Origin of the sequence: Desulfovibrio sp. JC022 (assembly GCF_010470665.1) — a bacterium.
Classification (GTDB): Bacteria; Desulfobacterota; Desulfovibrionia; order Desulfovibrionales; family Desulfovibrionaceae; genus Maridesulfovibrio.
In genome coordinates, this window is record NZ_VOPZ01000005.1 from 173015 (window position 1) to 230685 (window position 57671).

General features: G+C 49.2%; 54 protein-coding genes (2 of these 54 running past the window's edge). 26 read left to right on the forward strand and 28 right to left on the reverse strand.

Annotated elements, in window-relative coordinates:
• The 5 genes from FMS18_RS09635 to FMS18_RS09655 all read left to right on the forward strand — a co-directional run.
• A protein-coding gene (locus FMS18_RS09635) for an ABC transporter substrate-binding protein (protein WP_163293882.1) crosses the window boundary here: on the forward strand, positions 1–1377 show its 3' portion. Its footprint begins 195 nt before the window's first position; the window shows 1377 of its 1572 coding nt (coding positions 196–1572); its start codon lies off the left edge, out of view; the stop codon is at positions 1375–1377.
• Between the two features lie 215 nt (positions 1378–1592).
• Positions 1593–2567, forward strand: a complete 975-nt coding sequence (locus FMS18_RS09640; RefSeq protein WP_163293884.1) for an ABC transporter permease — start codon at positions 1593–1595, stop codon at positions 2565–2567.
• 11 nt (positions 2568–2578) lie between these two features.
• The gene (locus FMS18_RS09645; protein WP_163293886.1) at positions 2579–3517 is read left to right on the forward strand and encodes an ABC transporter permease; all 939 of its coding nucleotides are present in this window, start codon (positions 2579–2581) and stop codon (positions 3515–3517) included.
• Positions 3514–4476, forward strand: coding sequence for an ABC transporter ATP-binding protein (locus FMS18_RS09650; RefSeq protein ID WP_163293888.1), 963 nt, complete (start codon positions 3514–3516; stop codon positions 4474–4476). Before FMS18_RS09645 ends, FMS18_RS09650 begins: the two co-directional genes overlap by 4 nt.
• A 253-nt stretch (positions 4477–4729) precedes the next feature.
• Positions 4730–5755, forward strand: a complete 1026-nt coding sequence (locus tag FMS18_RS09655; RefSeq protein WP_163293890.1) for an ABC transporter ATP-binding protein — start codon at positions 4730–4732, stop codon at positions 5753–5755.
• A 77-nt stretch (positions 5756–5832) separates the two neighbouring features.
• Here the strand turns inward: FMS18_RS09655 and FMS18_RS09660 are convergent, their stop codons facing one another.
• The 3 genes from FMS18_RS09660 to FMS18_RS09670 all read right to left on the reverse strand — a co-directional run bounded on the left by FMS18_RS09660 (position 5833) and on the right by FMS18_RS09670 (position 7840).
• A complete protein-coding gene (locus FMS18_RS09660; protein ID WP_163293905.1) occupies positions 5833–6468 on the reverse strand; it encodes a hypothetical protein in 636 nt (211 codons plus the stop codon).
• Positions 6469–6482: 14 nt separating this feature from the next.
• A complete protein-coding gene (locus FMS18_RS09665; protein ID WP_163293907.1) occupies positions 6483–6878 on the reverse strand; it encodes a DUF3574 domain-containing protein in 396 nt (131 codons plus the stop codon).
• A gap of 173 nt (positions 6879–7051) precedes the next feature.
• Entirely contained in the window at positions 7052–7840 is a 789-nt protein-coding gene (locus tag FMS18_RS09670) for a 4Fe-4S binding protein (RefSeq protein ID WP_163293909.1), read from the reverse strand.
• 187 nt (positions 7841–8027) lie between these two features.
• On the opposite strand from FMS18_RS09670, the gene FMS18_RS09675 reads away from it, so the two are divergent.
• The 3 genes from FMS18_RS09675 (at position 8028) to FMS18_RS09685 (ending at position 11962) form a co-directional block, all read left to right on the forward strand.
• Positions 8028–9884 (forward strand): NTP transferase domain-containing protein, encoded by a 1857-nt coding sequence (locus FMS18_RS09675; RefSeq protein WP_163293911.1) that lies wholly within the window; start codon positions 8028–8030, stop codon positions 9882–9884.
• A gap of 74 nt (positions 9885–9958) precedes the next feature.
• On the forward strand, positions 9959–10546 hold the full coding sequence (locus FMS18_RS09680) for a hypothetical protein (protein ID WP_163293913.1): 588 nt from the start codon (positions 9959–9961) through the stop codon (positions 10544–10546).
• Positions 10547–10771: 225 nt separating this feature from the next.
• The gene (locus FMS18_RS09685) at positions 10772–11962 is read left to right on the forward strand and encodes a PhoH family protein (protein ID WP_163293915.1); all 1191 of its coding nucleotides are present in this window, start codon (positions 10772–10774) and stop codon (positions 11960–11962) included.
• Between the two features lie 142 nt (positions 11963–12104).
• On the opposite strand, the gene FMS18_RS09690 is transcribed toward FMS18_RS09685, so the two are convergent.
• The 4 genes from FMS18_RS09690 to thyX all read right to left on the reverse strand — a co-directional run bounded on the left by FMS18_RS09690 (position 12105) and on the right by thyX (position 16172).
• Entirely contained in the window at positions 12105–12797 is a 693-nt protein-coding gene (locus FMS18_RS09690; RefSeq protein WP_163293917.1) for a DnaA N-terminal domain-containing protein, read from the reverse strand.
• A gap of 292 nt (positions 12798–13089) precedes the next feature.
• Complete coding sequence (locus FMS18_RS09695) at positions 13090–14448, reverse strand: chromosomal replication initiator protein DnaA (RefSeq protein ID WP_163293919.1); 1359 nt, start codon at positions 14446–14448, stop codon at positions 13090–13092.
• Positions 14449–15164: 716 nt separating this feature from the next.
• Positions 15165–15290 carry a hypothetical protein gene (locus FMS18_RS20880; RefSeq protein WP_275405820.1) on the reverse strand — a complete coding sequence of 42 codons (126 nt, stop codon included), beginning with the start codon at positions 15288–15290 and terminating at the stop codon, positions 15165–15167.
• Positions 15291–15428: 138 nt separating this feature from the next.
• Complete coding sequence (gene thyX, locus FMS18_RS09700; protein ID WP_163293921.1) at positions 15429–16172, reverse strand: FAD-dependent thymidylate synthase; 744 nt, start codon at positions 16170–16172, stop codon at positions 15429–15431.
• 281 nt (positions 16173–16453) lie between these two features.
• On the opposite strand from thyX, the gene typA reads away from it, so the two are divergent.
• Positions 16454–18301 (forward strand): translational GTPase TypA, encoded by a 1848-nt coding sequence (gene typA, locus FMS18_RS09705; RefSeq protein WP_163293923.1) that lies wholly within the window; start codon positions 16454–16456, stop codon positions 18299–18301.
• 105 nt (positions 18302–18406) lie between these two features.
• Here the strand turns inward: typA and FMS18_RS09710 are convergent, their stop codons facing one another.
• Positions 18407–20374 carry a PAS domain-containing protein gene (locus tag FMS18_RS09710; RefSeq protein WP_368854158.1) on the reverse strand — a complete coding sequence of 656 codons (1968 nt, stop codon included), beginning with the start codon at positions 20372–20374 and terminating at the stop codon, positions 18407–18409.
• 181 nt (positions 20375–20555) lie between these two features.
• Between FMS18_RS09710 and FMS18_RS09715 the strand changes: the two genes are divergently transcribed.
• A complete protein-coding gene (locus FMS18_RS09715) occupies positions 20556–21566 on the forward strand; it encodes an asparaginase (RefSeq protein ID WP_163293925.1) in 1011 nt (336 codons plus the stop codon).
• A 128-nt stretch (positions 21567–21694) separates the two neighbouring features.
• On the opposite strand, the gene FMS18_RS09720 is transcribed toward FMS18_RS09715, so the two are convergent.
• The 4 genes from FMS18_RS09720 to FMS18_RS09735 all read right to left on the reverse strand — a co-directional run bounded on the left by FMS18_RS09720 (position 21695) and on the right by FMS18_RS09735 (position 26386).
• Positions 21695–21976 carry a peptidylprolyl isomerase gene (locus tag FMS18_RS09720; RefSeq protein ID WP_163293927.1) on the reverse strand — a complete coding sequence of 94 codons (282 nt, stop codon included), beginning with the start codon at positions 21974–21976 and terminating at the stop codon, positions 21695–21697.
• Between the two features lie 125 nt (positions 21977–22101).
• Positions 22102–23607: a leucyl aminopeptidase gene (locus tag FMS18_RS09725; protein WP_163293930.1), complete on the reverse strand. Its 1506-nt coding sequence runs from the start codon at positions 23605–23607 to the stop codon at positions 22102–22104.
• A gap of 35 nt (positions 23608–23642) precedes the next feature.
• Positions 23643–24773, reverse strand: a complete 1131-nt coding sequence (locus FMS18_RS09730) for an ABC transporter substrate-binding protein (RefSeq protein WP_163293932.1) — start codon at positions 24771–24773, stop codon at positions 23643–23645.
• A 137-nt stretch (positions 24774–24910) separates the two neighbouring features.
• Positions 24911–26386, reverse strand: coding sequence for an STAS domain-containing protein (locus FMS18_RS09735; protein ID WP_163293934.1), 1476 nt, complete (start codon positions 26384–26386; stop codon positions 24911–24913).
• Between the two features lie 146 nt (positions 26387–26532).
• On the opposite strand from FMS18_RS09735, the gene FMS18_RS09740 reads away from it, so the two are divergent.
• Positions 26533–27456 (forward strand): 4Fe-4S binding protein, encoded by a 924-nt coding sequence (locus FMS18_RS09740; RefSeq protein WP_163293936.1) that lies wholly within the window; start codon positions 26533–26535, stop codon positions 27454–27456.
• A gap of 11 nt (positions 27457–27467) precedes the next feature.
• Here the strand turns inward: FMS18_RS09740 and FMS18_RS09745 are convergent, their stop codons facing one another.
• The 5 genes from FMS18_RS09745 to FMS18_RS09765 form a co-directional block, all read right to left on the reverse strand.
• Positions 27468–28574, reverse strand: a complete 1107-nt coding sequence (locus FMS18_RS09745) for an HD domain-containing phosphohydrolase (RefSeq protein WP_163293938.1) — start codon at positions 28572–28574, stop codon at positions 27468–27470.
• Positions 28575–28761: 187 nt separating this feature from the next.
• Complete coding sequence (locus tag FMS18_RS09750; RefSeq protein ID WP_163293940.1) at positions 28762–29271, reverse strand: peptidylprolyl isomerase; 510 nt, start codon at positions 29269–29271, stop codon at positions 28762–28764.
• A 49-nt stretch (positions 29272–29320) separates the two neighbouring features.
• Positions 29321–30607 (reverse strand): DUF401 family protein, encoded by a 1287-nt coding sequence (locus FMS18_RS09755; RefSeq protein ID WP_163293942.1) that lies wholly within the window; start codon positions 30605–30607, stop codon positions 29321–29323.
• 127 nt (positions 30608–30734) lie between these two features.
• Positions 30735–32450 (reverse strand): tetratricopeptide repeat protein, encoded by a 1716-nt coding sequence (locus FMS18_RS09760; protein WP_163293945.1) that lies wholly within the window; start codon positions 32448–32450, stop codon positions 30735–30737.
• A gap of 2 nt (positions 32451–32452) precedes the next feature.
• On the reverse strand, positions 32453–33226 hold the full coding sequence (locus FMS18_RS09765) for a glycosyltransferase family 2 protein (protein WP_163293947.1): 774 nt from the start codon (positions 33224–33226) through the stop codon (positions 32453–32455).
• 199 nt (positions 33227–33425) lie between these two features.
• Between FMS18_RS09765 and FMS18_RS09770 the strand changes: the two genes are divergently transcribed.
• The gene (locus tag FMS18_RS09770; protein WP_163293949.1) at positions 33426–33884 is read left to right on the forward strand and encodes a hypothetical protein; all 459 of its coding nucleotides are present in this window, start codon (positions 33426–33428) and stop codon (positions 33882–33884) included.
• A 12-nt stretch (positions 33885–33896) separates the two neighbouring features.
• Complete coding sequence (locus FMS18_RS09775; RefSeq protein WP_163293951.1) at positions 33897–34673, forward strand: dimethylarginine dimethylaminohydrolase family protein; 777 nt, start codon at positions 33897–33899, stop codon at positions 34671–34673.
• A gap of 48 nt (positions 34674–34721) precedes the next feature.
• On the opposite strand, the gene FMS18_RS09780 is transcribed toward FMS18_RS09775, so the two are convergent.
• Both FMS18_RS09780 and FMS18_RS09785 read right to left on the reverse strand, forming a co-directional pair.
• Complete coding sequence (locus FMS18_RS09780; RefSeq protein ID WP_163293953.1) at positions 34722–35246, reverse strand: shikimate kinase; 525 nt, start codon at positions 35244–35246, stop codon at positions 34722–34724.
• A 73-nt stretch (positions 35247–35319) separates the two neighbouring features.
• Entirely contained in the window at positions 35320–36000 is a 681-nt protein-coding gene (locus tag FMS18_RS09785) for a methyltransferase domain-containing protein (protein WP_163293955.1), read from the reverse strand.
• 137 nt (positions 36001–36137) lie between these two features.
• Here FMS18_RS09785 and cbiQ point away from each other — a divergent pair, with 137 nt between their 5' ends.
• From cbiQ to FMS18_RS09805, 4 genes are read left to right on the forward strand one after another with little or no spacing between them, the layout of a single operon-like run.
• Positions 36138–36911 (forward strand): cobalt ECF transporter T component CbiQ, encoded by a 774-nt coding sequence (gene cbiQ / locus FMS18_RS09790; protein ID WP_163293958.1) that lies wholly within the window; start codon positions 36138–36140, stop codon positions 36909–36911.
• Positions 36908–37606, forward strand: coding sequence for an ABC transporter ATP-binding protein (locus FMS18_RS09795; RefSeq protein ID WP_163293960.1), 699 nt, complete (start codon positions 36908–36910; stop codon positions 37604–37606). Before cbiQ ends, FMS18_RS09795 begins: the two co-directional genes overlap by 4 nt.
• A 24-nt stretch (positions 37607–37630) precedes the next feature.
• Positions 37631–38029, forward strand: coding sequence for a 3D domain-containing protein (locus FMS18_RS09800; RefSeq protein WP_203544588.1), 399 nt, complete (start codon positions 37631–37633; stop codon positions 38027–38029).
• A gap of 13 nt (positions 38030–38042) precedes the next feature.
• Complete coding sequence (locus FMS18_RS09805; protein ID WP_163293962.1) at positions 38043–38378, forward strand: restriction endonuclease; 336 nt, start codon at positions 38043–38045, stop codon at positions 38376–38378.
• 59 nt (positions 38379–38437) lie between these two features.
• On the opposite strand, the gene FMS18_RS09810 is transcribed toward FMS18_RS09805, so the two are convergent.
• Positions 38438–39370 (reverse strand): AraC family transcriptional regulator, encoded by a 933-nt coding sequence (locus FMS18_RS09810; protein ID WP_163293964.1) that lies wholly within the window; start codon positions 39368–39370, stop codon positions 38438–38440.
• 194 nt (positions 39371–39564) lie between these two features.
• Here FMS18_RS09810 and FMS18_RS09815 point away from each other — a divergent pair, with 194 nt between their 5' ends.
• Entirely contained in the window at positions 39565–40365 is an 801-nt protein-coding gene (locus FMS18_RS09815) for an EFR1 family ferrodoxin (RefSeq protein WP_163293966.1), read from the forward strand.
• Between the two features lie 43 nt (positions 40366–40408).
• Positions 40409–41056 carry a fibrobacter succinogenes major paralogous domain-containing protein gene (locus FMS18_RS09820; RefSeq protein WP_203544589.1) on the forward strand — a complete coding sequence of 216 codons (648 nt, stop codon included), beginning with the start codon at positions 40409–40411 and terminating at the stop codon, positions 41054–41056.
• 67 nt (positions 41057–41123) lie between these two features.
• Here the strand turns inward: FMS18_RS09820 and FMS18_RS09825 are convergent, their stop codons facing one another.
• From FMS18_RS09825 to FMS18_RS09835, 3 genes are all read right to left on the reverse strand, one after another.
• The gene (locus tag FMS18_RS09825; protein WP_163293970.1) at positions 41124–43274 is read right to left on the reverse strand and encodes a Tex family protein; all 2151 of its coding nucleotides are present in this window, start codon (positions 43272–43274) and stop codon (positions 41124–41126) included.
• A gap of 120 nt (positions 43275–43394) precedes the next feature.
• A complete protein-coding gene (locus FMS18_RS09830) occupies positions 43395–43880 on the reverse strand; it encodes a hypothetical protein (protein ID WP_163293972.1) in 486 nt (161 codons plus the stop codon).
• 28 nt (positions 43881–43908) lie between these two features.
• The gene (locus FMS18_RS09835) at positions 43909–44487 is read right to left on the reverse strand and encodes a hypothetical protein (protein ID WP_163293974.1); all 579 of its coding nucleotides are present in this window, start codon (positions 44485–44487) and stop codon (positions 43909–43911) included.
• 133 nt (positions 44488–44620) lie between these two features.
• On the opposite strand from FMS18_RS09835, the gene FMS18_RS09840 reads away from it, so the two are divergent.
• Positions 44621–45166, forward strand: coding sequence for a tetratricopeptide repeat protein (locus FMS18_RS09840; RefSeq protein WP_163293976.1), 546 nt, complete (start codon positions 44621–44623; stop codon positions 45164–45166).
• Positions 45167–45317: 151 nt separating this feature from the next.
• Here FMS18_RS09840 and FMS18_RS09845 read toward each other — a convergent pair whose 3' ends face one another.
• Positions 45318–46748, reverse strand: coding sequence for a PLP-dependent aminotransferase family protein (locus tag FMS18_RS09845; protein ID WP_163293978.1), 1431 nt, complete (start codon positions 46746–46748; stop codon positions 45318–45320).
• 136 nt (positions 46749–46884) lie between these two features.
• Here FMS18_RS09845 and FMS18_RS09850 point away from each other — a divergent pair, with 136 nt between their 5' ends.
• The 3 genes from FMS18_RS09850 to FMS18_RS09860 are packed head-to-tail and all read left to right on the forward strand — an operon-like array spanning position 46885 to position 48496.
• Positions 46885–47595: an AzlC family ABC transporter permease gene (locus FMS18_RS09850; RefSeq protein ID WP_163293980.1), complete on the forward strand. Its 711-nt coding sequence runs from the start codon at positions 46885–46887 to the stop codon at positions 47593–47595.
• Complete coding sequence (locus FMS18_RS09855) at positions 47595–47918, forward strand: AzlD domain-containing protein (protein WP_163293982.1); 324 nt, start codon at positions 47595–47597, stop codon at positions 47916–47918. Before FMS18_RS09850 ends, FMS18_RS09855 begins: the two co-directional genes overlap by 1 nt.
• A gap of 23 nt (positions 47919–47941) precedes the next feature.
• Complete coding sequence (locus tag FMS18_RS09860) at positions 47942–48496, forward strand: HDIG domain-containing metalloprotein (RefSeq protein ID WP_163293984.1); 555 nt, start codon at positions 47942–47944, stop codon at positions 48494–48496.
• A 317-nt stretch (positions 48497–48813) separates the two neighbouring features.
• Here the strand turns inward: FMS18_RS09860 and FMS18_RS09865 are convergent, their stop codons facing one another.
• Together FMS18_RS09865 and FMS18_RS09870 are read right to left on the reverse strand one after the other, a co-directional pair.
• Positions 48814–50376 carry a hydantoinase B/oxoprolinase family protein gene (locus tag FMS18_RS09865; RefSeq protein ID WP_163293986.1) on the reverse strand — a complete coding sequence of 521 codons (1563 nt, stop codon included), beginning with the start codon at positions 50374–50376 and terminating at the stop codon, positions 48814–48816.
• Between the two features lie 18 nt (positions 50377–50394).
• Complete coding sequence (locus tag FMS18_RS09870; protein WP_163293988.1) at positions 50395–52365, reverse strand: hydantoinase/oxoprolinase family protein; 1971 nt, start codon at positions 52363–52365, stop codon at positions 50395–50397.
• 332 nt (positions 52366–52697) lie between these two features.
• Here FMS18_RS09870 and FMS18_RS09875 point away from each other — a divergent pair, with 332 nt between their 5' ends.
• The 3 genes from FMS18_RS09875 to FMS18_RS09885 are packed head-to-tail and all read left to right on the forward strand — an operon-like array spanning position 52698 to position 55492.
• Positions 52698–53672 carry a TRAP transporter substrate-binding protein gene (locus tag FMS18_RS09875; protein WP_163293990.1) on the forward strand — a complete coding sequence of 325 codons (975 nt, stop codon included), beginning with the start codon at positions 52698–52700 and terminating at the stop codon, positions 53670–53672.
• A gap of 7 nt (positions 53673–53679) precedes the next feature.
• Positions 53680–54165, forward strand: coding sequence for a TRAP transporter small permease subunit (locus tag FMS18_RS09880; RefSeq protein ID WP_163293992.1), 486 nt, complete (start codon positions 53680–53682; stop codon positions 54163–54165).
• Complete coding sequence (locus FMS18_RS09885; protein ID WP_163293994.1) at positions 54155–55492, forward strand: TRAP transporter large permease; 1338 nt, start codon at positions 54155–54157, stop codon at positions 55490–55492. The genes FMS18_RS09880 and FMS18_RS09885 overlap by 11 nt, the downstream gene beginning before the upstream one ends.
• Before the next feature lie 69 nt (positions 55493–55561).
• Here the strand turns inward: FMS18_RS09885 and FMS18_RS09890 are convergent, their stop codons facing one another.
• Entirely contained in the window at positions 55562–56371 is an 810-nt protein-coding gene (locus FMS18_RS09890) for a sugar phosphate isomerase/epimerase (RefSeq protein ID WP_163293996.1), read from the reverse strand.
• Between the two features lie 27 nt (positions 56372–56398).
• A protein-coding gene (locus FMS18_RS09895) for a M99 family carboxypeptidase catalytic domain-containing protein (protein ID WP_368854159.1) crosses the window boundary here: on the reverse strand, positions 56399–57671 show its 3' portion. 386 nt of this gene lie beyond the right edge of the window; 1273 of the gene's 1659 nt are visible here — the last part of the coding sequence; its start codon lies beyond the right edge, outside the window — the gene reads right to left on this strand; it ends in the stop codon at positions 56399–56401.

Genomic DNA, 57671 nt, shown 5'->3' on the forward strand with positions numbered 1-57671 from the left:
CAGAAACTCGAGCCCGGCCTGGCTCTTTCCTGGAAGCCTGTTTCCGACAAAGTATGGGAATTCAAACTCCGTGAAGGCGTAAAATTTCACGATGGTTCCCCGTTCACTGCTGAAGACGTAAAATTCACCATTGAACGCATCCCCAATGTACCCAACAGTCCTTCTTCTTTCACCGGATTTGTTTCCAACATTCAGAAGATCGACATTGTTGACCCCACTACCATCCGCTTCACCACTGAAGCACCTGCTCCGCTTCTTCCCCGTCAGATGGCGGCTTTCCCCATCATCTCCAAGAAGAACGCAGAAGGTGCCGCAACTGAAGATTTCAACTCCGGCAAAGCCTGTATCGGTACCGGCCCCTACATGCTCGTCAAGTGGGACCGTGGTGACAAAATCACCTACAAGCGCAACGATAACTACTGGGGCGAAAAAATGCCTTGGGAAAAAATCATCGTTCGCCCCATCACCAACGACGGTACCCGTGTTGCTGCACTTAAATCCGGCGATGTGGACATGATCAACTTCGTGCCCCCGGCAGATGTTGACGGTCTGGCTGATAACAAAAAGCTGACCCTTTCCGAATCTCCCTCCACCCGTCTGATCTACCTGCACCTTGATACCGACCGTGATGATTCTCCCACTGTTTCCGGTAACAACGGCGAAAAAATAAAGAACCCCCTGAAAGACTTCCGTGTGCGTAAAGCCATCTCCAAAGCTATCAATCGCCGCGCCATCGCCGGCCGCATCATGGACGGCCTTGCAGTACCCGCAAGCCAGATGGTTCCCGACGGATACGAAGGCACCAGCACCCGCCTCAAGCCTGAAGCGTATGATCCCAAAGGAGCTAAAGCTCTGCTTGCTGCCGCCGGATACCCCGAAGGTTTCAAACTGGTCATCCACGGCCCCAACGACCGTTACGTGAACGATGCAGACATCGCTCAGGCCATCGCCCAGATGCTGACCAAGATCGGTATCAAAACTGAAGTTAACACCATGCCTAAGAGTGTATACTTCGGTCGCGCTTCCAAACTTGAGTTCAGCTTCATGCTCGTAGGCTGGGCAACTGACACCGGTGAACAGTCCAACTGCATCGGCGCGCTGCTGCATACCTATGATAAAGAAAAGGGCTTCGGTTCTTCCAACCGTGGTCGCTACTCCAACCCCGATCTTGACGCTACCCTTGAAAAGGCTCTGGTCACCGTTGATCCTGCAAAGCACAACGAGCTGATCATCAAGGCCACTGAAATGGGTATCGGCGATCTCGGCATCGTTCCCATCCACTATCAGGTGAACGTATGGGGTTCCAAGAAGGGTCTTGCGTACAACGGCCGCACCGACGGTTACACTCTGCCCAGAGATATCAAAGTCACTAAATAAGACGCTCACACAATTAGATTAATCAAAAGGGGCGTACTTTGTACGCCCCTTTCAGACTGTCGATAAAGCGCCATCTGCGGCGTTGCTGCAAAAAACACTGAAACTCACGTATGTTTGATACGCTTCGTTCCAGTGTTTTTCTTGCGCCTTACATCTGACACTTTCTCGAAAGTCTGCCATCATGTTTTTTTTAATCTTTCACTGGAGCAAAATTTATGCTCGCATTTTTGATAAGAAGAATTTCACAATCCATCGTCGTTCTGCTGGTCATGTCCGTACTGGTTTTCGGCGGTGTATTCTGTATCGGGAACCCGGTGGATATCCTCATCGCTCCCGACGCCACCCCGGCGGAAAGGGACCGCGCCATCAAAGAACTTGGTCTGGACAAGCCCCTGCCTGAACAATACATGCGCTTCCTCAAAGACGCCGTGCAGGGTGATCTGGGTAACTCCTTTGTATACAACGAGCCAGCCCTCAAACTGATCATGCAGCGCATGCCCGCAACCATGGAACTGGCTGTAACCGCCATGCTCATGGCCGTATTTTTCGGAATCCCGCTAGGGATGATCGCCGGGATAAAATCCGACACCCTGCTCGGGCGAAGTATCATGCGTTTCTCCATACTGGGCTTCAGTCTACCTACATTCTGGGTCGGGCTGATGTTCATCATCATTTTCTCGGTTTATCTGGGCTGGCTGCCCTCGGGAGGACGTGGGGAAACAGTGGAGCTGCTGGGAGTTCCGGTAAGTTTCCTTTCATGGGACGGAATACGCCATCTGATTCTCCCGGCCATGAACCTCGCCCTGTTCAAGACCTCGCTGGCCATCCGGCTCAGCCGGGCCGGGGTGCAGGAAAACATCCAGATGGATTACGTTAAGTTCGCCCGCGCCAAGGGACTGACCAATACCCGCATTATCGGGTTGCATGTCATGAAGAACATCATGATCCCGGTCGTAACCGTTCTCGGTATGGAATTCGGCGGACTGATCGCTTTTGCGGTTGTCACCGAGACTATTTTCTCATGGCCCGGCATGGGTAAGCTGGTCATCGACTCCATCGGAGTTCTAGACCGTCCGGTTATCGTGGCTTACCTGCTCATTACCGTGACCATGTTTATCATCATCAACCTCATCGTTGATATCATCTACTCCATTCTGGACCCCCGAGTCCGCTTGGGCGACCAGAATTAGGAGATATTACTATGGCAGAAACAAAACAGATGCATGAGCCGGAAGTCTCCGCAGCCGAGAATATCCCGGAAAAGGACGAATCCCTGCTCCTGCAATCGCTGAAAGAATATTTTGAAAGCAAGACCGCGACCATCGGGCTGATAATTTTCAGCATCATGATCATCGTCGCTCTGGCTTCCCCGTACATCTCACCGCAGAACCCGTACGATCTGATGACCATCGATATCATGGACTCCAAGCTGGAACCCGGCGAGAAATCCATGGATGAATCCATCACCTACTGGCTGGGAACAGACAGTCAGGGACGCGATATGCTCAGTGCCATCCTTTACGGACTGCGCATCAGTCTCGGCGTAGGTGTGGTCAGTACCGTAATCGCGCTGGTCATCGGCTCCATCATCGGTCTCTGGGCCTCGTTCATCGGAGGACGCACGGACTCGTTCATCATGCGAGTGGTGGATTTACAGCTGAGTTTTCCGGCAATCCTAGTCGCCCTGATACTACTGGCAATACTAGGAAAAGGGGTTGATAAGATCATCCTCTCACTGGTCATTGTGCAGTGGGCCTACTACGCCCGCGCCATCCGCAGTAACGTGCTGGTGGAACGCCGCAAGGAATACGTGGAAGCGGCAAAATGCCTCGCCCTGCCCCAGAACAGAATCATGTTCGGGCACGTGCTGCCTAACTGTACACCGGAGCTAATCGTTATCTCCACCGTTAAAGTAGCAGGGGCCATCGCCCTTGAGGCCACCCTTTCCTTCCTCGGACTGGGTATGCCCATCACCCAGCCCTCGCTGGGCCTGCTCATTGCCAACGGTTTCAAGTACCTGCAATCCGGTTACTACTGGATCAGCTTCTATCCCGGTGTGGCCCTGCTCATCCTCATCGTATCCATCAACCTTGTTGGTGACCGCTTGCGTGACGTTCTGAACCCGAGGTTGAAAAAATGAGTGAAAGCATTCTCAGCATACAAAATCTTAAGACCTACTTTTACACCCGTGCCGGGATCGCCAAGGCCGTTGATGACATCAGTCTCGACATCGGCAAAGGCGAGATCGTCGGTATTGTGGGTGAATCCGGTTCCGGTAAGTCCGTAACAGGTTTCTCAATCATGGGTCTTGTGGACCCTCCGGGCGAAATCGCAGGCGGTTCCATCAAATACAAGGGACAGGAAATCATCGGCCAGTCCGAAGAGGAATGGCGTAAGTTCAGGGGCGCAAAGGTCTCCATGATCTTTCAGGACCCCATGATGACCCTAAACCCGGTCCTACGCATCGACACCCAGATGATGGAAGCCATCACCGCCCATGAAAAAGTCTCCAAGGATGAGGCCCTGCGCCGCTCCATCGAGGCCCTTGCCATGGTCGGTATTCCCTCTCCCGAGGAGCGCATCAAGGCTTACCCGCACCAGTTTTCCGGCGGTATGCGCCAGCGCGTTGCCATTGCCATCGGGCTGCTCAACAAGCCGGACCTGATCATTGCCGACGAACCGACCACCGCGCTGGACGTGACCATTCAGAGTCAGATCCTTTCCGAAATGCAGGCCCTCTGCCGCAAGACCGGAATGGCCCTGATCTGGATCACCCACGACCTCACCGTAGTAGCTGGTCTGGCTCACAAGGTTGCGGTAATGTACGCCGGACGTGTAATTGAGCAGGGCAATGTCGAAGAAATCCTCGATCATCCCATGCATCCGTACACCCACGGCTTGATCGGATCAGTACCCAGCCGCAACAAGCGCGGCGAACCGCTGTTCCAGATTCCGGGCATGACCCCGTCGCTGGTCAACATCCCCGAAGGCTGTTCCTTCAGGATGCGCTGCCCCTACGCTGACGATCAGTGCATGGTCGCGCCGGAGCGGGCTGACATGGGGAATGGAAGAATCGTACGCTGCCATCATCCTTTATAGGGGATGCGCTATCGCGCTTTTGATGAAATGATTTCGCCTCCGGAGTACAAAGGGCCCGCGGCCCTCTGCACTCCCAAGTAGGGCTATGCCGCCGGGGACGAAATATTAAATAGATTTAAATAACGTTTTTCCCACGCAGGGGTGTGCGAACGCAAGTTGTAACAAACAAAACGGCGAAGCCCCGATAAAAGTTTTTGGGATTCTTAAACCCTTTTTTCAAAAAGGGTTTAAGCCCCCGGAGGGAATCAAATATATGAGTGATAAAAATACATCATTTTTGAGCTGTAGAGACCTGAGCCGGGTCTTCGTAAAGAAACTCGACTTCGCGGGTAAAATTGCCCAGAAGCTGGGTTCCAAAATGCGCGAAGAAAGGGTTCAGGCTGTGGACGGCGTCAACCTCGACATCATGCCCGGCGAAGTGCTGGGACTGGTGGGTGAATCCGGTTGCGGTAAATCCACACTGGGCCGCATGCTCTGCGAAATCCTGAACCAATCAGGCGGAGATATTTTCTACAAGGGCCGGAACGTCAAAGACATGAGTTCCAAGGAACACATGGACTACGCGCGTAACGTGCAGATGATCTTTCAGGACCCCTTTGCCTCGCTGAACCCGCGTAAAAGGGTCAAACAGATCATCGGCGAAGCACCGCTCTACCACGGACTGACCGACAAGGCCGGATTCGATCAATACCTTGCCGATGTAATGCTCCGCTGCGGGCTGGACCCCAGCTACAAAGACCGTTACCCGCATCAGTTCTCCGGCGGTCAGCGTCAGAGAATCGGGATTGCAAGAGCCATGGCTATGCAGCCGGAATGTCTGATCTGTGACGAATCCGTAGCCGCACTGGACGTATCCATTCAGGCCCAGATTCTGAACCTGTTCATGAAGCTGCGCAAAGAACTGAACCTGACCTGTTTGTTCATCAGCCATGATTTAGGCGTGGTCGAACACATCTCGGACCGTATCGCGGTTATGTATCTTGGCCGGGTAGTTGAAGTCGGAACAGTGGAACAACTTTTCAGCAAGCCGTTCCACCCCTACACACAGGCCCTGCTGAATGAGGTCCCCAGACTGGAAAAAAGAGACGTGGAATTTGCCCCGCTCAAAGGCGAAATCCCCTCTCCCCTCGATCCGCCAAAAGGCTGCCACTTCCACCCCCGCTGCGCCCATGCCATGGATATCTGCCGTGAAAAGGCCCCGCAGGATAAGGATATCGGCGAAAACCACCGCACCTGCTGCCATCTGGCAGATAAGAGGGATGAGTGGATTAGTTTGTAGGGATTGATTTGATAGGTATGAAATGAAAGACCTCCCCCGTAATCTTAGATTGCGGGGGAGGTCATTTATTAAATAATTCATTTTATAAAAGCAAAAAAATGCCCCCAAAAAATACTATCAAAAAACAACAAACATCTAATGAAGATATAAGCAGAAAAAACAGAAGACAAAACGAGAAATAGTTCTTTCGCTGACACAAAAAACAAACTACTTGAATTATCTATGCTGGTTCTATCATACTTCCTTTCCTTTGAAAAAAAAGTGCGAATCCATTTCGACATCTTCCATATCGATTTTTGAGAATTTTCTTCTTTTACTCTTTCCCAATCATGTTTCAATAATTGCGACAAATTTAATATAATGCCGTCATGAACATCAATTGCATCTTCATATTCAGAAGATTTAAGATGTTCGATCAAATTCGACACAGAGGTTAGAATTTCACGATCAATTCTATCAGATGGATTCAGTCTAACTCTTAGCTCAGTATGAATTAATCTCAACCTAGAGACAGACTCCTTTCTAGCCTCATCAGTCCTCACAATATAAGTAAACTTTGTTATCTCAGCAGCGTAACCACGCATCTCGTTACGCCACACTTTACGCTCACCAGTCACGTTTCTTGACTGATCCTTCTGCCTTTGAGTAACTGACGCTCCCAAATAACCAACAGCAACAGATAAAGCGACTGCTAAAAAAGTTCCATCATCCATAACACCAAATCCCCCTAATTAAACTCAACCTCAACCGGGCTGACAACCTTCAGCACCGATTCCTGTTTGAATTCTTTCTTGTAAGCCTTGGCGATCTCGTCCACGCGCTGATCTGCGTCTTTGTCCGGGGAAACTATCATGAGCACTTTGCTTCTTTCGGAATAGGTGAAGCCGCTTTTACCGCCCCAGAAGCCTTGGGCATCGTAGATGGTGTAGCCGTCGCTGAATTTGGGAGTGACCTGCTTGCTTAGGAAATCCTGAAAACGCTTTGAACTGACTTGCTTTTCGCCATCCTGATAGGTCTGCCCCATATAAAGCTCGTAGCGATTCCATTTACCTGTTGCACAGCCGGACAAACCTAAAGCCATCAACAGGACCACAACAGCCAAAACCCTCACTGAATTACGCATAAGAAATAACTCCTCCAATTCTACGACAATACTTCAACGCGAAACTCCAAAACTATCCAAGCAAGCGGCGAAGCCATATTAAAAAGTTTAGGAGAGTCCAGAGAACCCTTTCCAAAGGGTTCTTTGGCCGCCGGAGGCGAAATCAAATCATCCAAAAGCGCGCAGCGCATCACCTAAATAAATATCTCAGGCTCACGGCGCGCGCTGAAATTATCAGCCAGCCACTGGGACACTTCCAAAAGCTTGGGCACTTCCAGCTTGCGGGCCTCGAAAGCACAGACCTTCACGCAGGCACAGCAGAAAATACACTTGTCGGGGTCGGTTTCAACCAGTGAACCGACAGAGATTGCCGCTGTGGGACATACTCTTTCACAGGAACCGCAAAGCTGACAGCCATCATTTGATATTGGCGAAGCAGAAGCCTTGGGCGAACGGTCTTTGTACGGGCGGTTACCGGGAACTTCTACGCTTGCAGCAGCAAGAGTCCCATCAGCAAGCTTTGCTGCTAAGGACTTACCGAACTCACGGGCCTTGCCCAGATCATCTTCATCAGGACGGCTGACCGCAATGGGGGTCTTCTCGGTGGAAAAAGAATGCTCACCAATGAACGCAGCACCTGCAACGGTCTTAAAGCCGGCTTCTGTGACAATATCACTGAGTTCAACAAGGGCATCTTCGTAAGCGCGGTTACCGTAAACAACCACGGGAACCACAGGACTGCCACAGGACTTCAAAACCTTGAAACGTTCCACGGCAGTGAGCGGAATACGCCCGCTGTAGACCGGCCCGCCGATTATCACCAGATCATCAGCACAGTCGCAGGACTCAGGCACGTTGTCAGTGCGGGTCATATCAAGCACTTCCAACTGCTGCGCGCCGACGCCTTCGGCAATGGCATCCAGAATACGGTGGGTGGTCCGGGTGGGGGAAAAACAAATCATCTTTAATTTCTTACAGGACATAAAAACTCCATTTCAAATTACTTAAGTGAAGACATCCGCCAAGTGACTTTACTTTCTGACCGCTTAAGTACAGGGGCAATGTAAATGTGTAAATAGTTTTGATATTGCGAGCATCATTCCATCAGGCTTTTTTCAGCATAATAAAAAGGTTATGGAACTGAAGAATCTTTTGTGCGATATAAAAGCCATGAGCGGAAATAAGGACATATCGAATATCAGCGCAGCCATCCTGGCAGGTGGCGAAGGACGCCGCATGGGCAGAAAAGACAAATCCTGCCTTGAAATTTCCGGCGAAAAACTGGTCAGCAGAATAATCCGCTCCATTGAGGGTCTTTTTGCGGAAACCTTTGTCATCACCCGCAGCCCGGAAAACCACCCGGACCTTGATGTGCGGCTGGTGGGCGACCTTTTTGAATCGCGCAGTTCTTTGACCGGAATCCACTCCGCCCTCTACCATGCCCTCACCGATCACGTGTTCATCAGTGCCTGCGATTCCCCGTTCCTGAACCGCGAACTTATCCACGAACTTATCAGCCGGGTCGAACCGGAAGACGATGTGGTAATCCCCATGCACCCGGACGGATTTTACGAACCGCTCTGCGCTGTTTATTCCAAACGCTGCCTGCCCTTTATTGAAGAGAACCTGAAAAAGAACATCTTCCAGATCATCCGCTTTTTCCCGCAGGTAAGGGTAAAAACCGTGGACACGGACCAGCTGGCGAAAAAGGATCAGGGCCTGACGACTTTTATCAATATTAATACGCCTGATGAACTTAGCAGGATATGTAAAGATTTGAACGATCATGATAACGGCGAAAGCTCCGCAGAGGCCTCTTTTCCCAGTTCCATACCACGCAGTGCAGCACTGAAACTCATCCGCAAAACCCTTCCTCTACCGAAAAGTACACATATTGCGGTAACGGACTGCTCCGGTTTGATTGCAGCACAGACTATTGATTCGGGCATATCCCTACCCGAACACGACCGCTCAGCCATGGACGGATTTGCCGTGCCCAGTGCAGGAACAAAGGCTGCCAGCCCTGAGAATCCGGTTATGATGCATTTTTCCGGGGAAGTACGCCCTTCCTGTCCGGCACCAAAAGAAAACAGCTCCGGGCAGTCTGTGCGCGTGCTCACCGGAGGCATTGTCCCTGAAGGCACTAACGCGGTCATTCCCTTTGAAAACGTTCAGGTGGGTGAATGCTCCATCAGCATCAGCTCCCCGGTCAGTAAGGGAGATTTTGTCCGCCGGACCGGTTCAGATATTTTAAAAGGCGAGACCATCGTCAAGTCAGGCAGTGTTATTTCGCCCTGCGGTGCCGCCCTGCTTGCGTATGCAGGTATCCGTTCCATTCCTGTCTACCAGCTGCCTAAAGTGGCAGTACTGGCCGTTGGCAATGAATTGTGCGACCCGGCGCAAAAGACAGAATGCGGTTTGATCCCGGCGGACAACCTTATTCTCATGAAATCCCTGTGCAGCCGTTACGGAATCCGAGACATCCACATTGCCCCCTGCGCCAATTTACCGGAATCTATTTCTGAAGCAGTGCAGGCCAATAGTGATTGCGGGCTGATTGTTACCACCGGGGGTACGGGGCCCGGCAACCGCGACTTTGTTTTCAATTCCATCCGGCAAGCCGGAGGAAGGCCTATTTTCAAAGGTCTGGCCATGCATCCCGCAAAATCCGTTTTTGCTTTTATCATGGGCAGTTCCATAGTCATCGGACTCCCCGGACCGCCCAATGCAGTTAATCTGGCCTTCCACACCATCATCAATCCGATTCTATCCATGCTTCAAGGCAAGTCGGAAATTTCCACCACCATCCCGGCAATTCTTACCGAAAAGCTGAAAGGCGGGCGGGACCGGGAAAAACTGCGCCCCTGCCGTATTTCTGAAGATGATGGAAAAATATTTGCCGACCCGCTGCTGGAGAAATCCCTTTCGCCACGCAAAGTTATGAGCTTAAGTAACGGCATCATCATCCTTCCTGCGGACTGCGGAGAACTAGCCCCGCAAAGCATTGTTCAGCTTATCCGATTCTAGATTATTATTTCAGGCATAATTGATGCATAAATTCGGCTCAGGAAAAACTTTCCTAAAAAATTATGGAGCCGACCATGATCAATTCCGTTCAATCAGCTTACGCTACCCAATCAGTTAACGAAATTCAGCAATCCCGCGCCGGGGTTCAGCCCGCCCAGCAGGAACAGCAATGCAGGGACAAAATCACAATCTCTGATTCCGCCAAAAAGCTTGCTTCCATAGGCAGCTTTTTCTCCGATATGAATATTCCATACACACCGGGCCAATCCATCTCCCTTGATGATCTAAAAACAGGTCTGGAAACCAGCACTAAAAAATTTCAGGACAAAGTAGACATTCTATTTCTGGAAAACAACATCAGCACTGATCCTCCGGTAGAACTGACTACTGACAGTTCCGGCAATGTACGGGTACAAGGCGACCATCCGCAAAAAGAAAAGATAGAACAGTTATTTCAGGACACCCCGGACCTTGCCAACGACTTTCGTGGGATAAGCAGCCTGAACAGCCTTGTTGAAGCCGGGGAGGAATACCTCGAATTCGCCAAGGCATACGAAAAGAACCCATACGAGGCCGTAGCTAAATACGGTCACATCTTCAGCGGTATGGATGTAGAAGAATTCAGTATGATCATCGGCGGGGATAAAACAGAACAGGCTTAGAACGAATTCTCACGGCCAATAAATAGTTTTGCAAAACCGTAACTCAACCGGAACAGATTTAGCTTCCCCAAACAGCTCATGATGTTGTACGCTGAAATCATGAGAAAAAATCAAACAGGGCAACCCTGCATACACCAGCACATCGAGAATTTGTTTTCATAGCCAAGGCGACCTGAATGCGGGTCGCCTTTTCTCTTTTGTTCAACCGCAAGAAGAGGAGGTTTTATGGGACAGAAGAACTTCGTTTTGGACACCAACGTTCTCATTGAAAATCCCAAATGTATCACCGTCCTGCGTAACGGAGTGGAAAACCAAGTCCACCTTCCCTACACTGTCATTACCGAACTGGACAAGCTCAAGCGAGACCCGCGCATCGGGCATATTGTCTCTCAGGCAGTACGTACGATCCTCGGGGATGACAAAATCAGCATCCTTTCCCCAGAATTTGCGGAAAACCTTGGCGATCTCAGCCCGGATGACCGCATCCTCAAGGAAACCCTTAACGCCGCCATTGAGTCACCAATTCTGGTCACCAATGACCGCATCCTGCAAATCAAAGCCGGGATCTATAATCTGACTTGCGAAGAGTACAAAGATTCCGATCCGTTCCGGTCCGACTCTCAAATGTACACCGGATTTGTGGACGAAGGGCAAACTCCCTACGTGAACAGCTTCCGCTGGGAAAACGGCAGTCCGGTTTTCTACGGCAACAAGGAAAACAAGACCATTTCCTACACCCACGAAGTCTGGGGCGTGAAGCCGCGTAACATCTACCAGAACCTCGCCCTTGAGCTTATGCTTAATAACGAGATCAATCTTGTCTCTGTCCAGTCCGAAGCCGGATACGGGAAAACCTTTCTGGCTCTGGCCTCCGCCCTCTATCTGGCACTGGAAAAAAAAGATAATCCATTTGAGAAGGTCTATCTGGTCAAGCCAATCTGGGAGATTGGTGCCAAAATGGGCTTCCTGCCCGGATCAGTAGAGGAAAAAATGCAGCCTTATGTACGCTATGTACGCGACCTGACCGTGAAGCTGCACGAACAGCGTCCTGCCAACCGTATTTTCATGGACACTGATTCCGAAAAGTTCCGCTTCAACCAGAAGAAATTCGAGATCCTGCCCATCGCCTATATTCGTGGGATGAACCTTGAAAACTGTGTGGTCATCATCGATGAGATGCAGAACATGGCCCGCTCCGAGGTGCGCTCACTTTTGACCCGCATGGGCGAAGGAGTGAAATGCATCTGCATCGGCGATACCCGGCAGGTGGATAATCCTTATCTCAACGAAAGCAACAACGGCCTCAACTGGGTGGTCAAGAAGCTGCGCAACAACAAGGAATACGCGCATATGGTTCTTAAAGGGGAACGCTCGCGCGGTCCTATTACTGATATGGTATTGAAGACAGGATTGTGATGCCTCCGGCGGCCCTGCCGGGAGCCTTAAACCCTTTTGCAAAAGGGTTTAAGAATCCCAAAACCTTTTAATAAGCTTTGCATAAAAAAACGGCAGTCCTTGCGGGCTGCCGTTTTGATTATTCACTTATAAAAAAAATTTGCTATTTCTGGAAGATCCTCAGGAGGAGTTCGTCGAGGTCTTCGCCGTTGTCAATTGCATCGGAAATTTCGCCTTCCAGAACCTGCGCACCTTGGCGCACTTCGGAAACCGTGCAGTCCATGTTCAGGGCCACTTCATCAGCGGGGATGCCGTAACGGAAACAGAGATAGTAAAGTGCCCGGCGGGCCAATACTGCATGCTCGTTTTCCTGCATCATCAGTTCACGAAAGGATACCGCAAAAGCTTCCAGTACAGCATCAAGAATGGAATCAAATGTCTGCACTTCCAGCTCCGTGACAACCTCAGTGGCTTCGGCTTCAAGATCAGCCTCACTGAAATCAACCGGACGGGAACTTCGAACAATTCCGGTCAGCCTGTTGATGCTGGCCAGAATTTCATCAGCGGCGTAATAGGCAGTCACATCGGAAATAAACTCCCGTGGCCTGTCAGCCCTGCCGCTTTCCAAATCAATGGTTACCCCGACCTCGGTCGCAAGCACTTCCTGAGCAGCATCCTGAATACGATCAAGCAAATGTTCCTGCACCCAGTTCATGACGAACTCGTTAGGTGCGGTTAACTGGACAACGCCGTCGGCATAACGTGCGGAAAGCGGCTCCACCCAGACCCTGACCAGCACAGGATTAATGCGCACAAGAAGCTTCTTTTTTATGGAGCTCCATACATTGGAATTCATTTCCTACCTCTGCAATTTAGGCCCATAAAAATAGGGCCGTCCAAAGACATTTACAAACCGGTTGCAATGAATATCCTCAAACCCGAAAAAGAGCAAACAGCTTCAAGCTGTCACTCTTTTCCGGAAATTTAAAACGCTAAACAACCAAAACAACACTGCTCCCACCTGTCAGGTGGTCTAGAAAGAGCCAGATGCGCGGAGCAAAAAAAGGCAGGAACGAAGCGTATATCAATACGTGAGTTTCTGACTTTTTTGCAGCGACAAAGCAGATGGTGCTTTATAGGCCGCCTGACTAAGGAGTGAGGCGATCTATGGTATCCTGCAACTGCCTTCCAAGAGGGGTTTGCAGGGAAATTTCACGTTCTATATTGGTAATACCTTTGATTACGGTAGAATGTCTGCGGCCCAGTCTGGTTCCGATATCCTTAAGGGAAAGTTCGGTATGTTTGCGGGCGAGGAAGAAAGCGGTGTTTCTGGCCAGTACAATCTGGCGTTTGCGGCTTTTCGAACGCAACTGATCAGGTGAAAGTTCATAGGAACGACAGATATGATCCACAATGGAATCATAACTGGGCGCGGCCTTGGCAATGGAATAATTTTCCAATACCTGCCAGGCCAGTTCCTGCGAAACATCACGGTTGAGCAGTCTTGCCTTAAGCACAAGGTTTTGCAAGCAGCTTTCCAGCTGTCTTACATCAGTGGTAATACGGTCCGCAAGGAGTTCAGAAATTGAATCCGGAACCTGTGTTCCCAGTCGTATGGCCTTGCTTTCAACGATTCTCTTTCTGGTCTCGAAATCAGGAGTGGAAATAAGTGCCAGCAGTCCGGAACTGAAACGGGAAACCAGCTGCTGGTCGACCTTTTCCAGTTCACGGGGCAGGAAAGAACTGGTCATAACCACTTTGGAACCACGCAATTGCAGGCTCTTCAGGGTTTCCAGAATTTCATCCTGCATTTTCTGCTTGCCCTGAAAGAAATGAATATCTTCCAGAAGCAGGCAATCCACATTGTCCCTGAATTCGGATTTGAAACGGGAAATTTCACCGGCTTTAAGAGCCAGAACCATTCTGTTTGCGAACTCTTCCGCTGTAAGGCAGGCAATGGAAATGTGCTTCTTATTACTGGAAGCGCAAAGATTCTTGCCTATTGAATGCAGCAGATGTGTCTTTCCAAGACCGGGAGCGGAGCTCATGAAGAGCTGATCACCGGGCAGGGAGTTATCACAGAGACTTCTGGACGCGGCGCAGGCAAGTCTGTTGGACTCGCCGATTACGAAATCGTCAAAGGAAAAACGCCAACGGGGAACACGAGTATTGACCACCGCGGAAGACATCATGGGTAGTCCCATGCTTGTCTGTACCGGACGAGCTGCCGCAGGTCTTGGCTTAGCCTTGACCGCGGGCTTCTCTACGGACTTCCTAACCCCAATCTCCACCTTGGGGCTGGTGCCGAGAACCTGCTCGCCAGCTTCTTTGATGTTGTCCATGAGACGGTCCCTTACCCAGGCTGCCACAAAGTCATTAGGAGCATACAATTTAATAGTATTGCTGCTTACCTCGGCTTTGAGGGGCTTGATCCATACTTTGTACAGACCCGGGTTGAGTCCCTTCTCAAGAAATTTTAAAATTTTATTCCAGCTGTCTCTCATCATGTGGGGTTAACTAAGTCAATTAGAGTGTTGCCATCAACTCTTGATAAGGCGGTACACATCCAATGACCACTCGATTGTTATCTACAACTTAAACTCCTGATTTTAAAGTCTTTTCTCTTAAGCCTAGCAATTTGGTGCCGAGGGCCGAAATCCTGCTAAAGGGCGTAACCACAAGCATGAACACCATCAGCGATTCTTTTTTTCCACAGCTGTGGAAAACTTTTTCCACAGGTTTTTCTTAAAAAAACTCGATATTACGCATAATTTCGTCTTTTCCCTCATTGTTACATTTCTTCTTACTCATTATTTTTAATATGAACTTTCACGACTATTTATTAAAATTCAGACATAAGCATCTGTTTTTACAGTACTTTAAAAAAATAACAAAAAAAACATCCAGTGTTTATAAATATTACTCATAATACTATGCCTTGCTTAACCCAGTAAACTAAAGGGTTCAACGGCACTTCACTTTAGAACAAAACCTAACACACTAAAATATTGGCATTTATTACAACTTGACACGACTCAACCCCCATGAACAAAGGATTTCCACATTCAACAGTTACTGACAGGGGAACCTAAAAAAATGCAATGGTTGATCAAATAATCAATCTGAGAAACCCCGCCCCGCCGCTGCAACAAAGTTACTGGGAATATAAGCATATAGGCGGCACAAACACACGCATGTCGTGAAAAAAAGAACTTTCATTTTTCTAGGCAACTGTTCCCGGCAGGGTTATTCTCAGGGCATAAAATACTACCTGCAACGATGTAAGCATAGCGGAAACACCGTCTTCAGCTGAATTCTGTGCGGATTCCCCGATTTTGGCCAATTTCACCCGATTTCAGACGAATTCAGGATAAAAAAAAGCCCGTCTCAAAATTTTAGACGGGCTTAAAGCAAAAACTGCTAAATATAAATTTAGGTAAACTCTCGAGCAAAGGCTCTGTGCGGACATATTATATAATGTAGCGGATCACTCGCTTTCGGTCAGTTGTTTAAGAGTCGGATAACGCCCGCATGCAAACCTGTCGGCTTCCGGACAATAGCCGAGCTGTTCGCAACTTGCTCCGCCGTGCCTGAAAATAGCCGGAAATTCATCCTTGCAGATCTTGAGCATCCTATCCGCCATCTTGCGCACTTCCCACTGGGCACGCTGGCAACAGCGCAAATTAAAGAAATGCATCAGGGAACGACAATTCATGGTGATCACAACCTTGGTTTCCGCTGCCTGCGGCAAGACAAAGCGCGCATCTTCGTTAGCCTTGGCTTCACGTCCGGCATCAACAAGTATTTCCCGCAAATCTCTGTAAGCACTGCCCACGTCTTCCATAAATTTTTCAAAACGCTCCCGCGCTTCAGGAATTTTGGCGATTGCCGGAGGGATGATGTAATCCATATCATTTTCAGTTACATACCGCTGGCTTTGCTGGGAATAGGATGCAATGCGGTGACGCACTATCTGATGGGAACAGGCCCGTGAAATACCTTCCACTGCAAAAGTAAAGCTGACATGCTCAATGGGGCTGTCATGGCCGGATTCAAGGATCTTGGATACAAACTGAGCCTGTTTTTCCTTTTCAATTTCACCATTCAGGAGCCGGGGCCACATGTCGGCCACAAATCCGGCGTGATAACACTGGCGAAAAGCAGCATAAAGCAGCTCCAATCCGTTGGGAGTCATGGACAACAGTTCCACTCGTAAATCTTTCTCAGGCATATGCGCTCCTTCAATTTATGCACACTACATAAAGTAATTCATATCGGGCTGCAACTGATACAGGGACCGCCGTGGAAAAACAAGCCCCGACGCAAAACAAAGAAAATTCGCCTGAATGTCACTTAAAAGCCCATTTTTTCTCTTGCCAGCCGTTCTAATATACCCTAACTAACGTCTCCTTATCTCTACTTTAACCAGCCGTTGAGAATTTTGCCTCTTTTTTTACTGCATCCCCCATGCAGGGGATTATTTTTGGCAAATATCCGGCGCCGGAGGAATCCGTGACTAATCTTATCCAAAACGAAAAAATTAGAAATATAGCTATCATAGCACACGTTGACCATGGTAAAACCACTTTGGTTGACGGCATGTTCAAACAAAGCGGCCTGTTCCGTGAAGGTCAGGAAGTTGATGACCGGCTCATGGACAGCATGGACCTTGAGCGCGAACGCGGCATCACCATTGCTGCAAAAAACTGCGCCGTGGACTGGAAAGGCGTCAAAATTAATATTATTGACACCCCCGGTCACGCCGACTTCGGTGGCGAAGTTGAACGTTCCCTGTCCATGGCAGATGGCGCCATCCTGCTGGTCGACGCATCTGAAGGCCCTCTGCCCCAGACCCGCTTCGTACTCAAGAAAGCCCTTGAAGCCGGCCTTAAAATTATCGTTGTAGTCAACAAAATCGACCGTGCAGATGCCCGCCCGGACGAAGTCCTTGACGAAGTCTACGACCTCTTCATCGATCTTGATGCCAATGAAGAACAGCTCGAATTCCCCCTGCTCTACGCTATCGGACGTGACGGTATTGCTCAGGAAACCCTTGAAGAAAAAGGCGAAAACCTGCACCCGCTCATGGACTTGGTTGTAACTCAAGTCCCCGGTCCTTCCTATTGCGAAACAGAACCTTTTCAGATGCTGGTTTCCGATCTCGGCTACTCCGACTACCTCGGACGTCTGGCTATCGGTAAAGTCATCCACGGCAGTGCCAAGCAGAACGAACCCCTGACCTGCATCAATGAGCAAGGTGAGAACGTATCCCTGCGCCTGACCAAAATTCAGACCTATGACGGACTTTCCTTTGTAGAAACCGATATCGCCAACCCCGGCGACATTGTTGTTGTTTCCGGCATCGAAGAAATCACCATCGGTGACACCATCTGCACCAAGGAAGCACCGAAAGCCCTTCCCCGCATCACAGTTGATGAACCAACTGTTTCCATGCGCTTCACCATCAATACCTCGCCCATGGCAGGCCTTGAAGGCAAACTGGTCCAGTCTTCCAGAATCCGCGAAAGACTGCACAAGGAAACCCTTCTTAACGTCGCTGTAAAAATTGAGGAAAGTGAAGAAAAGGACAGTTTCATCGTCAAAGGACGCGGCGAATTCCAGCTTGCTATCCTTATTGAAACCATGCGCCGCGAAGGATTCGAACTTTCTGTAGGCCGTCCTGAAGTTATCTTCAAAAAAGAAGACGGACAGAAACTTGAGCCTATGGAACAGGTCTTCATTGATTGTGAAGAAGCTTTCCTCGGTGTAGTCACTGAAAAACTTTCCACCCGTAAGGGTAAAATGACCAACCTGGTCAATAACGGAAAAGGCCGTGTACGCATGGAATTTTCCGCTCCCTCCCGCGCACTCATCGGTTATCGCGATGAATTCCTGACCGACACCAAGGGTACCGGGATCATGAACTCCCTTTTCGCAGGTTACGAGCCGTACCGTGGAGATTTCCCCTCCCGCTACACCGGCTCTCTTGTTGCTGACCGCGCAGGTAAAGGCGTAGCTTACGCCATCTTCAACCTTGAACCGCGCGGCGAACTTTTCATTGAGCCCGGCGATCCAATCTACGAAGGTATGATTGTAGGTGAGCACAACAGGGATAATGACATTAACATTAACCCTTCCAAAGAGAAAAAGCTCAGCAACATGCGTGCTTCCGGTAAGGATGAAGCTGTTATTCTGACTCCCATCCGTCCCATGACCCTTGAACGTGCAATGCACTTCATCAGGGATGATGAGCTGATTGAGGTTACTCCCGAATCAATCCGCCTGCGCAAGATGGAACTTTCCGCTTCCAAACGCCACATGTCCCGCGGTAAGCAGCTCAAGGCCAAAGGCCAGAAGTAAGCTGAATTACCACATTAAAAATATTAGCCGGGGTAGTCTTTCAAAGACTACCCCGGCTTTCCCTTTTCTGCCAAACTTCCCTTTGGCGTCATCTTTCCCGGCCTGCTAAACAAGTCCCTGAGAAAATATATCCGATACCGGCCCGCGCGGCAGCTGGAGGGTAAATTTAGTGCCCTTGTCCGGCTCGGAATCAATCCTGATGGTTCCGCCATGATTGCGGGTAATAATGAAATAAGCCACGGACAATCCCAGCCCGCTGCCCCCTTCCGCGCGGGTACTGAAAAAAGGTTCGAAAGCCTTCTTACGGGTGAACCTGTCCATGCCCGGCCCATTATCCTCCACTTCAATAGTCAGATAGGCATTATTGCAATATCCCCGAATCACGATTTCAGCCTTGCTGTCCGCACGACCGCTGCCGATGATGGACTGCGCAGAATTACGCATCAGGTTAAGCAGCACCTGCTCCAGTTCACCTGCGTAACAAAGTACATGAGGCAACCCTTCCTGAAATTCCTTCACAAAATTTATCTTACGGAAATCGCAACCTTCTTCGGTGCACAGCTTCGCATCAGCAGTGTCTATGGCCCGCTCAACAATTTCGGGAATAGAGCAAAAATCTTTTTCATCTCCTGACTTGCGGCTGAAATTGAGCATATTTACAATAACCTTGGCAGCACGGGACCCAGCTTCCTTTATTTCTTCAACCATGGTCAATATTTTGCGTTCTTCAAGGTAATTGCGAATTGATTCCAAAGAAATGCCAAGTTTTTTCGCGGTTTCAATATTTCCGGGCAGCTCCGGCGACAACCTGCGTTCTATATTCTGGGCTGACTGAGTCACGATACCCAACGGATTATTAATCTCGTGGGCCATGCCTGCGGAAAGGCTGGCTACGGTGGTCATTTTTTCAGTCTGGATCATCAATTCCTGAACCTTCATCTTGTGGGAATAATCGCGCAGCACACCGACCATCCGCACCGGAATACCGTTACCATCCATCAAAAAACTGCCTTCATCTTCAACGTAAAGATAACTACCGTTTTTACGCCTGAATCTGTAAACCGAAACAAAAGGAGCTCCTTCGCGAATACAGTTTTCAAGTTCTTCGATAACCTCTTTACGATCATCAGGATGGATTTTATCTTCCCAGCCAACGAGATCAACAGATTGGAATTCATGTTCCTGAAGCCCGGTAATTTCCAACACCGCACCGGACCAAATTATTTTTCCGGTTTCGAGGTTCAGATCATAAACCATCTGTCCGGTCTTTTCAGCCATAAGCCTGTAACGTTCTTCACTCTGATGCAAAGCCTGTTCGGCCTCCATGAGCGGGGTGACATCAGTAATAAAACCTTCAAGAGTCCCCCTCCCTTCTTCATCCCTGGAGTCCACTCCCTTTTCCCAGACCCATTTTTCCTCACCTGAAGCAATCCTGATCTTATAGATTATTTCAAACGGCTCCCGGTCTTGAACGGCCTCCTGTACACATTCCCAGACATGGGCCTGATATTGCGGGAGAATAAGATCAGAATAGGAAATATCACGGTTTGCCAGTAGGGACTCAGGCTTATATCCGGTCAGTTCAAAACACCCTTCACTGACAAAATCCATGGTCCATTCAACATCATTTTTGCAACGATAAGCCATTCCCGGAAGGTTGCTCAAAAGAGTTTCAAGAATTTTTTCCTTATCCTGAGGCCCCGCGCCCCCGGCCCCATCATAATCATTGCTCCGGGAACGAACCCGCCCTTTTAGAACAATATTGCCTGAATCATCATGAAACAGGCCTTTCCAAATAATCAACCCCGCGTCTGTAGCCGATTCAAAACTTCCGGCAGATTCAGATTCGTCCGCCACGATTCTATCGACAAATCTCCCTAACTCCTCCATCAAGGGCGCAGGATTGTAAGGGTCAAGATATTCTCCGGCAGTCAACTGCCCGGAAACAACCGACGCTTCCTTGCCACCGATAAATACGATGCGTTTATTCTCATCAAGTCCGACCACTACCCCGGGATAATCCTGAGCCAGAAACTCGATACCCTGCATGATATATCCTTCTAAAACCACCACGCTTAAAGTACCCTCCAAAGCAACAAATCCAGAAACATGGTTTTCACCATACCACACCCGGCATATAAAAACACACAAATTTTATTGACTCTGTTGTTGCACCATTAACCGGATTTGTTGCTATTCAAGGCTTCCTGCGGTACCAGATTTTCTCTAGACCATATTTTTCACGGAGAGCAAGATGGGTTCAAAAAATATTTCAGGTGAGGTCGTCCTTATTTTCACCGGAGGCACCATCGGCATGAGCGAAAAGCCCGATGCCGGGGGAGTTGTACCGGACGATAATTTCACCAAGCTTCTTAACGAGGTCACTCCGGACGGGCATGATATCAAAATCCGTCCCGTACTCTGGTCGGATATTCCCAGCCCGCACATGTGCCCGGATAAGATGCTCAAACTGGCCCATGATGTTGAAGCCTTCCTTACCGAAGAGCAGGTTCTGGGTGCGGTCATCCTGCACGGCACCGACCTTATGGCTGAAACAGCCTACGTACTGGACCTGACCGTACGTTCCCCCAAGCCGGTCATCCTTACCGGAGCCATGCGCTATTTCAATGAATCAGGCTACGACGGCATCCGCAACCTTGTGGACGCAGTAAGGACGTGTCTGCTGCCTCCGCCGGAAGGAACAGATGTCATCATCCAGATGGCAGACAAACTCTTTGCTGCCAAGAATGCCATCAAGTCCAGTTCCCTTAATGTTGACCCCTTTATCGGCCAGAATACCGGGAGAATAGGTTTTATTGCCGGGGAATCAGTGATCCTTACCCGCGCCAAGCCGGGCCGCAGACCGCGACTGCCCTTCCAGGTAAGCGCAATGGCCGACAAGGTTCATCTGGTGGGTTGCCATCCGGGCATGGACTCAATAGTTCTGGAAAAGCTCATAGAAAGCGGAGCAAAAGGAATAGTACTCGAAGGTTTCGGAGCAGGAAACGCCCCTCCCGGAGCAGTTCCCGGAGTGGAAAAATGCATCGCTGCCGGAATCCCGGTGGTGCTCTGCACCCGCTGCGTGGAAGGCGGGGTCTGGCCCATATACGCCTATCCCGGCGGGGCCGCAGACCTCAAACAAAAAGGGGTAATCATCGCCGGGGGACTCTCCGCCCTAAAAGCAACCCTGCTCCTGCAACTGCTGCTTGGGTCTGGATGTCCGTGTAATAAAATTGAAGAGATATTTGCTGAAGAGAGCGTGTAGCTAACAAAAACCAAAAGCATACATAAAAAGCTTTTGATGATTAACATGCTAATTCTACAACTAACTCCTATAATAAAGAAAGCCCCGACCAAAATCGGGGCTTTATAATTTCAACGGAAAAAAGTTGTTTAGTCTTCTCGGCTATCGATGATCAGCAGGTGGTAACCGAACTGTGTTTTTACCGGACCGTGAACTTCGCCAACTGCCTCATTGAAGACAACGGTGTCAAATTCCGGGACCATCTGGCCGGGGCTGAACTGACCCAGCTCGCCGCCGCGCTGTCCGGAAGGGCAGCTGGAATGCTGTTTTGCCAGTTCACCAAAATCTGCGCCGTCCTGAATTTGTTTTTTCAGATCCAGACAGGTTTCTTCATCACTAACCAAAAGATGACGGGCTGTTGCTCTTGCCATGTGCTTGCTCCTGTAAGTTTGAATATAAGAATTTTAATAAACAATGTAATCTTGCCGTTGCGATTGTGCGTCGCAAAAAAGTGAAATTTGCATGGATACGCTTGGACTGCAAGATGAAATACAGCCTACATATCTTCCAAATCGATCCGCTCAGCAAGCTCAACCAGCGTGCGTACACCGAATCCGGTTCCCCCGGCTGATCCGGCAGGTGACTTTTTCTTGCGCCATGCGGGCCCGGCAATATCCAGATGGGCCCACGGGGTGTCTTCAGGTACGAATTCCTTAAGGAACATCCCGGCATGAATGGTCATACCCTCGCGGGAACCGACATTCTTGAAATCGGCAACCTCGCTTTTAAGTTCCTCTTTATAAATATCCCAGAGCGGCATGGGCCAAAATCTTTCACCCACGCTTTTACCGGATTCAATAACCAGCTCCTGCATCAACGGTGAATTATCCATTACCGCAGCCACGCTCCAGCCGAAAGCCACAATACAGCCCCCGGTAAGAGTGGCGAGATCGATAATAGCCGCAGGCTCATACTGGGCGGAATAAGCAAGGGCATCGCAGAGCAGCAGACGCCCTTCAGCATCGGTATTTAAAATTTCAATGGTCTTGCCGGAAAATGAAGTTACAACCTCTCCCGGACGGGTGGCATTTGCATCGGGCATATTATCAGCGCAGGGCAGAATACCCACAACAGGCAGGTCCGGCTTGATTTCACCGATAGCCTGAAAAAAACCGAAAACCGCCGCAGCTCCGCCCATGTCGCATTTCATGTCTTCGATAAATCCAGTGGGTTTAAGGGAAATTCCCCCGGTATCAAAGGTTACGCCTTTACCCACCAGCACCAGCGGCTTCTGCCCTTCACGGTCCTTGGGGCAATATTCAAGGGTGATCATGCGGGGTTCATCGTTGGAACCTTTAAACACGGAAGCATACGCGCCCATGCCCTTATCAATTATCTCTTTGCGTTTCATGGCCTTGAACTTGAAACCATACTTCTTGGCCATTTTCTTAGCCTCATCAGCAAGGTAGACCGGGGTGGCAACGTTGGGGGGAAGGTTGACCAGATCACGGGCATAACCCATGCCCAGCCCAACAGCCTGTCCCTTAGCGAGCATTTCCGCCAGATGGGCCGGAGGCTCTTCTTCAGTCAGAAAACGCACTGTTTCCGGAAATTTCTGCTCATCATCCTTCTTTGATTTAAATTCATCAAAGGAATACAGCCCCTCTATGGCGGCAACCACAAAATGAACCAGCTTGTCCTCAAGTACAATTCCTTCAAAGGCCGGAAGCGGAACACCCACAGTGCGGAATTTCAATTCCCGGCACTTTTGAAAAGCGGAACTGACTGCTTGCAGAAACTTATCCACCCCGAACTTATCTTCCTCGCCCAGCCCCACCAGCAGCACCCGCTGCACAGATGAACCGGAACCGTAGATAACTGCGGAACTCCCCAGTTCCCCTGAGAAATCACCCAAAGCGGGCGATCCGGCAACCCAATCGGCATCGGAAGCCATCCATGAAGAAAATCCGGGAAGATATTCATCAGAATCCTTAAATGCGAAAAAGATAACCGCGTCCGCAGACCATGCGGATGTCTGTTCGGTGACAATATTGAATTCCATAAACTGCTCCATATTGCTGTTCTGAAAGTAGGGCGTTAATTAGGGGAAACCTGCTCCACAAAGGAAAATGTACCGTTTTGGTATTTCACTATATCCACACTTTTCATGGGAACCCTTATTCCTTCAGGGTAGTAAAATTTCCCGGTAACTCCCTTGAAATCGGAAGTTTTGGAAAGAGCTTCGCGTACGGCTTCCGATTTAACAACCCCGGCCTTTTCAATAGCCTGAGCCAGCAGCATGACTGTGTCATAGCCGAGGGCGGCAAAGCCTGATTCCGGACGGACACCGAACATGCGCTCATAGCTGTCCACAAATTCCTGAACCTGCGGGTCCGGATTATCAAGGGCCACATGAGTGGCGAAATAGATGTCATGGGCAAATTCCGCCGGGATATCGCGCAGCCCCGGAGTATCGAACCCGTCACCTGAAACAATGGGCTGATTGAATCCAGCCTTACGGGCCGCAGTAACATAGTTAGCCGCATCCGGCGGAATGGAGGACATGAAAATCAGATCCGGGTTCTTTTCATCACCCTTGGGCAAAGGATATTTGCCATCACCGGAACTGTACCAGATCTCATCCACAACAGTTCCGCCGTACTTACGGTAACGACGCTTGAAATACTTGGAAAGAGTCTTGGTAAATTCATTGGAAATATCAGTCCCCACAAAACAGCGGGAAGTATCCAGCCTGCGTTTGGCAAATTTAGCCACAGCACGGGCCTGCATATTGTCCCCGAAAGCAGCCATAAAAAAATTCTTGCCGTACATGTAAGGCAGGTTCTGCATGGTCGCCCCGGAAGTGATGAAAATAATATTCTTTGCGGTGATTGCAGGGGCCGCAGCCATAACATAATCAGTATCGTTCAAGCCGATAACCGCCACCATTTCATCCTGTCCGGCCAGAGCTTCAGAAGCCATTGCCGCAGAATCAAGATCGGAACGGCAATCGGAAACCACAAGACTCAGCTTGCGGCCCATAATTCCGCCCCCGGAATTAATAATCTCTTTGGCCAGCTCCATGCCGTGCAGTCCGGGACGGTCAATAGCGGCCATTCCCCCTGTGAGATTATAAAGCACCCCGACCTTGATAACTTTCTCCCCGGCAAAAGCCGGTACGGACAAAATCAGCATGGCAAACAGGCTGCCCATCAAACGAAAAAACATATATCCTCCTTGAAATTCATCCCAATATTAACATTTAATCTTTTCTATTATTTACCCGCAACAGGAAGGCACAGGCAACCAGTATTTTCAGCAGAACACCACAGATGTAAGAAATTAAAAAAAAGGAGGGCCTTCCATCAATCCTGATCGCCCAGTTTGGCCTGCTGAGCTTCCAGAAAACGCTGAAATTTATTGAGTTCAGCCTCACGTTTCTGCGAGACAAGAGGAAATTCAGACTCCTCCCGGTAACGCTTCTCTGCAACGGTCCTATTGACGGGAACTTCTGTTGTCCCCTGCCATCCGGCATTGTCCCGGACCAGCCTGTTAATATAGCTGACTCCCAGAAAAGCACGGGTTACGCGGCTGTTATCGCGCAGTTTGCGCATATCCTTGAATTCGGCTTTAGCGGAAACATCGCGGACCATTTTATCAAGACAGACCATCCTCTCGGGCATATGAACCTGCTCGAAAACCGCACCGTGATTGTTGAGGATGTGCCCTCGGTCCCCGGCAGTGGCCGGATCAATATAAAAAGCGGCATAAAGCCCGGACTGGTCGTAAACAGAAAGGTCACAGGAAAGATCCACCCCCACTCCGCAGGTCAAACAGGTCACATCCCGGTGGCGGGGCAGCACGTCACGTTTGAACCACTCGTCACTATTGGAAGGATCAGTAATGGCCTTCTTGTTTTCAGGGGCGAATTCACGCACCGGAGAACGCATCATTGTTCCGGCCATAAGCTCACTGGCCTGCATCCATGCAGCAACTCCGAGTACTCCTTTGAAATCCCTGCGCCTTCTCCGGGAAAGCAGAAAAAGACCGCGATAAAGCCTGTCCAGCGTGGTTCCGCCCTCTTCAGTGGATTCGAACATGATATATTCATTGAATCCCCCTGCAAGGGTCAGATTGAAAGGAGTACGGATCATCACCGATCCGGTATCGTTGCGGGGAACTAAAAAATCCGCAAGATCATGCCCGTCGGTAGGCAGCCAGGCCATAGTTCCGCCGATGGTGATCATGGAGCCCAGCACCTTCATATAATCATCCGGGACTTCCCCCAACCCGCCCACACCGATAGAGTATTCAGTCTGGGAAAAACCACGGGAAAAAATATGCCCTCTATCCACCCGTGAATGGAAAATATCTGCAATAGAGCCGATAACCTTTAGATCTGCCGGAGAATTTTCACCGGGCACGAACCTGAATTTGCCGATGGGTGAATCCGCTGTTTCCAAACTTTCCCAATTATCAAGGGCCTGCCGTTCCCACTGCACGGATTGCAGAAAGGTCATGGCCTCGCTGCGAGTAGAAAAAATATTTAGGGAATTGGTCATCCCGGCGGTATCAAGCACGTTGCGGCAGTACGAACAGATCGCGCACAAAGCCAGCGCACCGTTACGACGATGCAATATTTTCATGGTTCGCACAATGGAACGAATTCCGGCACTGCTCAAGTAACGCACATCGGCCATATCAAAAGCCACACAGGCAAGATTTTCATCAGCAAGGATATTTTTAAGGGTCCGATCCAGTTCCCCGGCCCCGAAAGCGTCTATTCTTCCGCTCATGCCGACGACAACTGTATCCCCGTGTCTTTGTACTGTAATTTCCATTCACAACTCCTGTTCAACTTCATCAGGAATATGTTATCACTCTCAAAATAAGCATAGGCATAAGCATAGTAGATTGTGAAGTTGCTTCTGGAAAAACTGTACTATTTTTTCGGGCTCTGATAATTATGTCTATAAGAGGGAGAACCATGAAACGAATCCTGAACAAGTTCCTACCTGACACTGAAACCGGTGAGTTCCTGAAGCAGGCACTTGAAGACCGGAACCTGACCATGAAGGATGTTCTTCACGGATATATGTATATTCGCTGGCCCAAAGCCTATATCGGGGCAGCTCTGGGCGAGAACAATCTGGCCCCCATTGCGGAATTCTTTACCAGTCTGGTTGCTTCTCCCAAAGATAAAGAAAAACGCCAGCAGCTCAAAAACGAATTTGCCCAGAATTATCACGGCAAGGTCATTCCCACGGAAGAAGCCGTAAAACTAGTTAAGATTAAAAAGGAAGTGCGTACAACTTTGCCTGAACGGGTTCTTCCCTATGAAAAGGCCCGCGACATTGTATTGCAGAATCCTGATCATATCGTGCTCTTTGAATGCCCCTGCCGGGCATCAAGGGAAAAGCCCTGCTATCCTCTTGATGTATGCATGATCGTTGGTGAGCCCTTTGCCTCTTTTGTTGCCAAAAACCACCCGGAAAAGGCCCGGCGCATAACCGAGGACGAAGCTGTACGTATTCTGGAAGCTGAAAATGCAAGGGGACACGTGCACCACGTTTTTTTCAAGGATGTAATGCTGGGTAGGTTTTACGCTATCTGCAACTGCTGCACCTGCTGCTGCGGAGCAATGGAAGCCATGCGTAATGGAATTCCCATGCTTGCCCCCTCCGGCTACATTGCTGTGGTAGACCCGCACAAATGCATCGGCTGCGGACAGTGCATGGAATACTGCCCCTTCGGAGCCATGAATCTGCGTGACAAGCGCATGCGCATTGATCCCAAAAAATGCATGGGTTGCGGGGTATGCACCAACAAATGCCGCAAAGATGCCCTGCGCCTTGCGCGCAACAAGAAACACCCCGAACCATTGCTGGTGGAGAAATTGCTGGAAGGATAGGTTCGACAGGACTAACCGTCGGGAAAAGAACGTCTCAGCTCGAGAATTTCATCCAGATTCTCGAACAACAAATCAGTCAGGTGCGGGTCGAATTGCTTGCCCTTACCTTCTTCAAAATAATCCCTGATCTTCTCAATGGGCCAGGCCTTCTTGTAAACCCGCTCACTGCCCAGAGCATCAAAGACATCAACAATACCTGTTATCCGTCCGTAAATATGGATATCATCCCCGGAAAGCTTGCGGGGATACCCTTCACCGTTCCACCATTCATGATGCTCAAAAGCCACTATTGCAGCAGCCTTGATAATGGGGCGTTCGGAATGTTTTAAAATTTCGTGTCCGATGGTGGTATGGGTCTTGATCAGATCAAATTCTTCGGGAGTAAGCCGTCCGGGCTTGTTGAGTACTGTGTCGGGAATTCCGATCTTACCCACATCATGCATGGGTGATGCAAGACGCAATAGATCCGACTCTTCCTTGCTCAAACCGTAGCGGCGGGCAAGAATATATGAAAGCTCGGCTACCCTGCGTACGTGGTTGGCGGTCTCATTGGAGCGGGTCTCCACAACTTCGCCGAGAGTGAGGATAACTTCTTTCTGAGTCTCAATGACTTCATCCTGAATAGCCATCAGGGCATCCTGAGCCTCGCGCCGGACTTTTATCTCACTGCGCAGATCCTCGGTCCTCTTCTCAACCTCGGCCTCGAGATGTTCTTTGTAGCGGCGGTTCTCTTTGATCAGAGAGGCCCGTTCAAGCCCCTGTCCGAGGGCATGTTCCAGAATATTCAGGTCAACGATGGGCTTGGTTACGAAATCCCACGCCCCCAGCCGCACGGCCTTGATGGCGTCCTGAATCAATCCGGCACCGGAAACAACTATAATAGGTGTATCGGGGCTTTCAGCAGTAACGTTTTCCAATACCCCGAAACCGTCCACCTTAGGCATATTCAGGTCAACCAGCACAGCATCAGGCTTTTCCTTCCTGAAAACTTCAAGACCCTCTTCACCGTCTCCGGCATCAATAATATTAAAACCGGAGTCACTGAGATAGTCGCTGATTGTTTCCCTTACAAAGTCTTCATCATCAATGACGAGAATGGTTAATTCTGAATTATCCAACACTTACCCCTGATCATTTATTGCTCTGGAATTGTACTTTCCGCCAGTTACATACAGACATAGCAAAAAAAATATATATATAAAACTGTTATTCCAAAAGTATAACAAGTTGAACCAGAATAAAAAAAGGCACCGGGAAGCAATTGCTTTCCGGTGCCTTACTAACACTCATGTACGTTTTGGGCAATTAGCCGTCAAAACGCTTCATGGAAATGATGCTGATGGGATCAACCGGAACATCATCCATGGGACCGTAGGAACCGGTCTTTACTTTTTTGATCTTCTCAACAGCTTCCATGCCGTCTATAACCTTACCGAATACGCAGTAGCCCCAGCCCTGGGGGTTCTTGCCGGAATGGTTAAGGAAAGCGTTGTCCTTCACGTTAATGAAAAACTGTGAAGTTGCGGAATGGGGGTCCATGGTACGGGCCATGGCGAGGGTGCCGAGTTCGTTCTTGAGGCCGTTGTCAGCTTCATTCTCAACAGGAGCATTGTTAGCTTTCTCGTTCATGGAAAAATCGTAACCGCCACCCTGAATCATGAAGTTATTGATAACTCTGTGAAAAAGGGTTCCCTCATAAAAGCCATCATCTACGTAGCTCAAAAAGTTTGCTACGGTTTTGGGGGCTTCTTTCTCGAAAAGTTCAATTAGAACTTCACCTTCAGGTGTTTCCATCAGTACCATGGGATTGGACATATTAAATTCCTCCGATTTTTTTATCTTACCCGCTAGGGGGATTTTTCATCTACAATAAAACAAAAAAGTACGCCACTCCGAGCAACATAAGCACCAAACTGGGAATGACAACCTTTTTCCATGCAGCAACCATATCAACCTTAAAATATTCGCAGGTCAGCAGAAAGCAGATATGCAACGGAGAAGCCATAATCCCGGCAAACCCGGAAAACATGCACAGCACCGCCCAGGCCGGAAGTTGATCATGTAAGCCGGAAGCCTGCACCAGCCCGACAACCAGAGGCATGGCTGCGCCAACAAAAGCAAGTGTAATCCCGGCAATAAAGCCGACCAGAAAAGGAACAAATACCGCAGCAGCGATGAGTGCGGCCTCCCCGCCTGCCAAGCGGGCCAGTTCATCAACAACACCGCAGGCTCCTAGAATATCCTTGAACACGAACACGCAGACAATCATGAAGATCATGTTCAGGAACCGCTTTTCAACCAGCAGTCCCCGGATAATTGCCAGTGAACCGAAGTTAGCCGATACGCAGCAGAAAACCGCTGCCAGCAGAGCCAGAATTATCCCGATCTCAAAAGGGATTTCGGGGAAAACCATGCTCAGCAGTGTTTCAAAAATAAAAGCCCCGCCAATGGCGACAATAAGCGGCAAACCTTCCTTGAGCACTTTTTTGATATCCCGCCCGTTAGCGGAAACATCAGCAGCCTTGCCGTTATTTTCCATGGGCAGTACTGAAGGCCGTAAATAAAAAAAGCAGCCCAGAGCGATACAGGCGATTGCTCCCGGAAAAGTATAGCCGATGTATTCAAAGATGCTCATTCCGCACAAAGAAGCAGCCAGAATCATACCCGGATAAAGAGGCCATGCCAGCTCCCAGACATGACGGAACCAGTAGTTAATGACCACCTTGTCCCGCCCGGAAACATCCAGACCGTTAGCTGCTTCCTGAATCATAGGCGCGGAAAAGATAGCCCCGCCGGGCATGGGCAGCAGACCGATAAGTGCCGGGAAAAAGACCAGCCGTAGGCGCGGGCTTTTCAGGTACCCGGTCAGGGAATTCATTATCCTGCCAGCCTGCCCGGTTTTCTCCAGCAGGCCGGACAGCATCATAATCAGAGCCACGATGAGAGCCAAAAAAATTGTCTTATCATCACGCAATGCTTCAGCACTGACCTTGAATACAGCCCCCATTTTCATGGAAGTGAGCAGGGCCAGCACTCCGCCCCCGGCCAGAATTGACGGCCCGACGCCAAGCCTGAGCCTGATCCCGGCCAGCATACAAATAAAAACAAATAGAATTTTAATTAAAGGCAGGAGGTTTAGAAAAAAATCCATACATCACCCCGAACGCAAAAGAGGGTTAACGGCCCGCAACGCACAAGAAAAGCCATCAGCACAGGACACAGAAGGAAGACTGTTATTCTCCCTAAAAATGGATACTTCAAAAATCTTGATTACTCAATCAGGGAATCAAAACCAGATTCTTGCGTGCTATTTTATTGTCCGGGTCAATCTGCAAAGCCCTACGCAACCATTCTTTGGCCGAGGAATTATCACCGCACATATAGTAGAGAAGCCCCATATTTATCATGTGGTTGGGCTGCTGAGGCTCAAACTTCTGAGCTTTGCGCAGATCAGCCAATGCAGCCTCAAACTTACCCTGCTGCATAAAGACTATACCCCGGTTGCCGAGGGCTGTTGCGTAATCCGGATTGATCTGCAAAGCACGCTGATAAAGATCAAGAGCGGTGTATGGATCACCCTTGCGGCTCATAATTGAAGCAAAACTGGTCATGGCCTTGTAGTGAGAAGGATCAGCCTTAAAAGCAGCCTTGAAATGTTCAGCCGCCTCAGTGAGATTTTTCTCCCGTTCCAGCAGGTTGCCGTAGTTGTAATGCATATGATGGTTGTTCTCGGTCACTGCCAGGGCACGGGTATACAGGGCCTTGCTGTCCTTCCAGTGACCGGCCTGAGTGTAGGCCCCGGCCAGCAGTACCGCAACCGCAACCGAACCAAGCACGACCGCCGCTTTTCCGGGCAGACGTCCTTCACGGACCAGCCATGCTGCACCGAAAGCAATGATCATATAAATTCCCATGAAAGGGATATAGGCGTAACGGTCAGCCATGGACTGGTCGCCAACCTGCACCAGCCCGATCACCGGAACAAGGGTTCCCAGATACCAGAACCAGCCCACTGCACCGAGAGGAAATTTCTTTATAAAACGGACCGCAACCGCTGACACTCCAACCAAAATCAAGGCCGCCAGAACAGGCTTCCAAAGAGGAATCTCATGCGGATAAGGATAAAAAACCGCTAAATTAACCGGGGCCAGCAACTCCCCAAGATAGGCCACATACGAAACAAGTGCATTGGAAAGACGCAAACTCAAGGGAAAAGATTCCACGCTCTGCATGGCTCCGCCGCCCTGCTGGGCCATTACGGTCAGCGCGGAAGAAAGAATGGAAAGCCCGAACAGGGGCAGCTTTTCAACAATCAACTTGCCAATCTGCCCCACGGGATTCTTGGAAAAATCAACCCGGTTAAGAGGCCAGATATCCAGCAACACCAATGCCGCAGGCAGGGTGACCACCATAGGTTTGGCCAAAATACCCAGCCCGGTGAAGAAAAAAGTAAGCCCGTAAGATGCCATGTTCCTGTCTTTTGCCCAGCCAAGCCAGCTGTGCATGGCACTAAGCCAGAAAAATGTGGAAAGCACATCCTTGCGCTCGGCAACCCAGGCCACAGACTCAACATGCACCGGATGTACGGCAAAAAGGGCCGCAACAAAAAATGAAGAGATCAGCGCATCCTTTTCAAATCCTCTTGTAGCCTTGAGCAGGAAAAAGAAGAGCAGCAGCACATTGCAGAGGTGGAAAAAGACATTGACCAGATGACGCGCCCCGTCAGAATTCCCGAACAGGGAAGTGTCGAGCATATGCGAAACCACGGTCAGCGGATGATAGTTGGAAAGCTGGAAAGTGCTGAAAGCCCAGCCGATATTCTCGGCGGACACACCCTGCATAACCCGCTGGTTATTGGTCACGTAACTGGTATCATCATAAGTAACCAGCTCAAAACCGCCACACTGCCCGTAGACAATGAGCACCAGCGCGGAGAGGATTGCCGCTCCGATCAACGCTTTCTTTATTTCATTTCCAGCCTTCGCAATACCCATGATTAATCTGCCTGTCCCGTCTGTCTTTTTTCAGGAACGTCTTTCAAAAATTCACTTTTCAGCCAACCCAGCCTGTGTCCCAATGTTTCGCAGGAGCAACGCAGCACACCCATTCCATATTTTACTGAACGGGCAAAACTGATGGACGAGGAATCATCCATGTAGCGGGTCGGACAGGTCACTTCCCCGATATCGTATCCGGAATAGATAATCTGGCAGAGCATCTGATTATCAAAAATAAAATCATCGCTGTTGTTTTCAAGGGGAAGATTTTCCAGCAAATCGCGGGAAAAAGCCCGGTATCCGGTGTGGTATTCGGAAAGATGGTAGCCCACCAGCAAATTCTGAAACCAGGTCAACGCCCGGTTGGCAATATATTTATAAAGCGGCATGCCGCCTTTGCGCGCTCCGGTACCCAAAATTCTTGAACCGAGCATACAATCGAAAACCCCGTTGGCAATAGGTGAAACCATGGCTGAAATGATCAGAGGGGTGTACTGGTAATCCGGGTGAACCATAACCACCACGTCAGCTCCCATTTCAAGGGCGGTGCGGTAACAGGTTTTCTGATTGCCTCCGTACCCCATATTGCAGGTATGAACCACAGTCTTGATGCCCAGTTTCTCAGCCTGAGAGACAGTATCGTCGCGGCTGCAATCATCAACCAGCAGAATTTCGTCCACCACATCCGCAGGCAGTTCATCCAGAGTCTTTTTTAAAGTGGACGCCGCATTATAAGCTGGCATAACCATTACAACTTTTTTATTATTAACCATTTTTAGGTTCTCTCCTGAGATTAACTGCCATAAATATTTTCATATTCCACGAAAGAAATTTGTTTACAAAGTCCCCTGACTATCACCAAAGGCTGAACCTAATCAAGTTAAGGAAACTTGCCCTGTTGCCTGCCGCCCCTCTTTTTAGTAATCAATCAGCAACTTTTCAAAAGAATTTATCAGCACAGGGGATTTAAGAATGCAGGAAGCGGAAATCAAAAAATATATTTACAAGATCATCATGGACAAATGTACAGCCAATGAAGAAGCCCGTCAGGACGCGTTGGGTGAATTCATTGCCATGACCATGCCCAACATCGACGAAGGCGCGGTGCGCAATATCAAATCCATGATCCCGCCCATTAATGATCTTTACGACAAATGGGCCAATATGTTTGTCGAACGTCTGCTGGAAACCGTTCCCCGTAACCAGATTGAAGAACTTTGCAGCGGCACAACGGATAATGATTCCACGCTGGTGCTGGTCTACATCATGTTCATGGAATCAGAGCGCATGGAAAAACAGGTGGCTGATGATATCGCAGCTTTCGGTCCCGAACAGGATGACGAAGCCGGAAACATCGCCAGTGCCTACATCCGCTCCAAGCTGACCATTCTCGCCGAAGAGCAGAAAAAGAAAGACGCGACAATCCAGTAAAGGAGGCTGAAAATGTTCAGCAAAGCAATTGTCAGAACCCCGGCAAAAAGCCTCGGGCAAGGTTTGACTGAAGCGGGCCTCGGCTGCCCGGACATGGAACTGACCCTTACCCAGCACAAGGGCTACATTGAATATTTCAAACAGGCCGGGATCAACGTAACCGTCCTGCCTGCGGTGGAAGAATTCCCGGATTCCGTATTTGTGGAAGACACTGCGGTCATGATACCGCACGGCAATGATACAGCCGCTTTCCTGACCTGTCCCGGTGCTGAGTCAAGACGTGGCGAGGTGGATGAAATCGAAGCCGCCATTGCAAATCAGACTGACGCAATCATCCGCATGGAAGGAAACGGGCTAATGGAAGGCGGAGATGTATTGCTCATGGGCAAAACATTTTACGTGGGCATAGACAGCCGAACCAATGCGCAAGGTTGCGAACAATTCGCCAAGGCCGCTGCAAAATTCGGATACAAAACCGTTCCCGTGCCCTTTGATAACGGCATGCCTCATCTAAAGACAGAGCTTTCCGCCCTTGATGAGGAAACCCTGATCATGAGTGCTCGCTTTGCCCAGCGCGAGGAATTCGCCGGGTTTAAAAAAATCGTCGTTCCCCAGGGAGAAGAGTACTGCTCCAACTGCCTTCATTTGGGTAAAAAACTGCTCGTCCCGCAAGGATTTCCCCAAACAGCTGAGCTGCTCGACAAAAACGGATTCAAAGCCGATTTCATCGATATGTCAGAGTTCCGCAAAATGGACGGCGGCCTGACCTGTTTATCTTTACGCTGGTAGCAAATAAAAAGGGGTGGTGATCACAATCACCACCCCTTTTTATTTGGATTAAATAGCTATTTTCTCTAAAACATCCTGCAACATTTCTTCTTCACTCTGATCAGAGCGCACGATGTGATGCGCGGCTTCCATGAAACTTGGCTCAAAACGGTTGAGCATAAGTGAAATTTGTTCACGTGCATCTTCAGAGCCATCGGAAGCATTCAACATGGTCATAAAATCGCACATGACAAAGATAACCTTGCCGTTATTCTTAAGCATCTCGCGGACCTTCTCGGATTTGGCAGCCCCGCGGGGAAGGCTTACAACCTGATTATCAGCCCCTACAAGTTTCTCCAGCACCGGATTGCCGTCACTGCGGCTGACTACCACAAATTCCCGGTCCAGCTTTTCAGCCACCTTGGCAGCAATAGATTTACGCAATTCGTCGTTCAGGCAAAAAATAAAAACATTACCGGAATCACGACCACCGATAATCATATCCTTAGCCATGCCCGGCACATAAACACTTTTCTTGTCCTTTTCCTCAACAACAAATTCGACATCTATCATTTCAATATTTTCTTTCGCCATTTCAATCCCTTATATTTATACAACTAAATCTGAACAGAAAGATAAAGTAATCACTTCAGCATGAGGGGCAAGCTTACTTACGCTGAAAATAGACAGTGTTTTTATATTTTTCTTTTTCGGGATGATCTTTGGAGAGATAAGACATCTCCCAATTTTCTGAATAGAACTCAGTCACATAACTCAAGAGATCAAAAACGCCATCTTCAATTTTTGCTTTAGGATATATTTCCATAAAATCTTCAAGACTCAGGCTCAAATGCTTGACCACCAAATAAACCGGCCGGAATGTGAGCAGCATTTCAGACTCTGATCTTCTTTCAAGGCCTTGCAGCATACCATCAAGATATCCTTTCCTGATGCCGACTTTGCCGATAATATCTATGAGCATACCCATATCGAATGTCCGGTCCGGTTCACTTTGCGCAAAATTACAGACGCAGAAATCAACATTCTCTACAGAGTAAAGTTCGGCAAGCTTCTTTGCACCGGCGATCACTTTGGGTTCAAGATCATAACCGACAACTTCCTTTGCTCCACGCTTACGCGCGTAAAAAGAAAAATGTCCCAAGTTACAACCAAGATCACAGACACTTTTACCCGTAAAATCAAGTTCTTTGAATTCGGGATCTATGCCGTCTATCTCGTATCCGACGCCATCAGCCAAGGGTTTATTTTCAAAGTCGTAAAGCGGGCGCCAGATCAGGTCTTCTCCTACCTCAGCAACAATCTTTTTCAATTCAGCGTTTCTGCTCATGCGGACCTTCCGGGGATGTTGATATTCAAAATATAGGATTGGATATAGCCCCATTACGTCCTCAGCTCAAGATTTGTTTCAGATTGCATGGATTGTTGATGCGTGCTACTTCCATAGGCCGAAATCAGGAGAGTAATTTGCAGCAGTTAACGGAACCATTTGCCTACGGAAACTCGACCATCCATTCCATGAATCCCGGATTCAGACTGGCCTGCGCTTTCATCTTTTCCCTTGCCGGAGCATTGGTTACGAATCTTGCGGCAGCAAGCAGTGTTCTTGCTGCGGGAATTCTGTTTGCCTGCGTCGCAAAACTGAAATTAAAAACCCTGCTCAAACGTTTGCTCATAGTAAACTTCTTTATTCTCTTCCTCTGGGTATTCCTGCCCTTTTCCCGCCCCGGAGTGCCCCTCTTCAATATCGGTCCCTTTACTGCCACGCTCGACGGAATCATCTACACTGCAATCATCACCCTGAAATCAAACGGGGTTATCCTTGCTATGACCGCGCTCATCTCCACCATGCAAGTGCAAACTCTCGGCGCAGGTATGCAATCCCTGAAACTGCCGGATAAACTCTGCCGTTTACTGCTCTTCAGCTGGCGATATGTGCATGTCATGAGTACGGAATACAGCCGCATGCGCAGGGCCGCCACCATGCGCGCATTTACCCCCGGCTCAAATCTACGGACTTACCGCACCTATGCATGGCTTATGGGAATGCTGCTGGTGCGCAGTCTGGACCGGGCACAGCGGGTCTGGCAGGCCATGCTCTGCCGGGGATTCGCAGGAACATTCCACACCCTGACTACCTACCGCACAGGCATAAGAGACTGGACCCTGCTGCTCGCCACTATGGCCTGCATCGCACTTTTTATTTTTCTTGAGTTCAATAAAATTGAGGTTCTGCTGTGAGTTCACCTATATTTTCCCTGCATGATATAAACTTTTCCTATCCCGGAAACGATGTATTCAAAGACACCGATTTCGCACTGAATCAAGGTCAGAAAATAGGACTGACCGGACACAACGGCTCAGGCAAGACCACCCTGCTGCACATCATTATGGGGCTGCTCAAACCCCATTCAGGCGAAGTCTGTTACATGGGCCGGAAAATGAAATCCGAAAAGGATTTCCGGGAACTGCGCCAAGGCGTGGGGCTGCTTTTTCAGCAGGCCGACGATCAGCTCTTCTGTCCCACGGTACTGGAAGATGTCGCCTTCGGTCCGCTCAATCTGGGTAAATCCCCGGAGGAGGCGCGCAAAATAGCCGAGTACACCCTCTGCACGCTTGGATTAGCTGGATACGAAGACCGGGTTTCCTACCGCCTCTCCGGTGGTGAAAAAAAGCTGGTTTCTCTTGCCACAGTGCTAGCCATGGAACCGCAAGCACTGGTGCTGGATGAACCCACCAACGACCTCGACCCGGCCATGCGCGAAAGGCTTATCGACATACTGAATTCACTGGATATCGCCATGCTGGTGGTTTCCCACGATCTTGATTTTCTGGTACAGGTCACAGATATGGAATACTCTTGCAGCAAAGGAAAAATTCTGCGCGGAGCCTCAAATTTCAAAGATAATCACGACTACGGACAGTGTGAACTTTAACTACAAAACATATCAGGAATCGACATGATCAAATTCAGAACCCTTTTATTGATTGCAACCGCTCTCTTCATCGTTTCAGGATGCATTGGTGATGAAAAAACAATAACCATGAAAGTTGCCTCCACCGCCTACACTTCACACGTAGCACAGACCTCAAAACACCCTTTTCTCGGCGCATGGGGAGATGACCTCAAACCGGGCATGAAATGCATCGCTGTATCACGTGATTTGATCCCCAAGGGACTGGGACACAACGCAAAAGTAAAAATCGAAGGACTCCCCGGAGAGTATCTGGTCAAAGACAAAATGAATAAACGCTGGACAAATAAGATTGACATCTACATGGGTCTAGATACAAAAGCAGCAAAAGAATGGGGCAAACGCGAAGTGACCATTACTTTTGAGAAGAAAGAGAAGAAATAAAACGGAGAACCAATTGAGCGAACGGAAAAGAAATCCTCATCAGTCCATACGGGCCTACTGCCTGTGGTGCATGGGCGGCAGCCCGCAGCTTGTCAGGGAATGTGAGGACAGCGACTGCTCTCTTTATGAATTGCGCGGACCCAAGACCGAGGAATCCCAGCGCACCTGCATCCGGGCCATCCGTCGGCACTGCCTTGCCTGTACTGTAGGCGATCGCCAAGCTATCCGCGACTGCAAAGAGAAAGAATGCGTCATCCGCCGTTTCCGCTTCGGAGTTCATCCCAAAACCATGCAGAAACGCAGAAAACGGCAGCAGGCGAAAAGTTATCTCACCCTTCCGGGTTTATAAAAATTTGATGCCTCCGGCGGCTCTGCCGAGGTCTTTATCACTAGCAAAAAGCTCGACAATCATTTGATGTCGAGCTTCTTTTTTATCTTTTTTTGATCAGCTATCAGCTCCGCGGGTAATTGCTTGGACCGGCTCCACTGCTTGGGAGACTGACCGAACATGCGTTTGAACTCCCGGCTGAATTGCGAAGAACTCGCATAGCCCACATCCAAGGCCGCTTCGCTCACATTCATTCCCCCGGCAATATTCATGGCTGCGTTGTTCAGCCGCATGGACTTCACAAACTGAATGGGCGACATGTTGGTGGCCTGCTTGAATTTGCGGTGAAACACGGCCCGGCTCATTCCCACCTGTGAGGCCAAATCTTCAATGGTGACCGCCTTCCCAAGACTGGAAGACAAATACTTAATCGCCCGAGCAATTTCGTTACCCACTCCAAAGGCACGCCTTGTGGAATCACCCGCATCCCCTTTTAATATGGCGTAATAAACTTCCCGAAGCCGACCGTCCCCAAGTATCGCCGTATCCGCCGGGCTGTCCCCCAATTGCAGCAGCCGCAACACTGCTTCTGTGAATGATTCATCCCAGCGGGCAAGCTCAATCCCCTGCGGAAGCGGTCCGTTTTTGGGTTTTCGAATGGCCCCGGCGGCGTTTTCCATTTCAATCGCCAGTTCGGTCATCACTCTCGTATCCAAAGATATATACACTCCAAGGAGCGGGTTTTCCGGCGAAGCTGCGGGCGCACCGGCCTCCACCGGCATAGACATGGAACAACACAGATAGCGACTGCTGTCGTATATATATGACTTACCATCAAAAATAGCTTCCTTGGCCCCGTTCACAATGGCTACCACGGTTGGTTCGTAAACCGCAGGGGCGCAGGGCAGTGAGTGGGTAACCCGGAAAATCTGCACTCCCTTCACTCCGGTTTCCACCAGACCATCCGCGCCAAGCCTATCTTTAATGAGTTCTTTTATTTGCTGTCTGCTCATGCAATCTACGTAGCACTGCAAAACACACAATTCAACCAAGCGATACAATTGGGCATGTTTTCGCGATTATATCGCCTAGTTTTGTATGGTGTTGATAGCTATGTTCTTTTTAGAGAAAAAGAAAAACACCTCTCTCACAAGCAAGCAGCCATTAAGTATGTTGTTTCGGCTGCAATTATTTGAAAGGAGAAATAATGAAAGTTTTATATTTTTCAGCAACCGGCAACAGTCTGTATATTGCAAAATCAATCGGCGGAGAATTATGTTCCATTCCTCAAATGGTTAAAGAGGGAACCTATGAGTTTACGGATGAAAAGATCGGCATTATCTTTCCACTTCATGCATGGTCAGTTCCTCCATATATCGTTGATTTTTTGAAGAAAGCGACATTCAACTGTGATTATCTTTTTGCAGTTGTAACCTACGGGATTTATTCCGGTGCCGTGGCTAAGCATCTGTCCGATATAGCAGATGAAGCCGGGTTCGGGTTCTCTTACATCAGCCGAATCAGGATGGTGGATAATTACCTGCCCACTTTTGATATGAAGAAACAGGTCGCAAAGGAACCCAAAAAACAGATTGAAAAACATTTGGAAGCCATAAAATCTGATATTGCCGCCTCAAAAAAGGGAACATTGAAAGAAAACTGCTTCGATAAAGCGGCAATGAATTATATGTTTAGACGAGATGGCAAACCTTTTAATAAAAAAAGATTGAAAGTCCATGTCGTTGGTGAAGGGATTGAAAACTATGTTTTTGTGGAAGACAGCTGCACCCAGTGCGGGGTTTGCGCCAGCGTATGCCCGGTTAACAACATAGAAATGGACATGAAAAATGGGAAAATAGCTTTAAGTGACAAATGCTTCATGTGCTTTGCCTGTGTCCATAATTGTCCATCAAACGCAATTCATATCAAAGGTGAAGTTAGCAGTGCCAGATTCAGGAATAGTCATGTTACGTTAAAAGAAATCATTCACTCCAATAACCAAGTCTAAGAGTTGGTTAATGAAGAAACTATTGCTATTTATAGGAGTCATTATGTCTATTCCTGCTATGTTGTCTGCAAATGAAAGAAATATATCAGAAAGTACTGTTCAAGATGCAGAAGGAAACACCTACCGTACTGTGCAAATCGGGAATCAAACGTGGTTTGCCGAAAATCTCAGGAGCACAAGGTTTCGGGACGGTTCAAAAATACCGACTGCCTTTATCCCGAATGACGAAGAAGAGAATCTTCTGAAATATGGCAGGTTGTATGACTGGCGCGATGTGTCTGATGAACGAAATATCTGCCCTGTCGGGTGGAGAGTAGCAACGGATGTGGATTGGAAAGAACTGGAGAAAACAATCGGCATGGCTGAAGAGGATATAGATAAGAAAGGATGGAGAGGGGATGGTCTTGCTATTACTCTTAAAGAAGTCCAGCCTGATACAATGTTCAGTAAATTTGACCAGTCACAAGTCAATAAGTTTAAATTTTCTGTGCGGCCTGCCGGAATTAAATGGAAACGTTGGTATTTTGTTCAAGGAATGTATACCGAGTTCTGGACAGCCAGCGAGGCGACAGAGGCAAAAGCTTACAATAGGACCTTTGCCCACTCATGCTGGAACTGGCATAAAGGTAAGATTTACCGTAGCACTTTATCAAAAGATTATATGTTTTCAGTTAGATGTATAAAAGATTAATATATTGGGTTCCAGATCGACTGACAAAGCCCGCAATATTCATGGAAGATATTGCGGGCCTATTTTCTTACATATCAGACTGACGCATGCTCAGCGAAATCCGTTTACGCTGAATATCCACTTCCAAGACTTTAACCTTTACGGCCTGCCCCGGATGAACCACCGTTGCCGGATCGCGCACAAATTCATCAGCAAGACGGCTGATATGAGCCAACCCATCCTGATGCACCCCGATATCCACAAAAGCCCCGAAGGCGGTGACATTGGTCACAATACCGTTAAGGATCATGCCCTCGCGCAAATCTGAAACTTCCTTTACGGAATCATCAAAACGCACAGCCTCGAACTGCTTACGTGGATCACGGCCCGGTTTTTCAAGCTCTTTCATGATATCTTCAAGGGTGGGCAACCCCAGATCATCAGAAACATAATCTTCTAAATTGACCTTACCGCGCAACTCACCGGACTTGATAAGTTCGGCAACATCCGCGCCGAGATCCTTGGCAATCCCGGCTACAGCCTTGTAGCGTTCCGGGTGAACAGCAGTGCAGTCCAGCGGATTCTTGGCCCCGCGAATACGCAGGAATCCCGCGCATTGTTCAAAAGCCTTGGGTCCGAGACGGGGAACTTTGAGCAATTCCCGGCGAGAATTGAACGGCCCGTTCTCCTCACGAAATTTAATGACATTGGCGGCCAAAACCGGCCCCAGCCCGGAAACGGATTGTAAAAGCCTTGCGCTGGCAGTGTTCAACTCCACACCGACCATGTTAACGCAGGATTCGACCACCCTGCCGAGGCTTTCAGCCAAGCCCTTCTGATCCACATCATGCTGATACTGGCCCACACCGATGGATTTGGGATCAATCTTAACCAGCTCAGCCAGCGGGTCCATGAGCCTGCGCCCGATGGATACCGCTCCGCGCACAGTGATGTCGTAATCCGGGAATTCCTCACGGGCAATTTCCGAAGCGGAATAGACTGAGGCCCCGGATTCGTTGACCATGATCACCTGAATGGATTTATCCAAGCCCAGCTCTTTAACAAACTGCTCGGTCTCGCGTCCGGCAGTTCCGTTACCGATAGCCACGGCTTCGATGTCATATTTTTCCACCAGCCCGCTAACTATACGCGCGGCCTCTTTCTTCTTGCCCTCGGAAGTAACCGGATAAATGGTATCATTATGCAGTAGGGTTCCCTGTGCATCAAGGCAGATCAGCTTAGCTCCGGTACGGAAACCCGGATCAAGGGCCAGCACCCGCTTACCACCCAAGGGCGGAGAGAGCAGAATTTCACGCAAATTTGCGGCAAAAATATTGATAGCTTCGGTATCGGCCTTTTCCAGCAGCACCCCGCGCAGCTCGGTCTCCATCTGCGGAGCCAGCAGCCGTTTATAACTGTCAGTCGCAGCCAGCTGCACCTGTTTGGACGACGCAGAATTAGAGCGGACCAGTTTACGATGCAGAATGTCTAATGCATCATCTTCTTCCGGGCGGATGGATACCTTTAAAAACTTATCCCGCTCGCCACGAAACAAAGCCAGAATTCGATGACCAGCAGCTCGCTTGGCAGGTTCACGCCAATCAAACCAATCCCGGAACTTGGAAGCTTTGTCTTTATTTTCATCGGCCTGTGCCGCCTTGGTGGGCTTGGATTCGATCAAAGCCTTACGCTCAAACAAAGAACGCACGGCCTCGCGGGTAACCGTGTTTTCAGCAATCTTTTCAGCAATAATATCGCGCGCACCCGCCAGAGCATCATCCACGGACTCCACGCCCTTTTCCGCTGAAACAAAGCCCTGCGCTTCCTGAACGGGGTCGCATTTCTGGGCAAAAAGTTTATAGGCCAGCGGCTCAAGCCCTTTCTGGATCGCGGCCTGTCCTTTTGTCTTACGTTTTTGCTTGTACGGCAGGTACAGATCCTCAAGCTGGCGCATGGTCTCAGCACCATCAATCTTCTTGCGCAGACCATCATCCAGCTTGCCCTGTTCATCAATGGACTTAAGTACGCTTTCGCGCCTTTTATCCAGCTCCTTCAGTTTTCCCAAAAGGTCACTGACCGCAGCAACCGCAACCTCATCAAGGCTTCCGGTAGCTTCTTTGCGGTAACGGGAAATAAAAGGAATAGTCGCGCCCTCATCAAGAAGGTCCACAACAGATTTTACATTATTAGATGGAATACTCAGTTCAGACGAGATACGAGAAATATTTTTTGAATTCATATGATAAGGACTTTGATGCGCTAAAAGTGAAGCGTAATAAAAAGTTTTGAGGGGATGGGGTCTAGGGAAGGGGAACTTTTCCCAAAAGTTCCCCTYCCCCAGCCGTCGGAGACAAATATATTAATTACTTGATTCTTCTTTCTGTAATTCTTCAGGAGAGAGTGACCAGAAAGGAGTGCCGTCTTTGGTCAGGCGAAACTTGTACTTGCGTTCTTCTCCGGCCTTGAGCTTGGCGGCCATGTATTCGTACTCACCATCAATCTCGACCAGCACGCCGTAGACCTTAACCCTTACACCGGGCCGCAGATCTTTGATGCGCGGCTCAACGAAATCTTTGGGACCGAGATGTACGAGTACTTTCTCGCCATCTTCCTTATCTTTAACGAGAACGCCGATCCCTTCGGTCATTCCGTCCATGGGTTCGATGTCCTTAATTTTAAGGAGAGTCCCCTTGAACACATCGCGGTCGGTGTTGTCATAAAGGGAATCGTATTCACTGCCCTTTTCCCAACCTTTAATATTCATTTCCCCGGCAAAAGCGGAAGAAACAATCAGAAGAGCAAGGCAGAATGCAATCAGGGAACTTTGTAAAAAACTTTTAATCACTGAAAAAACTCCTTTTAAATCAAGCTTCCTACTGGGTAAGCCATTTATTAAACGCACGCAAGGTAACCAGTTTGATGTCTACAGCCGCACCGTTCCTCAAAAAATCAGTACGCACAAACTCGACTATGACCGTTCCGCTCTTCACATCAACGAGAAACAGCCGAACATAATCAGCCCGTGAATCATTCATGGCATCGCGGTCGCCAAGAGCATTATCCGCGGAGATATCATACAGAAGGGCCAAATCAGCATCCACACCTGAAAGAGCAGCCTGCACTTCCGGCACAATTGGATAATATTTGCCGTACTTACGACGTTCCCACAAGCTGGACTTCTTAATATTTTCAAGCATGGTAACATCGCCGCCATTGACGGCATAGCTGGACCATTTAAGCTCAAACGCACCGGCCTGTTTGCAGGCGTTAAGCAAAGATTGGGTCATGCGCCAGCGATACTTGAAATCAAAATTCATGGTGGTTGTCCGCCAAGGAAGAAGTGCCAGCTTATAAACCTTGCCCCCGGTATTAAAGGGGGTGGTATAATCATCAGCTTTGACGCAGGAAGCGCAACCAAGACAAAGAATCAGGATCAACAATAATTTTTTCATGGTAACCTCGTACTTTTTTACAGGTACTCTGTTTTATAACGGCAGTAGCCATATGTCCATAGATTGAGTTTAAACTTGGCGTTCGAGCCATTTGCCGTTACACTCCGGCAGTTTTTTCAATGCGGAGGAGAATATGTCCGATAAAAAAAAGGCCCAGAAACTTTCCAGAAGAGGATTCCTTTTCGGAGGATTCAGAAAAAAAGAAGACCGTGAGCAAATCCAGAGCGCGGCCAAGCCCATTGCGGCCAAGGAAGTAAATCTCGACACTTTGGCCGAAGCCAACGTGGCCTATGAAAATAGTCGCTTTGAAGAAGCGGCAACCAAGTACAAAGAATTCATCAAGACTGAACCGCAGAATGCCGATGCCCGCAAAAGGCTTGGGCACTGTTTGTATAAGAACGAAAAATACGTTCAGGCCAAAGTTGAATTCGAACGGGCTATCCGTATTCTCGGCAAGGACAACTTTTCCTATCTATACCTCGGACTGCTGCTTTGCCGTGCCGGAGCAGGTAAAAAAGCCGTCCCGATCTGGAAACTATATTTCGATCCCGAGAACATCACCCTGCAACGGGAAATAAATTTACAAATCGCCCTCATAGAATCCGATCCCGAAGCATCATTCGAAGACGCTGCCAATATGGTAGAGCAGGTGATTGAAGAGACTTCGATGCAAGCTTAAAAAAGCAATTTCATACAAGCCAGCAAAAACTTCTTTCTGGTACTCCTTTCCAAGCTATAGGCGAAGCCCTAATAAAAGGTTTTGAAAAGGGGAGTCCAGAGGGGAAAAACTTTTGCAAAAGTTTTTCCCCTCTGGCCGCCGGAGGCATCCATCACTCAGCCGCAAGTTCGCCTAAGCGACGTACCCCGGCCTGAATCTCATCACTCCAGAGCGACCCACTGGACAGACGGATGTAATTTGAAAACACATCCTGCGGCGAGAAGACGGTTCCGGGCACAATGCCGATACCTTCTTCGCGGGCCTTGAAAAAAAGTTCCACCCCGTCTTTTGATTCGGGCAACTCCACCCAGAGTACGGACCCACCCTTGGGATTGGTAACTTTTGTCCCTTCAGGGAAAGATAAACCGATCTCGGTACGCATCTTCTGCATTTGATCTTTCATGGCTGCACGTAATTTCTTAAGATGACGATCATAAAGGGTTTCGCGCAGATAGCGGGCGATAGCCATCTGGGTAGCGGCAACGCAGGAAACATTAGTGGTGGCTTTTATTTCAAGGGCCTTTTCCAGATAACGTCCCGGAGCCAACCAGCCCACCCGGTAACCGGGGGCAATGGTCTTGGAAAAGGATGAACAGAGCAAAACCCCGCCATCGCGGTCATAGGATTTAAGTGTGCGTGGCCGGGAATCACCGAAATAAATTTCCCCGTAAACGTCATCTTCCACCAGTGGGATTTTGCGTTTAGCGAGGATTTCTACGATTTCCTTTTTGCGCTCATCAGAAGTCAGACCGCCATCAGGATTGTTGAAATTAGGCGAAAAAATGCAGGCTTTGATGTCAAAAGTCCGGGTTATGTCCTCCACTCGATCCGGGTTAATACCCCGCTTAGGGCAGGACGGCATCTCAATGGCCCGCAAGCCGAGATTCTCTACCAATTGCAGGAAACAGTAGTAGGACGGAGACTGGATCAAGACCAGATCGCCGGGCCGGGTCAGGGTGCGCAAGGAAATATACAGAGCCTCCATGGCCCCGGTGGTGATGATCAACTCATCGGCAGTAACATTGGAACCGCAGTCTACAGAACGAAAGGCAATCTGGCGACGCAAGTCAAGGTTGCCGGGGATCATCTCATATCCGGCGGTATCGAGTGGATTTTCCCGGATAACGGAAGTCATGATCTTGGCAAGCTGACGGGTAGGCAGCAGATCCTCGCTGGGACAAACCACGCCGAGAGGAAGCAAATCCTTGTTACCCACGGTTTCAAGGGCAGTGCGGATCAACTTGTTCTTGGTAACCGTGTGCGGTTCCAGCTTCTGGGTGGTCTTGATTTCCGGGGTGGGAATGATCCTGAACTCGCTACGCACGTAGTAGCCGGAACGGGGCCGGGACTCGATCAGCCCGCGCTTTTCCAGCTCTTCGTAAGCGTGGGACACCGTTGAAATGGAGACTTTAAGGGTTTTGCTCATCTGGCGCAGGGACGGTAGTTTGTCACCGGGAACAAGATCCCCGGCTTCAATATGTTTTGAAAGTTCCTGCTCAACTTTTTTATATCTGTACTGATTACCAGAACTGTCCAGATTCATTGTTTTTCCCTCGCTACTCAAAAACTGTTATGGTCCATTTTTTATAAATCTGCATCTGTACTGATGTCAGATTTTATGTAGACTGGCAAGCAGATCAGAAATCTATTCTTGAATTTTAATTATGCCGGAGGTAACCGTGGAATCAATCATGAATTCCCAGAAAATAAAACAAAGCTGTATGCTGATGTCCGCCTTCAAACAGGCCTTACCAATCGTACTTGGTTTTTTGCCTGTGGGATTCGCATATGGAGTATTAGCGCGCAAAGCTGGAATTTCCATTGATAATACAGTACTTATGTCGCTGCTCGTCTTTGCCGGATCAGCACAGTTCATCGCGGTCGGGTTACTTGCCAGCGGAGCTTCGGCTGTATCGGTCATCATCACAACATTTATAGTCAACCTGCGTCATCTGCTCATGTCGGCAGCATTGTCTCCGTATCTGAAAAAATGGTCAAAACTTGAGATAGCCCTCTTTGGCTTCCAACTTACTGATGAAACATTCGCTGTACACTCTACAAGGTTCTCGTCAGGGGATATGCATAAAGGCGAGACCTTTCTTATCAACTCCATCGCCCAAGCAGCATGGGTGGGCGGGACCGTACTGGGCATATTTTCCAGTACGCTCATAAACGATGTAAAGCCCATGGGCCTTGATTACGCGCTCCCGGCCATGTTCATCGCCCTGCTCATTTTCCAGATTAAAGATAAGAGCCACGTAATAGTCGGACTCATCACCGGGCTGTTATCAACCGCACTGGCTCTCGGCGGTGCAGGACAGTGGAATGTAATAATCGCCACCCTGATCGGCGCAACTCTCGGCGCGGCAGTAAAATGGGGGAATAAATAATGGATCAGCAAACAATACTTCTCACCCTCTTCGGTATGATGGCGGTGACCTACATTCCGCGCATGCTCCCGGCTCTGGCCCTTAGTTCCCGCGACCTGCCGCCCATTGTGGGCAAGTGGCTTTCCTATGTACCCACAGCGGTACTTTCCGCCCTGCTGGCCCCGTCACTGCTCGCGCCCGAAGGTGTTATCGATCTCACCTTCAACAACCTTTACTTCTGGGTGGCAGTGCCTACCTTTGCGGTAGCCATGTTTACCCGCAATTTCTTCGGCACTGTGGCTGTCGGTATGGGACTGGTGGCAGCAGCCAGATATTTCTTGTAATTTCAGCAACAAAGGATTTCAAAATGATTTCTAGAGATGAAGCACTCGAACTGCTCAAAACAAATGTAAAAGAAGAAAACCTGATCCAGCATTCCCTCGAATCTGAAGCCGTACTCGGCGCACTGGCCGAAAAACTGGGACAGGACGTTGAACTATGGTCCATGACCGGACTGCTGCACGACCTCGATTACAGCGAAACCGCCGACACCCCGGAAAAGCACGGCCTGATTGCCGCAGAAATGCTTGAAGGCAAGCTGCCAGATGAAGCAATCAAAGCTATCCGCGCCCACAACGGCGACATGACCGGAGTCGCTCCGCAGTCCGATTTCGATTTCGCCCTGCGGTGCGGCGAGACCGTGACCGGGCTGATCCACGCCAACGCGCTCATGCGCCCTGAAAGAATGAACGGCATGAAGCCCAAAAGTCTCAAGAAAAAAATGAAAGCCAAAGCATTCGCCGCCAGCGTGGATCGCGAGATCATCAAGGAATGTGACAAAATAGGTCTCGAACTAGGCGACTTTTTCGCTATTTCTATCGAAGCAGTAACCAAAGTCGCACCCGAAGTTGGATTGGAATAATTTTGCCTCCGGCGGCTGGGGAAGGGGAACTTTTGGGAAAAGTTCCCCTTCCCCAGACCCCATCCCCTCAAAACTTTTCAATAAGCTTCGCAGCTTCGCTTAAACGAATGTGCTAAGCAGACCATATTTATAAATTGTTTGAACTCCAAACGTTTGTTCCCTGCTGGAACATTCACCCAAAAAAGCGGTCCGACACTTGCCAGAAGTGTCGGACCGCTTTGAGGTTTTCTCTAACAAACTTCACCATACGATAGCGGCGAAGCCATAATAAAAGGTTTTGAAAAGTTTTTCCCCTCTGGCCGCCGGAGGCATCAAAATTACTTACCCCAACCGCCGCCTCCGGGGGTTTCCATGCGGATAATATCGCCCTTCTTGAGCGGTGAATGAAACTTTCCGGGCTTCTGAATTTCCTCACCGTCACGGATCAAAATATTCTTACCGGGTGTTCCGGGACTTCCACCCTGTAAGCCGTAGGGCGCATTGACCCTACGCTCGGAAAGCACGGTGATTTCGCACCCGGACAGCAACTCAATTTCACGCACAAGACCGTCACCACCGGGAACCCTGCCTGCTCCGCCAGTGTTCTTGCGGATGCAGTAAGTCTTTACCCGAAACGGGTAACTGTACTCAAGAGCTTCGACGGGAGTGTTCAGGGTGTTGGTCATGTGAGAATGGGTAGCGTGCTCACCGCGACAGGTGGCGGATGCCCCCATACCCCCGGCAAGAGTCTCGTAGTAGGCAAAAGGCTTGCCGGTCCGCTCGTCCATGCCGCCGATGGTCATGTTGTTCATGGTTCCCTGACTTGCTGCCGGGATGCGCTGCGGAATGGCTTCGGCAAGCGCACCGAGAACCACGTCCACCACACGCTGGGAAGTTTCCACGTTGCCGCCTGCTACTGCTGCGGGGAAATTGGCATCAAGGATGGAACCTTTACGGGTCAAAACTTCGATGGGCCGCAAAATACCTGCGTTGGTTGGCACATCGCCTTCGATGAGCGAACGGAAAACGTAAAGCACTGCGGAAAGGGTGATGGACCGCACCGCATTAACACTTCCGGTAACCTGATCACCGGACGCGGTGAAATCAAGCCTGGCACTGTCGCCCTTTACTTCCATGATCACGGAAATGGGTACGTTTTCGCAATCCACACCGTCTCCGTCCATGTAGTCGGTAAACTGGTATGTTCCGTCCGGGATGGACTTGATGGTGTTACGGGTGATGGATTCAGCGTAATCGTTCAGGCTAGCAGCGTAAAAATCAACTTTCGCGAGACCATATTTACCGATGAGTTCTTTAAGACGGGTAACTCCGGTGAGGTTAGCCATAATCTGGGCTGCAAAATCGCCCTCACGTTCCACCGGGGTACGCACGTTGTTGAGCAGCAAAGTCATTACACCGGATACGATCTCGCCTTTTTCCACTATCTTTACCGGGGGAATGATGATCCCTTCCTGATAAAGGGAAGTGGAAAGAGGCATGGAACCGGAAGCCATGCCGCCCACATCGGAATGATGGGCACGGTTGGCAACGTAAAAAGAAGGCTCAGTGGAACCGTTACAGAAAACCGGAGCCACTAGGGTGATGTCCGGAAGATGGGTTCCACCCTTGAAGGGGTCGTTGAGCATGACCATGTCGCCTTCTTTGAAATCGCTGTTCTCAATGGCTGATTTCACGGAAAGAGGCATGGAACCGAGGTGCACCGGGATGTGCGCAGCCTGCGCAACCATGTCACCTTTATGATCGAACACCGCACAGGAAAGGTCGCGCCGTTCCTTGATGTTGGGCGAGAAAGCGGTACGAGTCAGGGTCACGCCCATTTCTTCAGAAATAGCCGCAAACCTGTTCTTGAAAACCTCAAGGAGGATCGGATTCACATTCATTATATATAAACCTCCTGACTACTCGATGTCGAAAATAAGGTTGCCGTAGGGATCGACCTCACCCTTGGCAAAGGGCGGGATAACCAGAGTGGAACTGTATTCGATGATGATTGCCGGACCGTCGACTTTGTTACCGGGGCGTAGCTTGTCGCGGTTGAGGATGCGGGTTTCCATCTTTGTGGAATCAAAGACGGTCTCGGTGGTTCCGAGCAGTGCTTCGGAGTCCATTTCGAAAACCAGCGCGCCCGCTTCCGGAAATTCCGGCTTGGTGGGCATGCCCTTGGTGCGCAGACGAATATTGACGATCTCAACAGTTTTGTCATCATTGCGGTAGCCGTAATTCTGCTTGTGCAGACGGGAGAATTCCTCAATCCAGTCACCACTGAAAGGAACAATGATTTCAAAGGACTGTCCCTGATAACGCATGTCCAGAAAACGCTCCACAATGATGTCGTCAGCAGCAAAGCCCTCTTCTGCCAGATCGGCGCGACCCTGTGCTTCCAGCGGAGCAAAGAGTTCTTCCAGATCCACATCATTGGTGTTGTGCTGATCGCGCATGACAGTCAGAGAGTAGTCTTTGATAACATCGGCCATAACCATACCCACAGCGGAAAGAATGCCGGGGTTATTGGGAATAAACAGCTTGGGAATGGAAAGCAGCTTGGCAAGGAAGGCGCAATGCATGCCGCCCGCACCGCCGAATGAGAACATGGTGAATTCACGGGGATCGAAACCGCGCTCAACGGAAATCACGCGGATGGCCCGTTCCATATTGGTGTTGGCAATATCAAGGATACCTTCGGCCAGTTCTACCGGGGTAAGACCTGCTTTTTCAGCCATTGCTTCCATGGCCTCGTTCAGCTTTTCGGTCTTAAGAGACATTTCCCCACCAAGAAAATGTTCGGGAATAAGGCGGCCAAGGTAGAGGTTGGCATCAGTTACGGTGATCTCGGAACCCTTGCCGTAACAGATGGGACCGGGATCAGCACCCGCACTTTCGGGCCCTACTGTCAGCGATCCACCCGCATCAAGACGGGCAATAGAACCGCCGCCTGCGCCTACAGTATGGATATCGATCATGGGCACCTTGACCGGATAATCCTCGATGGCGGACTCCAGAGTCAGGGGCAACTCTTCATTAATTAATGCAACATCGGAAGAAGTTCCGCCCATGTCGAAGGTAATCAAACGGTCGTAACCAGCCATCTGACCGATGGCATGTGCACCCACCGCGCCCCCGGCAGGACCGGAAAGAATGGTCCGTACAGACTCATTCATGGCTGTTTCAGCGGAGATGGAACCGCCGTTACTCTGCATGATGCGCAGAGGATCATCACCCAAAGCCTCCTGCAACTTGGTCAGGTACTTGGTCATCTTGGGCGAAACATAGGCATTGATAACAGTAGTGGAAGTACGTTCGAACTCACGGAATTCAGCCAGAATTTCATGAGAAACAGAAACCGGAACACCGACAGCGTCCAAAAGTTCACGCATTCTGTTCTCATGTTCAGGGTTTAAATACGAAAAAAGAAGACAAAGCGCGACGGATTCGACACCGGAATTTCTAATTTTTTGCAAAATATTTTGCACTTTTCCTTCAGAAAACGGTTCAATTTCGTTTCCTTCGTGATCAATTCTTCCGCTAATTCCGAAGCGAAGTTCCGGCGGAACAATGTGCGGCTTTTTACAAAAAGATAAATCATAGAGGTCTGAACGGTTCTGGCGTCCGATCTGGATAATGTCTTCAAAACCCTCATTTGTGATCAGGGCGGTCTTCACACCTTTGCGTTCGAGAATAGCGTTGGTGGCGACAGTGGAACCATGAACAACCTGAACGGGCCGGTCCCCGGCTATGTGCTTAATGCCGTTAATTACGGCCTCGGAAGGATCACGAGGAGTAGAAAGACGTTTGTGTACGCCCCATTTATCTCCATCCTTATAAATAAAATCTGTAAATGTTCCTCCGGTATCAACTCCAATTATCAGCACTATATATCCTCCGCTGGGTAGTATTAAACCGCTTTTACAAAAACTGCGATTTGTCATTTTAATTAGTGTCTATTATTCGATTCGAACGAACATTACCCAATTTTGTCTACGATTAAAAGATTTTATTTTTGTCAAATTCTATGTATAAACACTCCTGATTCGCTCGAACCACCTCAAAAAAGTACCATCTATTTTTAAAATACTCGCAAAAACTGTTCACTTTTTTTCGCGTTTTTTAATTTTTCATAAACACTATAACTCAAATAACGGACATTTTTTAAAAAGTATTTCTTAAATAACAAAAAAAGCAAAACTCAACACGGAGGTTACTCATGTTAAAACGGATCATCACCCCCCTGCTTATGGTTTTGGCCTTTGCCGTATCCGCTCAGGCCGCAGAGCTCAAGATGGACTGTAACGCCATCTACGGTGCCACCAACTTTCACTCTCAGGGAGCCAAGCTATTTGCCGACAAAGTCGCTGAATACACCTCCGGTTCAGTTCAAATCACAGTTCATCCCGGCGGAAGCCTCGGCTTTAAGGGTCCCGAACTTCTCAAGACTGTAAAAGATGGTACCCTGCCCATGTCCGACATACTCATGGGCGTTGTTTCCGGTTCCGATCAGGTTTTCGGTATAAGTTCCATGCCCCTGCTGGCTAAAGACTACGCAGAAGCAAAAAAGCTCTACGATGCAGCCAAACCTTACTATGAAAAGGCCTGCAAAAAATGGAACCAGAAAATGCTCTACGCCGCTCCCTGGCCTCCCAGCGGACTTTTCACCAAACAACCGCTGAAAACCGTTGCTGATTTCAAAGGTCTCAAGACCCGAACCTATGATAAAAACGGTGCAGAACTGCTCCACGCCACCGGTGCCAGCCCTATGTCCCTACCCTGGGGTGAGCTTTACTCCGCACTTCAGACCGGACTTGCAAACTCCGTGCTGACCTCTGCTGTTTCCGGCAAAGACGGTAAATTCTGGGAAAACCTCAAGTACTTTAACAATATCAACTACGCCTTCCCCCTGAACATGATGGTCATCAACAAGGATTACTGGGATGCCCTGACTCCCAAACAGCAGGAAGCCATGCTCAAAGCCGCTGCTGAAATTGAAGCTTACCAGTGGAAACAGTTCGCAAAGAGCAACGATGAAGCTCTCAAAATTATCGCAGAAAAAGGCATCGTCATTTCTGAACCTTCTAAAGAAATCAGCGACATGCTGCACAAAGAGGCCAAACTCATGCTCGAAAACTCCATGAAAAAGGCCAAAAAAGGTTTCAAATCCGCAATCAACGCTTACCAGAAGTAGTTAAAACATGCGTGCAATTATCAGGTTAATCGAAGGCCTCTCCACAGGAGGGGCCTTTCTTTCAGCAGCCGGGATGCTCTTTATCGTTGGGCTTGTGGTCCTCGAAATCTTCCTGCGTGCGGTGCTCAATACATCCACCCTTGTTTCCAGCGAATACGGCGGCTACGCCCTTGTTTTCCTGATCCTGACCGGGCTGGCCTATACTATGAAAGAAGACGGGCTGATCAGGATCAACCTGCTTACCTCACATTTTTCTGAAAACGGCAAACGTATAGCTGACATAATTTCCGGAATTATCGGAGCGGCAATAACATCCTTCGCCCTCTTTTATACCGTGCAGATGGTCTACGAGACATGGGAACTTGAAATGACAGCGGACACCATTGCGGAAACCCCGCTCTGGATTCCGCAACTTGCTATTCCTGTGGGTCTGGCCCTGCTTCTGCTTCAGATTATCGCCTTTATTGCCAGGAGAGCTATTAATGATAAGTGATCCCTTGATGCTGGCCGTTGTCCTTGTAGGGGGCATGGTCTTATTTCTGCTTTCCGGCCTCTGGATCGGATTTTCCCTTTACGCAGCAGCTATCTGCGGCATGCTTTTCTGCAAGATGAACCTGCCGCCGACCATTTCTGTCTGGGATAAAATAGGCGACCTCATGGCAAACTCCCTGTGGAACACCATGAACTCGTGGCCTCTTTCGGCCCTGCCCCTGTTCATTCTCATGGGTGAAATCCTGTACCGCACATCCATTTCCACCCGCCTGCTCAATGGTCTGGTGCCGTGGCTGTCCAACATTCCGGGCCGCCTCTACCATATCAACGTAGTGGCCTGCTCCCTTTTTGCAGCGGTTTCCGGCTCCAGTGCGGCCACAACCGCCACTGTGGGTAAAATTACCTTTAATGAACTTTCCGAGCGCGGCTATCACAAAAGCCTCGCCATCGGTTCACTTGCCGGGTCCGGCACTTTGGGATTCCTGATCCCTCCCAGCCTGATCATGATTATCTACGGCATCCTCTCCGACACATCCATCGGGCAGCTCTTCATTGCCGGAGTTATTCCGGGTTTGACTCTCGCAGCCGTATATTCCGCATACATCATTATACGCTGCATGATGGACCCCACTCTCGTTCCGCAGGAAAAGGAAGAATTCACCACCGCCCAGCGTATTGAATCCTTGAAGGATTTATTCCCGGTATTTCTGCTCATTACTGTAGTACTGGGCGGTATATATGCTGGATTGACCACTCCAACTGAAGCGGCTGTAATCGGTGTGCTCGGCGCGCTCGGCATCGCCGTCTGGTTTAAAAACCTGACCCTGTCCAATTTCAAGGAAGCCCTGCTTTCCGCAACAAAGACAAGCGGTATGATCTGCTTCATTATTTGCGGCGCGGCTTTTCTGTCACAGGTGGTCGGCTTTCTCGGTATTGCCACGGCACTCAGTAAATATATCGCAACATTGGACCTTTCACCGTACATGCTCATCTTCGTTCTGGGTATCATGTACGTCATGCTGGGTATGATCCTTGATGGCATATCCATCGTAGTTATGACCCTGCCCATTGTGCTGCCCATCGTAACCGCAGCCGGCTTCGATCCGCTCTGGTTCGGTATCTTCGTGGTCTTTATGGTCGAACTGTCGCAGGTAACCCCGCCAGTAGGATTCTCCATCTTCGTCATCCAGTACATCACCGGAGACGACGTAAAAGATATCCTCAAGGCGACCTTCCCATTCTTCGTGATCATGGTACTGATGGTTATTCTGGTGACCATGTTCCCGGAGATAGTATTCTATCTGCCGGAGAAAATGATCGGAAGCTAATAGCATTAAACACAAAAATCCCCGCAAAGTTTAACTTTGCGGGGATTTTTGTGTTTTAAATTCCTTTTATTAAAACAGCCTAGCCGCTACATGCTCCCTGAAATAGGCATAGGTCAGGGTAAAATCATCGCGATTATGCGGCTCAAGGGTGAACGTCGGCAACGGGTCAAGCCCGGAGATGCGGGCAATTATGTAATCCCAATTCATACTGCCCTGCCCGAGGGCAAGATGCTCATCCTTACTGCCATGATTGTCATGCAGATGAAGGTGTTTGATATGCGGCGCAAAAGCATCAAACCAGATATCAAAATCACCATGCTCATATCCTTTGGAAAAGGAATGCCAATGCCCGAGATCAAAACAGATCCCGACATTATCCCGGTCAAGCTCTTTAACCAATCGCACAATGGGGTCCGGGGTAAATTCGTAAGTATTTTCAAGACAAAGTGGCGGATGATCCACCCATGAATCGCTCAGCCGGCGGATACCGTCAACACAATTGGCGTAAGCCCGCTCGAAAAGGGGCGGTTCAAGCCATGAAGTGAAAGAAGGATGCATGACCATGCGCTGGGGAGAGAAAATTTTCGCCAGCTCAAAGGCTGTATGCAAAGTATCAATGGAAGCATTACGGATGGCAGGATTAAGGCTGGAAGGCTTGAGGTCCAGAAACGGCAGATGCACAGTGCAACCAAGCTCTGCCTCAGCAAAACGATCACGGATAGAAAGCAGCAAATCCATGCTCAAACATTCATCGCCAAGGCAATCAAGGCCAAGTTCAGGCTGAATTGAATTTTCAATGAAGAAATCCAAATACTCAGGTGAATTATAAATATAGCGCAGGGGAAGATTTACGAAACAGGTCTCAAATTCAGGCTTCATTCTCCATCCCCCTCCGAGCAGGACCAGTTACTGGTCAAGCTTGGTCTGTAGATAATCCGTTCCCTTTAAAACCATCTGTCCCACAGGAACAAAAGTAGTAGTGTGACGCATGGTCAAGATGGTTTCCTTGCCAGGCCGCACATCAAAAGTCTCACCCCAAGAAATAGGAATATTATCAACAAAAGGTTGGATTTTGCAACGCTCTCCGTTACTCCAGACATCTTTCAAAGCATAGCTGTCAGGTCTAAGCTGAAGGCTTTTTCCACTAGTCCAGTTGACCAGATCAGGTTTGCCTTCCTCATCCTGCAACTCAAGAGCTTTGATTGTGCGGGGAACAATGGCCAGATAAAATTCTGTACGTTTTTTACCGGGAGTTTCCCGTACAACCCGGTAACGTGAGATTCCATCAGGTCCTTCAAGCATGTACTTTTTCATAAAATTAGAAGGATCGGCGATAATCTCATGCCCCACATCCTGACCGCTGTTGATCATTACCGAGGCAACAAATCCCTTGAGATTCAAAATCTCCTCTTTACTGCTGCCAAGGATGCCTTCCAGAATAATCTGGTCACCTTCAACTGCCTGCAAGGTTGATCCTGCACCGATAAAACGGGGCTGCCCGTTCAGCCAGCAAAGAAAGACCGGGCCGCTAACTTCCGGCAGGTCGGGCTTGCTGCCCTTCCAGCGCACTCTGGCTTTGGACTGCCTGCTGCCGTCAATACGCACTTCAAGAGCGGGAAATTGCGACAGGGCCATACGCGGAGCAGTCAACAGGTTGAGGTTGGGACGGTCGCTGGCAAAAACAGCCACAGCAGGTTCAAGCCCGGAATCGATTACAGCCTTGCCAGAGGTGGAAACAGGCGCACCGCGGACCAAATCAATGGACTTCCCACGCAGGGGCTTGCCGTTAATCAGGACTTCGAACCCCTGACCTTTGTGAGATTTTGGAAATGAAAATTCAGGAACATCCAGCTCAAGGCCGAATTCGCGTAACAGATAAACCGTAGCCCGCAACTGCTGACGAACTTTCCAGCCGAGATCTTTAATATCCTTACTGACCTCCACAGCCATAGCCGGGATTCCCCGTTCATGCAGGGCATAACAGGTCAAAGATTTCAGCATTTCGGGATATTGGGTCGCCTTAGCGAAGGTATCGGTATTAAAAAGGGTAAACCAGAAAGATTTATTACGTATCTCCCCGTTAAGCTTCTTGATAGTGCGTTTACACATCTCAGCAAGCTGGATATCTTTGTACACTGCGGCATCAATGATCAATGACTGCCCGTAACGCTTGGGGTTG

What these genes read in the sequence shown, in the direction of transcription:
- FMS18_RS09650 (WP_163293888.1), top strand. Translation starts at nt 3,514, where the DNA reads ATGAGTGAAAGCATTCTCAGCATACAAAATCTTAAGACCTACTTTTAC.
- FMS18_RS09865 (WP_163293986.1), bottom strand. Translation starts at nt 50,376, where the DNA reads ATGAATGTGAATCCGATCCTCCTTGAGGTTTTCAAGAACAGGTTTGCG.
- FMS18_RS09730 (WP_163293932.1), bottom strand. Translation starts at nt 24,773, where the DNA reads ATGTTTTTTCGTTTGATGGGCAGCCTGTTTGCCATGCTGATTTTGTCC.
- FMS18_RS09760 (WP_163293945.1), bottom strand. Translation starts at nt 32,450, where the DNA reads ATGGGTATTGCGAAGGCTGGAAATGAAATAAAGAAAGCGTTGATCGGA.
- FMS18_RS09665 (WP_163293907.1), bottom strand. Translation starts at nt 6,878, where the DNA reads ATGCGTAATTCAGTGAGGGTTTTGGCTGTTGTGGTCCTGTTGATGGCT.
- FMS18_RS09690 (WP_163293917.1), bottom strand. Translation starts at nt 12,797, where the DNA reads ATGAATTCCAATGTATGGAGCTCCATAAAAAAGAAGCTTCTTGTGCGC.
- FMS18_RS09855 (WP_163293982.1), top strand. Translation starts at nt 47,595, where the DNA reads ATGGATCAGCAAACAATACTTCTCACCCTCTTCGGTATGATGGCGGTG.
- FMS18_RS09775 (WP_163293951.1), top strand. Translation starts at nt 33,897, where the DNA reads ATGTTCAGCAAAGCAATTGTCAGAACCCCGGCAAAAAGCCTCGGGCAA.
- FMS18_RS09720 (WP_163293927.1), bottom strand. Translation starts at nt 21,976, where the DNA reads ATGGCAAGAGCAACAGCCCGTCATCTTTTGGTTAGTGATGAAGAAACC.
- FMS18_RS09680 (WP_163293913.1), top strand. Translation starts at nt 9,959, where the DNA reads ATGATCAATTCCGTTCAATCAGCTTACGCTACCCAATCAGTTAACGAA.
- FMS18_RS09670 (WP_163293909.1), bottom strand. Translation starts at nt 7,840, where the DNA reads ATGTCCTGTAAGAAATTAAAGATGATTTGTTTTTCCCCCACCCGGACC.
- FMS18_RS09840 (WP_163293976.1), top strand. Translation starts at nt 44,621, where the DNA reads ATGTCCGATAAAAAAAAGGCCCAGAAACTTTCCAGAAGAGGATTCCTT.
- FMS18_RS09675 (WP_163293911.1), top strand. Translation starts at nt 8,028, where the DNA reads ATGAGCGGAAATAAGGACATATCGAATATCAGCGCAGCCATCCTGGCA.
- FMS18_RS09860 (WP_163293984.1), top strand. Translation starts at nt 47,942, where the DNA reads ATGATTTCTAGAGATGAAGCACTCGAACTGCTCAAAACAAATGTAAAA.
- FMS18_RS09765 (WP_163293947.1), bottom strand. Translation starts at nt 33,226, where the DNA reads ATGGTTAATAATAAAAAAGTTGTAATGGTTATGCCAGCTTATAATGCG.
- FMS18_RS09660 (WP_163293905.1), bottom strand. Translation starts at nt 6,468, where the DNA reads ATGGATGATGGAACTTTTTTAGCAGTCGCTTTATCTGTTGCTGTTGGT.
- FMS18_RS09845 (WP_163293978.1), bottom strand. Translation starts at nt 46,748, where the DNA reads ATGAATCTGGACAGTTCTGGTAATCAGTACAGATATAAAAAAGTTGAG.
- FMS18_RS09685 (WP_163293915.1), top strand. Translation starts at nt 10,772, where the DNA reads ATGGGACAGAAGAACTTCGTTTTGGACACCAACGTTCTCATTGAAAAT.
- thyX (WP_163293921.1), bottom strand. Translation starts at nt 16,172, where the DNA reads ATGCCTGAGAAAGATTTACGAGTGGAACTGTTGTCCATGACTCCCAAC.
- FMS18_RS09825 (WP_163293970.1), bottom strand. Translation starts at nt 43,274, where the DNA reads ATGAATTCAAAAAATATTTCTCGTATCTCGTCTGAACTGAGTATTCCA.
- FMS18_RS09875 (WP_163293990.1), top strand. Translation starts at nt 52,698, where the DNA reads ATGTTAAAACGGATCATCACCCCCCTGCTTATGGTTTTGGCCTTTGCC.
- FMS18_RS09890 (WP_163293996.1), bottom strand. Translation starts at nt 56,371, where the DNA reads ATGAAGCCTGAATTTGAGACCTGTTTCGTAAATCTTCCCCTGCGCTAT.
- FMS18_RS09655 (WP_163293890.1), top strand. Translation starts at nt 4,730, where the DNA reads ATGAGTGATAAAAATACATCATTTTTGAGCTGTAGAGACCTGAGCCGG.
- FMS18_RS09770 (WP_163293949.1), top strand. Translation starts at nt 33,426, where the DNA reads ATGCAGGAAGCGGAAATCAAAAAATATATTTACAAGATCATCATGGAC.
- FMS18_RS09815 (WP_163293966.1), top strand. Translation starts at nt 39,565, where the DNA reads ATGAAAGTTTTATATTTTTCAGCAACCGGCAACAGTCTGTATATTGCA.
- FMS18_RS09645 (WP_163293886.1), top strand. Translation starts at nt 2,579, where the DNA reads ATGGCAGAAACAAAACAGATGCATGAGCCGGAAGTCTCCGCAGCCGAG.
- FMS18_RS09695 (WP_163293919.1), bottom strand. Translation starts at nt 14,448, where the DNA reads ATGATGAGAGACAGCTGGAATAAAATTTTAAAATTTCTTGAGAAGGGA.
- FMS18_RS09800 (WP_203544588.1), top strand. Translation starts at nt 37,631, where the DNA reads ATGATCAAATTCAGAACCCTTTTATTGATTGCAACCGCTCTCTTCATC.
- FMS18_RS09755 (WP_163293942.1), bottom strand. Translation starts at nt 30,607, where the DNA reads ATGGATTTTTTTCTAAACCTCCTGCCTTTAATTAAAATTCTATTTGTT.
- FMS18_RS09725 (WP_163293930.1), bottom strand. Translation starts at nt 23,607, where the DNA reads ATGGAATTCAATATTGTCACCGAACAGACATCCGCATGGTCTGCGGAC.
- FMS18_RS09780 (WP_163293953.1), bottom strand. Translation starts at nt 35,246, where the DNA reads ATGGCGAAAGAAAATATTGAAATGATAGATGTCGAATTTGTTGTTGAG.
- FMS18_RS09750 (WP_163293940.1), bottom strand. Translation starts at nt 29,271, where the DNA reads ATGTCCAATCCCATGGTACTGATGGAAACACCTGAAGGTGAAGTTCTA.
- FMS18_RS09810 (WP_163293964.1), bottom strand. Translation starts at nt 39,370, where the DNA reads ATGAGCAGACAGCAAATAAAAGAACTCATTAAAGATAGGCTTGGCGCG.
- FMS18_RS09715 (WP_163293925.1), top strand. Translation starts at nt 20,556, where the DNA reads ATGGGTTCAAAAAATATTTCAGGTGAGGTCGTCCTTATTTTCACCGGA.
- FMS18_RS09820 (WP_203544589.1), top strand. Translation starts at nt 40,409, where the DNA reads ATGTCTATTCCTGCTATGTTGTCTGCAAATGAAAGAAATATATCAGAA.
- FMS18_RS09735 (WP_163293934.1), bottom strand. Translation starts at nt 26,386, where the DNA reads ATGGAAATTACAGTACAAAGACACGGGGATACAGTTGTCGTCGGCATG.
- FMS18_RS09835 (WP_163293974.1), bottom strand. Translation starts at nt 44,487, where the DNA reads ATGAAAAAATTATTGTTGATCCTGATTCTTTGTCTTGGTTGCGCTTCC.
- FMS18_RS09640 (WP_163293884.1), top strand. Translation starts at nt 1,593, where the DNA reads ATGCTCGCATTTTTGATAAGAAGAATTTCACAATCCATCGTCGTTCTG.
- FMS18_RS09885 (WP_163293994.1), top strand. Translation starts at nt 54,155, where the DNA reads ATGATAAGTGATCCCTTGATGCTGGCCGTTGTCCTTGTAGGGGGCATG.
- FMS18_RS09785 (WP_163293955.1), bottom strand. Translation starts at nt 36,000, where the DNA reads ATGAGCAGAAACGCTGAATTGAAAAAGATTGTTGCTGAGGTAGGAGAA.
- FMS18_RS09880 (WP_163293992.1), top strand. Translation starts at nt 53,680, where the DNA reads ATGCGTGCAATTATCAGGTTAATCGAAGGCCTCTCCACAGGAGGGGCC.
- FMS18_RS09740 (WP_163293936.1), top strand. Translation starts at nt 26,533, where the DNA reads ATGAAACGAATCCTGAACAAGTTCCTACCTGACACTGAAACCGGTGAG.